Origin of the sequence: Microbacterium sp. Root61, from assembly GCF_001427525.1 — a bacterium.
Taxonomy (GTDB): Bacteria; Actinomycetota; Actinomycetes; order Actinomycetales; family Microbacteriaceae; genus Microbacterium.
This window is the reverse complement of sequence record NZ_LMGU01000001.1, coordinates 960825-1015414: the sequence shown is the minus strand read 5'-3', so window position 1 is coordinate 1015414 and position 54590 is coordinate 960825. Positions and strand designations below refer to the sequence as shown.

The window sequence follows — 54590 nt, the reverse complement described above, 5'->3', positions numbered from 1 at the left end:
CGACGTCGGTGCTCGACCCGGTCGGAGGAGACCAGAACTGCGGCGGCGCGGAGTGCACCGCCGTCACGATGGCCTGGTGAAACCAGCGGAGGGCGGCGCTTTGCGGGCTCGTCGATCGCGAGTAGAGCCTGACATGGATGGGCGCGAGGTCGACCGGAAGCGGTCGCGTGACCAGCGGCCACATCGGCATCCAGTTCTCGGCAAGGCTTGACGGGACGACGGTGATCCACGGGCCCGCATGAAGCAACCCCGGCAGTGCCGATGTGTGGCCGACCACCAGCTCGGGGGTGATCCGGACGCCCGCGCGCTCCAGCGCCGCTTCGACACCCGGCGCCGCCGAATCGCTGGATGTCATCAGATACCGGGCGTTCGCGAATGACTGCCGCGTGATGGACTTCCGGGTCGCGAGCGGATGGGTCGCGGACATGAGGAGCACGTAGCGCTCGGACTTGAGGATCGGCCCGGTGAACTCGCCCGGTGGTGGTGTCGAGGCGATCGCGAGGTCGACCCGTCCGCGCGCGAGCCATTCCGGAAGAGCGCGCACGTCCAGGGGGACGACTTCGACTTCGATCCCGGGAGCGGAATCGGCGAGAGCTCGCAGGATGGTCGGGAGGAACCCGACTTCGCCCAGTTCGGACAGAGCGAGTCGGAACCGGTGCTGGGCTGTCGCGGGGTCGAAGTCTCGGAGCGCGGCGACGGCGGATTCCACTCTGCTGAGGGCGGCGTGGAATTCGGGATAGAGCGTATGTGCGGCCGGGGTGGCGCGGAGCGCCCGACCGTCTCGGCCGAAGAGCTGATCGCCCAGTTCGCGTCGCAGCCGCGTCAGGGACTGGCTGACGGCTGATTGCGTCACGAATAGGCGCTCGGCCGCGGCCGTCACCGTTCCCGTTTCGTAGACGGCGACGAAGACCTTGAGCAGGTTGAGGTCCATGCGTGTCCACCGAGTCTTCCCGATTGCCAGTACGTATTAGTGACGCTAATGCATCACTTAATAAGTCGTAAGTACCGGTTGCAGATTGGGTATCGCATACTTGCCGGAGTCGTCGGCGATGGAGCCGGCGGCGGAACACGTTCGATCAAGGAGGCTCGACAGATGACGAAGCGATCATGGATGGCGCGGCTGGTGACAGCCGCCGCCGTCGGCGCGGTGACGACGACTGTGCTGGCAGGGTGCTCTTCGGGCGATCAGGCCGCTCCCGCACAGAGCGGAGACGCGGAGATGCGGACGGTGAATGTGGCAGTTCTGCCCACCTCGAATATGGCGGCCGTGTACCTCGGCGAGGCGGAAGGCTTCTTCGCCGACGAAGGCCTCGACCTGAACATGACTACGGTCGGCGGGGGAGCGGAGATGATCGCCGGCCTGCAGGCAGGTTCATTCGACTTCATTGTCGCCGGCTATGTGCCGCTCTTCGCTGCGGCCGCGAACGGGCTGCCCTTGGCCATCATCGCGGCCAACGATGTCGGTGGCGGGACCCCGGATGAGGAGTGGCAGGCGCTGCTCGTCGGGGCGGACTCCACGGCGAAGACCGCAACCGACCTCGAGGGCGCCAAGATCGGTGTGAACGCGCTCAAAGGTGTGGCCGAGGCGACGATCCGCGCATCCCTCAGGCAGCAGGATGTGGATGACACGACGGTGCAGTTCGTCGAGATTCCGTTCTCCGAGGTGCCCGCAGCACTCGCCAACGGCACCGTTGACGCCGCGTTCGGCTCTGAGCCCTTCATCACCGGCACGCTGGCAGACGGGGGGCGAGTCATCGACACCCCGTCGTACAACCTCGGCGCCAACTTCCCCAACGGCGCGTGGGCGACTTCGGTGGACATCACCGAGAACGAGGCAGATCTCGTCGATCGGTTCACGAGGGCGATCACCGCATCGATCGAGTTCGCGGCGGAGAACGACGACGCGGTCCGCGCGATCCTCCCGACCTACACCGCGCTGACCCCGGAGTTGGCCGAGCAGATCCGCCTGCCGATCTTCCGATCCGCGCTCGACCGGGCACAGCTGGACACCCTGGCCGATCTCCTCGTCGAGTTCGAGGTCGTGGCCAAGGCGCCCGACCTGGATCAACTGATCCAGGGCTGAGGAACAGGCTCATGACCGCGCCGCCGCCCGTCCGCCCGCTCCGCGCGAAAGTCGACGAGGAGTCCGCCCTTCGACGCAGCGACGGCATCCTCGCCAGAGTGTGGCTACGGGTGAGTTCGCTCGGCGGCGCGCTCGTGATCATCCTGGTGCTGGAGCTGGTGACGCGACTGGAGATCCTTCCGTCGCGTTACCTGCCCCCGCCGAGCGTCGTGATCGGTCGCCTCTTTGAGCTGCTGACCGAGCCGGTTGCCTGGCAGGCGATCGGGATGACGCTGCTCGCCTGGTTTCTGGGCCTCCTGATCGCGGCGGTGGTGGCTGTACCCCTCGGCCTACTTCTCGGGACGAGTGAGCTCGCCTATCGCGCCACTCGGCCGATAGTGGAGTTCCTGCGGCCGGTCCCCTCCGTGGCGTTGATCCCGGTCGTGTTCCTCATCTTCAAGCCCGGTTCTCTGGAGGGCACCGTGTTTCTCGCGGCGTTCGCGGCGACGTGGCCGCTGCTGGTTCAAGTTATCTACGGGGTGCGGGCGATCAACCCGGTCCAGATGGCCACCGCGCGATCGTTCCAGATCGGCGGCGCGCAGACCTTCCTCCGCGTGGTGCTCCCCGGTGCCACACCGTATTTGTCGACCGGCCTGAGGATCTCCTCATCGGTCGCGTTGATTCTGGTGGTGACCGGGCAGATCATCATGGGCGCGCCCGGAATCGGAATGGAGATCAACCGTGCCCGCGAAGGTGCCGATGTGCCCCTCATGTATGCCTACGTGATCATCGCGGGAGTGTTGGGGCTGCTGCTCAACTCCGTCTTCGCAGCGATCGAACGTCGTGCCTTGCACTGGCACGCCTCACAGCGGGTGAGTGTGCGATGAGGCTCAAGAATGGTGTCTACGTCGCCGCGGAGATCCTCACCCCGATTCTCGTCGTCCTCCTGATCCTCTGGTTGACCAACGCCGAGCCGAGCTTCTTCCTGCCCCCGCTTCAGGATGTGTTCGTCGCCTTTGCGGACAATTGGCTCTTCGCGCTCGTCCCGACTGAGCTCGTCCCCAGCCTCTACCGGCTGTTCTCCGGGTACGCGATCGCGGTCGTCGTCGGGGTAGGCGCCGGCATCCTGATCGGGAAGAACCCGCGGATACGCCGCCAGGCCGATCCTGTGATCGAGTTCGTCCGCGCCATCCCACCGCCGGCGCTGCTTCCCTTCACCCTGATCGCCTTCGGCACGGGAGACGAGGCGAAGATCATCCTGATCGCCCTGGTGTGCGTGTGGCCGATCCTGTTGAACACGGTCGACGGCATCACGGGCGTCGACGCCACGCTGCGTGAGACCGGCCAGAGCTACCGGATCGGTCGCTGGGACACCCTGGTCCATGTGGATCTGCGCGCGGCGAGCCCGCAGATCTTCGCCGGAATGCGTGCCGCTCTGCCGCTGGCACTGATCATCATGGTCATCAGCGAGATGGTGGGCGCCACCAACGGGGTCGGGTTCGTCATCGTGCAAGCGCAGCGGACGTTCGCGATCGCCGATATGTGGTCCGGGATCATCCTGCTGGGCATCCTCGGATACCTGCTCAACCTCATCTTCACCGTCGTCGAGCGACGGGTCCTTGCCTGGCACCACGGCGCGCGCGCCCGAGTCCACTGACTTACGGAGTCCAACATGCTCTCTCTAAAGAACGTCACCAAGCGCTACGGCGACGCCGGCACCGGCACGCTCGCCGTGCAGGATCTCACGTTCGAGATCGGCGGCAACGAGGTGGTCACGATCGTCGGGCCATCGGGCTGCGGCAAGACGACCGTGCTGAAGCTCATGGCCGGTCTGCTGGAGCCGACGAGTGGTTCGATCACGATCGACGGCGATGCCGTGACTCGGCCGCCCAAGCAGATCGCGCTCGTGTTCCAGGACTACGTGAACTCGCTCTATCCGTGGATGACCGTGGAGCAGAACGTCGATTTTCCCCTCACCCGCAAGGTGCGCGATCGGACAGCACGACGCGAGCGGGTGATGACGGCGATCGAATCGGTGGGACTCATGGGTTTCGAGAACCGATACCCGTGGCAGCTGTCCGGCGGAATGCAGCAGCGAGTCGCGATCGCCCGCGGGCTCGCCTATCAGCCGCAGATGCTGTTGATGGACGAGCCGTTCGGCGCGCTCGACGCGCAGACCCGGGCGGACCTGGAAGATCTCGTTCTGCACGTCCGTGACACCTTCGGCATCACCATCGTCTTCGTCACTCACGACATCGACGAAAGCGTGTACCTCGCCGATCGAGTTCTCGTGATGGGGCCCCGGCCCACCTTCATCGAAGCGGATCTTCCCGTCTCGCTGCCCTCGCCTCGAGACCAGATCGAGACCAAGGAGCTGCCCGAGTTCGCGCGCGTGCGCAGTGACGTGTACCGGCGAATCCGTCGATCCAGCGAACTCATGCGCACGGGCGGCAACAAGACGGTGACGGCGTGAGTCACGCGGTCGAATCGACAACCGAGGACAGGGAGCAGCGAATGGCGACGGAGACGATGACGGTTGCGGAAGCGGTGGGACGCGCGCTGGCAGAACGGGGCGTAGCCCACGTGTTCGGCGTGGTCGGCAGCGGAAACTTCCAAGTCACCCATGGCCTCGTCGCGGCCGGCGTGGAATTCACCGCCGCCCGGCATGAGATGGGTGCCGCCTGCATGGCGGATGCCTATTCGCGATTGACCGGTCGCGTCGCCGCGGTCAGCGTCCACCAGGGGTGCGGGCTGACGAATGCGATGACGGGCATCGGCGAAGCCGCGAAGTCCCACACTCCGATGCTGGTCCTCACCGGCGACACCGCCGTGGGCCAGGAGGTCGGGAACTTCGTGATCGACCAGGACGCGCTCGTCGCGTCGGTGGGCGCGATCCCTCGGCGCATCCATTCCGCGGCGACGGCGGTCTCCGAGGCAATCGCCGCCTATGACATCGCGGTTCGCAACCGCGCGACGGTCGTGCTGTCGCTGCCGGTGGATCTGCAGGCCCAAGCGTGTCCGGCGCAGCAGGCGATCGCGCCGGCGACGCGGATCATCCCTGCGGGGGCATCCGCGGAAGCCATCGCCGAGTTGGCGCGGATCCTCGCGGATGCCGAACGCCCGGTCATCCTCGGCGGCCGCGGTGCACGGCACGCAGGGGCTCAACTGCGCGCTCTCGGTGCGCAGATCGGAGCGATTCTGGTGCCGTCTGCCGGTGCTCGCGGCCTCTTCTCGGGCGACGAATGGGCGCTCGATGTCATGGGCGGGTTCGCGACACCCGGCGCGCGGGAGATCATCCAGGAAGCGGACGTGCTGCTGACGTTCGGGGCGGCGCTGAACCAGTGGACCGCCCACCACGGCACGCTCACCGCCCAGCCGACTGTCGTGCAGATCGACGACCAGCTCGAGGCGTTCGGGAAATACCGTGACGTCACGGTCGGCATCCTCGGTGACACAGCGGCGGTCGCTGCCGCGGTCACAGAACTCCTGGCGTCCGGCGGCGAAAGTCGCGTCGGATTGCGAACCCCCGAGACGGGCGAGCGCATCCGCCGCATCCGCTACTGGGCGGAGAATCTTCCCGAAGAGCGGGAGCAGCCTGGCCGCATCGGCCCTGGTGCCCTCACCGCCGCGCTCGATGCGATGCTGCCGGAAGAGCGCGTCGTCGTCCCTGACGGCGGCAACGTCAACATCTATCCCGGAGCATTCCTCCGCGTACCGGACGAGCGCGGCTTCGTGATGCCGCTGTCGTTCCAGGCCATCGGCCTGGGGTTGGCCAGCGGTATCGGAGCGGCGATCGCCCGTCCCGACCGTATGGCCGTCGTGGGCACCGGGGACGGCTCCTTCCTGATGGGCGCCGTCGAACTCGACACCGCGGTGCGCGCCGGACTCGGGATGGTGGTCGTCGTCTACAACGACGATGCGTACGGTGCCGAGGTTCACCTCTTCGCTGACGAGCCGGAGAAGCACGGCATCGTTCGGTTCCCCGATACCGACATCGCGGCCATCGCGCGGGGATGGGGATGCGACGGTGTCACGGTGCGCTCACTCGACGACCTCGCCGGTGTCCAGGCCTGGCTGGACGGCCCGCGAGACCGACCCCTTGTCATCGACGCGAAGGTGATCGGCGACCCGTCGCCGCTCATGGCCGAGAACCTGGCGCACTGAGTGCGCCACGGTGCGCGTCAGTGCGTCTCGTACGGGTTCGGTTCGGCGAGTGCGCGCTCCAGCAGAGCGCGTAGCGAGTCCCGGTTCACGTCCGTCAACCGCGTGATGTAAAGACACACCGTGCTCGCACGGTGTTTGCCGAGGTCTGCCATGAGTTCGGGCCATCGCTGCGAGAAACCCTCGGGAAGGTAGATCGTGTGCTGCTTCGGCCCGGGGGCGAACGCGAGACGGGGAGAGCGGCCGGTGCGTCCGCTCTCGTAGCGGTACTCGTACTCCCCGAAGCCGATGATGCGGCCGGCCCACACGACCGGGGGCTCGCCGCTGACCTCGGCGAAGAGCGTCAGCAGCTCGTCGGCCTCGGCGCGTCGGGGCCCTGTGGCGCGATCGATGACGATCGAGATCGGCAGGTCGGACGGCGACATCGCGGGCTGCTTCTCGGCCATGGGATCTCCTTCGGATGGTGCGCACGTTCAGCGTACTGACGGCGTCCCGGGCATCCGCAATACTGGGCGGCATGGCCGTCTTCGATCATCTCGGCATCACCGTCGACGACCTGCCGCGCGCCGTCGCACAGTTCGACGCTGTCTTCGCGGCCCTCGGATTCACTCGTTTCGACGCGGACAACGGAGCCTCCTGGCAGCGAGAGGGTGAGCCTGAGTTCATCGTGTTCGCGGCTCGTGAACCCGGCACGGGGCCGCACAGACATGGACGCGTGGGCTGGCAGCACTTGGCCCTCGCCGTCGATTCGCCGGACGAAGTCGATCGTCTGCATGCGATCGCCGTCGATTCCGGGTGGACGGTGGTGCGTGCGCCGAAGAAGTACCCGCGCTTCACCGATCGCTACTACGCGTCTTTCGTCGAGGACGCCAGCGGCATCCGGATCGAGTTCATGTTCAACCCGCCACGCGAGGCGGCGGCGGACTGATCCACCCTCAACACGCTGACAGATCGATCAGGATCGGAGAAGTGGACCGGGCCCGTTTCTCGTAGCGTGTGTTTCGAGGGGTCGAAGCGACCCGCTGCGTACCGACGGAGGAGCATCAGATGGCTGAGAAGACCGAGGGACTGTCCAAGGAAGAGCGCGACGCGGTCAAGCAGCGGGCTGCCGAGCTGCGCGCGCAGGAGAAGGCCGGAAAGTCCCGCGCGGCGGGGGAGCAGGCCGTCCGCGAGGCGATCGCCGCACTGCCAGACGACGACCGAGCGCTGGCGGAGGGCATCGATCGCATCGTGTCCGAGGTCGCCCCGCAGCTGGTGCCCAAGACCTGGTACGGCTTCCCGGCCTACACCGACGCCGACGGAAAAGTCGTGGTGTTCTTCAAGGCCGCCTCGAAGTTCACGACGCGCTACGCGACGCTGGGGTTCGAAGAGTCCGCCCAGCTCGACGACGGCGACATCTGGGTGACGTCGTTCGCGCTGCTCAAGCTGACCCCCGAGGTTGAGAAGACGATCGCGGACTACATCCGACGCGCCGCGGGCTGACCTCGAGGGGCGATCATCGGATGAAGCCGGTCTGGAGCCTTCTGCCGGCGGAAGTCAGGGAGTCGAGCCCCCGGCATCCGCGATCCACACCCCGACTTCGTCGCCGCGCAGCACGAAGCGCACAACGCTGTCGATGGCGAGGTCGCCGACGAGCGCGGACCGTACTTGGTCTCCGACGCGCAGGTCGATCGATGGCTGCAGAGGAGCGGGCGTGCAGCCGACCTGGAACACCCCGTCACTGTCGGATCGAACGAGTAGGCAGGTCACGCCGGACGGGCTCGTCGCCGACCACACCGAGAGCTCACGGAAATCCGCGAACGGCTGCAGACGGGAGCCGACCATGCCGAAGGAAGCGAGGTCGACCTGGTCGATCAGGTCTTGACGTTCCTGCGCTGTCGACTGTGTCGCGGCCAGCACGATGTCACCCCGAGGAGTGAACAGCGCGCTGGCCGCCCACCCGAGAGCGATGATCGCGGCGACCGCAACGGCGGTGCCGGTGAAGGGCGACGCCTGGCGTCGGTCTACGCGCTGCGACGAATCATGGCGGACCGGATCGAGCAGCTCATCCGACTCGACGACGAGCGTCTCCTGGGTCGGCCGCTCCGCCATGAGCTGGCGGGTGGCGGTGCGTTCCGCGGAACCCACCTCGACGCGAGAGACGACACCCGAGAAACGGGCCGCAGGGTGCAGCGCCGCTTCCAGCTCGTCGAGACGCTGCAGCGCCATCGGGTCGGCGTCGATGTCGGCGTCGAGCCCGTACGCCCGACGTCTGAGCACCTCGAGCTCACGGATGAGCTCTGGCGGGATCGACGACGCGTCCACGACTCCATCATCCTCCCGCTTCCGGCGGTCGGCCAGGGGGCGACCGAACGGCTAGGCGAGTGCGGTCGCCCACACCCGGGCGTGCTGCGCGACATAGGCCGCTGCGGTGCGCCAGTGCTCGCCGTGTCCGCTGCGGTACATCGATCCCCACGGCTCGCGTCCGGAGGCATCGGAGGCGCGCAGGAGGTCATGCATGGCCTGTGCGCGCTGCGCCATTGCCGCGGGGAGCGCGATCCTCATCTCTGCGTCGGCACCGTAGCCGTCCACGAGCGCCGCGAGTCTGTCACCGGCGGCCGGGGGTGGTTCCGACACGTCGTTCAGAGTGAATGCCTGGGCGGCATACGCGAGGTCCCACAGTCGCGTGCTCGGACCCGCGCCATCCCAGTCGATGAAGACCCAGCGCGGTCCCATGATGAGGTTCCAGGGTGCGAGGTCGTTGTGGCACAGGAGATCCGCGTCCGCGACGGGAATCAGCGTGTCCCACGCGGCGTCCGTCCTGATCTCGATGCCTTCGCTGGCGTCATGGATGCGGCGGATCATTCCGCCGATTCTCGCGAAGTCCGTCACGGCCAACGGCATCGTCTCCATGGCGGGGCGTCCGTCGATGAACTCGATGATCCGACGCCCCTGCTCGTCTCGACCGAGCGGCGCAGGGGCATCGACGCCTCGGGCGCGTAGCAGGCGCACGTAGTCGTTCACGGCCGCGGTGGATGCCGTCCACGGCTTGCGCACCGTCGTGCCGATCCTGACCACCGCGTCCGTGGCGTTGCCGCCTTCGAGAGCCCGTTCGTCATCCATCACGCATCACCGTATCGACATGGCACGCCCTCGAGGTGCGAGGATTCTCGCGTGCCTTCTCCCCAGTCGCTGAGTGAAGCCGATCGACGTCTGGTCGCGGCGTGGGCGGCGGATTGCGCCGAGCGGGTCTTGAGGCTGTTCGAGACGGATGCTCTGACCGACGACCGTCCTCGCGAAGCGATCACCCGTGCCCGGGCGTTCGCGCGGGGTGAATTGGATGCCGCAGGGGAGATCCGACGGCGTTTCGTCGCCGGCCGCGCCGCACATGCGGTCACTGCCCCTGCAGCCGTCGCGGCCGCCCGGGCGGCGGCACAGGCCGCCGGGGTCGCCCACATGGGCGCGCACGCACTGGGCGCTGCCGCGTATGCCGCGAAGGCCGCCGCGCTCGCCGCCCCGGGCCAGCCCGGGGCGACGGACGAGGAACGCTCCTGGCAGCTGGCGCAGATGAGCCCCCAGGTGCAGGCGGCGCTCCAGCGGCTGCCACCGCTGGGTGAGGACTCGTCCGGTCCGCTCGGTGCCGGGCTCCTCGCCTCCGGGGCGTTGGGAGCGCACATCCGGGCGATCCAGGCCGTCATCGGCAGCACGCCGGTCCCGAACGACGACCGGTAGCAGGCTACCGGGGGAGCGCTCAGTCGATCCCGTCGACCGTGTAGCGACGCTCGATGCCTGCCGTTTCGCGACCCCAGTCGCTGGTCGCGGCACGCTGCTGATGCGCCCGAAATGCCGTGGCATCCCGAAAGCGCTCGGCGACCTGCCACACGAGCGGGTCGTCCGTCGGCGCCACCTCGAACGAGAGGCATCCGTCCTCAGCGCGCGTCGACAGTATGTGAAGGGGCAGCTGTCGCACGACGATCGCGACCTGCGCGGCGCTATCGCAGACGAGCTGACCGCTGAGACGAACTTCACCCATAGCGCCATCCTGACAGCCAGCGGCGGCCGATCGCGAACTCCGAAATCCGATCGGCTAGGCTCCCCGCGTGGAACAGGGAGAACTGATCGAATTCGTCCGCACGCACGGCGACGCGGTTGTCGCGACCGTCGGGGCGGACGGTCATCCGCACGCCTCGTACGTGAGCATCACCGCGACGGACAGAGGTGAGCTCGTCTTCAACGCGCGGCGGGGATCCCGGACCGTCGCGAATATCGCGCAGCATCCCGAGGTCGCCGTCGTGGTCGGCGGCCGTGAGCTGTTGACGCTGCAGTGCGAGGGTAGGGGCAGCGAACCCGAGGAGACGGACCGGGATCGCTGCGTGGCCGCCTATGTCGACGCGTTTCCACAGTTCGCGGCCTCATCGACGATGCCGGGAATCGTGTTCATTCGCGTGACGGTCGCCCGCGCGCGGCTCAGCGACCTCCGCTCACAGGCGCTGATCGCGTCCGAGTGGGCCGGTGCTTTCTGAGAGTGGCAGCTCCCGCGCGTTGCGCGCGGTACACTGGAGGGGATAGGCGGACTCTCATCCGTCTCGCCCCGGCCGCGTGGTAACGGTCGGGGCTTCTTCTTTCCCTGGGATGCTCGGGATCCGGGCCGCGCGATCGTCTCTGGGCTCAGACGCTGGCGTCGACCCAATGCACGGGCAGGAACGGGCCGTAGACGTAGATGATCTTGTCGTTCTTCCGCTCGATCTCGATCGTCCCCTGACCGGCGGTCATCGCACGGAGGATCTGTGATCGGACGCTCTCCCACGTGTGCGCTTCATCGAAGTGGTACTTCGCGTGGTACGGGGCGGTGCCGACGTAGAGCGTGACGTTCGTTGCCATGACAGGCACCCTACGCGTCGACGCCGTCGAATTCACGCCGGAGGTAGCGCGGCGCCTGAACTCGCCACGCCTCCGTGACGAGCTCGGCGAGGTGATCGTCGTCGATGCTCGCCATGCGGAACGCGATCTTCGGCCCACCCCACGACGTCGTGGGGTGCAGGAAGACATCCGGAGCCATCTGCACGAGTGCGAGTGCTTCCAGCTCGTCGCTGAGCTTGACTCCGACGACGAGCTCGGCGGCGATGATCTCGCGCATGTCGGCGGGGATGCTCGGCCACGGGTGGCATTCCCATGCGTAGAGCTTGTTGCGCACGAACCAGGCGGCTCCGCCGGTCATCGCACGCTCCTCGCTCCCGGGGAGTCCCGCGACGGCTCTGCGGAGATCGTCGAGAGTGGCCACAGATCGAGCGTATGCCGCGCCCCCGACACGACGCTCGCCTGCAACGCACGTCAGCTGATGCACGAGGTGAAGAAGCGGTTCGCGAACTCGCGGACTTCCTGTGGGTCCTTCTGCGGCATCGCGGTCTCAAAATGCTCGGCGGCGAGCATCTCATCGCCGACGAATCGATGGAGGATGGTGGGAGCGTCGCCGGTGCCGAGCTCGCGAGTGACGGCCTTGGCGGCGATCAGGTCCGACGCGGCGTCATGCACCGAGCGCGGAACGCTGCTCTCCTGCAACAGCGTCGGGAGATCCATCGGTGGCACGGCTTCGTCGGGATGGACGGCGAGCCAGCGCAGCGCGATAGCCGGCCGCAGCACGTAGAAGAACCGTTTGAGCGTGGGTCTTCCGGCCTGCTGCCGGCGCGCGACGTGAAGGTAGTGACGGCCGATCGCTCCTCGTTCGACGACATGCCCGGCAAAAGACAGCAGGGCATCTCTGAACGCGGCATCCCCCGAGTAGACGATCGGCGATCGGAGCCACTCGATCGCTGTGGCGTTGCCCTTGGCGATCAGCTTGATCACTTTCGCCAGGTCCCAGCCGTTCACGTCGAAAGTAGCGTCGAGCGGGGTGTCGAGGACATCGCGGGACGGCCATAGATCGAGATAGCGCTCGCGGCCGCGTACGAAGATGAACCGGCAGTCGTAGTCGCTGTCGGGCGAGGGGAATCCCCACGCGCGACTGCCGCTTTCGATCGCCCACGGAATGCGCACCGCGTGATCGATGGTCAGAGCGCGGAGACGGCGGTCGATCTCGGCGACGACGGTCGGATCGAGAGAAGTGGGAATCTCGCGCATCGCTCGACCCTATCGCCGTGCATGTCCGTCGGCGGGACCCGACAGGGGGCGGCGAAGCGTGATCACGCGCACCGCTCTATACACTCGGCAACGGCGCGATATCGCGTCCCGAAGGAGTCGCCGTGAGAGGTCCGGGTTCGTCGACGGCGCTTGCGGAGAATGGACCGCGGATGATGCATGAGGTCGAGAGTCACCCCGCGGATGCCGCATCCCGTCGTCGCATAATCGTGATCCGCGTCTCGTTGGCGATCGTCATCGCAGGCCTGGTCGTGAGCGGCGTGACCGCGTTCCCGTTGCGGGAGGAGCTCCTGCTCGCACGGGATGTGCTCCTGCGGACCGCCATCGGGGCGACCTTTCCCGAGTTGGCCACGTGGGTGCAGCGCGTCGCAGAAGGACTCGATGCGACCCACGCGGCCTATCCGTTCATCGCCTATGGAACCGACTGGCTGGCGTTCGCGCATCTGGTCATCGCCGTCGCGTTCCTCGGCCCGCTGGTGGATCCGGTGCGCAATGTGTGGGTGACGATCTGGGGCCTCATCATGTGTGTGGGCATCATCCCGTTGGCGGTGTTCGCCGGTGCCGTGCGGGGGTTCCCGCTCGGCTGGCAGCTCATCGACATCTCGTTCGGAGTGGTGGCAGCGATACCGCTGACGGTCGCGCTCGTGCTCACGTGTCGGTTGGAGCGGTCACGTGAGCGAGTCGTGGCCGATGACGTGCCGGTGCGGCAATCCGCCGCCGCCGCCGATGACAAGATTGACTGATGACCGCAACTCTCGTGGCCCAGGGCCTGGCCGGCGGGTACGGCCATCGCACCCTCTTCGACTCGCTCGATCTGACCGTCGCTCCGGGCGATGTGGTGGGGGTCGTCGGGGCTAACGGCGCGGGAAAGTCCACGCTGCTCCGCCTGCTCGCCGGCATCGATGAGCCGCAGGCGGGGACGATCAGGCTGTCGCCCGCCGACGCGTTCGTCGGGTGGCTGCCCCAGGAGCACGAGCGCGTCGTCGGCGAGACCGTGGCCGAGTACATCGCCCGTCGTACCGGGTGCGCGGAGGCGACGAGAGACATGGATGCCGCGGCATCCGCCCTCGGTGATCCGTCGCTCGCCGCACCGGGCCTCGATCCGGCGGATGTGTACTCGAACGCGCTGGATCGCTGGCTCGCCAGCGGCGCGGCCGATCTCGACGAGCGCCTCCCCGTCGTGCTCGCCGACCTCGGGCTCGGTGGCGCAGACGTCGAGACGGCCCTGATGACCTCGCTCTCCGGTGGGCAGGCGGCCAGGGTCGGCTTGGCCGCGTTGCTGCTCTCGCGGTTCGACATCGTGCTGCTGGATGAACCCACCAACGATCTCGACCTCGACGGCCTCGAACGGCTCGAAGCCTTCGTGCGCGGGCTCCGCGGCGGGGTGGTGCTGGTCAGTCACGACCGCGAGTTTCTCGCGCGCTGCGTGACCCGGGTGCTCGAGCTCGACCTGGCGCAGGGCTCGAATCGGGTCTTCGGCGGTGGCTACGACTCGTACCTGGAGGAGCGTGCGACGGTCCGCCGCCATCAGCGCGAGAAGTACGACGAGTTCGCCGACAAGAAGGCCGATCTCGTCTCGCGGGCCAGGGTGCAGCGGGAGTGGTCGAGCCAGGGCGTGCGCAACGCGATGAAGAAGTCTCCGGACAACGACAAGATCCGGCGCAAAGCGGCCACGGAGTCCAGCGAGAAGCAGGCCCAGAAGGTCCGCCAGATGGAGAGCCGGATCGCGCGCCTCGACGAGGTCGAAGAGCCGCGCAAGGAGTGGGAGCTCCAGTTCACGATCGGTGCCGCGCCGCGCTCGAGCTCTGTCGTCTCGACCCTCAGCTCGGCGGTGTTCACCCAGGGATCGTTCGCCCTCGGGCCAGTGTCGCTGCAGGTCAATGCCGGCGACCGCATCGGGATCACCGGACCGAACGGTGCCGGCAAGTCGACGCTCCTGCGTGCGCTGCTCGGGACCCAGCTGCCCACCGAGGGCACGGCGAGTCTCGGGGCCAACGTCTCGATCGGCGAGATCGATCAGGCGCGCTCGCTGCTGGCGGGATCGCAGCCTCTGGCGACGGCCTTCGAAGAACTCGTCCCCGACATGGCCGCCGGCGAGGTCCGCACGCTCCTCGCCAAGTTCGGGCTCAAGGCCGATCACGTCACCCGCCCCGTCGACGAGCTCTCACCGGGGGAGCGCACGCGGGCGGGCCTCGCCCTGCTGCAGGCGCGTGGGGTGAACGTGCTGGTGCTCGACGAGCCGACGAACCACCTCGACCTGCCGGCGATCGAACAGCTCGAGCAGGCGCTGGAGTCCTACGAGGGAACGCTGCTGCTGGTGACCCACGACCGGCGGATGCTCGACACAGTGCAGACCGACCGGCGCTGGCGGGTCGACGCGGGCATCGTCACCGAGCTGTAGCGGGACGGATGCCGCGGCCTAGCGGCCCTGGCGCTTCTTGTACGGCTTCGGCTGTCCTTTGACGGCCGGAGTGCGGCCCTTGCCCTTCGAAGCCTTCGCCTTGCCGCCGGCCGGAGCCACTGTCTTGGCCGCGGGCGGGGGTGCCGCGGCGATCCGCTCCTTGGCCTCCACGAGCAAGAGCTCCCCGGTGTGGGTCAGTCGCGTTGTGGCGCGATCGCGCACGAAGAGCGGGTGCCCGATCTCGGTCTCGAGCTTCTCGATCGAGGAGTACAGCGCGGCGAGCGGGATGTCGAGTTCCTGTGCGGCACGCGGAAAGTGCAGCTCCTCGGCTACTGCGACGAACCGTCGGAGCAGGGTGATGTTCACAAAGAGCCTTTCGTCGGCCCGCGCTGATCGCGGCCGGTCGGCCCGGCTCGCGGGCCTCACCTACCGTACTCCAGACAGCTGGGGGACTCCCCGCCGACGACCGGTCATGCCCGGGCGAACGCAAAGGCGCCCGTGTCTGTCGACACGAGCGCCTTCACGAAGCTGTTACTCCCAGGACCAGCTGGCGAGCACCGAGCCGGCCACCGCATCACGGTCGGCGACGGAGACGGTCGGGCTGAAGGAGAACGTCACGACGTACGTCTGTCCGTCGGACGTGACGTAATACTGCTCGATCTGGTACGTCGCACCACTGGAACTCAGGCCGGCCGACAGGTGAGCCGACTCTTCGCCGCCGAGCGTCACGCGGTCGCGGACGGTGACATCTGTCGCCCCCGCTCCCTCGAGCTCCTCGACGCCTGCGGTCTCGACCAGCTCCGGCGTGACGTTCGTGGCGGGGGACAGGATGACGTTGACATTGTCGGAGAACCCGTCTTCGACATCGGTCATGTCCGCCGCAAGGGTGTCGGCGTCGCTCGCGCCCGCGGCAGCTGCGGCGTCGGCCCAGCCCTCCGGAACGGCGTAGCTGTAGCCGGTGCCGACGATGCGGTCACCGGTGGCGGCCGTGTAGGTCTCCTCGATCGCTTCGGCGGAGGAGTCCGAGGAAGGGGTTTCAGTCGACGGCGTGCTGGAGCAACCGGCGAGGGTGAATGCGGCGACGACGGCCAGGACAACGGCTCCACGAATTCGAGACATCCGTCAAGCCTATCCGGCCGTGGTCGCTCCTCGATTGGGTGGTGACGGCGCGGACGACGAGGCGACGCGGCGATTCATCCTCGTATGTCGGGAATGCAGACCGAGTCGATCACAACGTCAGATCCAGCTCTGCGAGATCCACGCCCTCGCGAATGCGAGGCTGCTCCTGCTGCAGCACGAGTCGGAGGAGAGCCTCTCCCTGTTCGACCTTCTCGATCGACCCGCCCATGACGAGCTGTACGGCCAGTCCTTCCCACGCGGCCTCAAGCTGTTGGGCGACGGTCGGCGAGTACAGACGTTCGATCGATGCACGCGTCACCTGGGACCAGTTCGCCGCCAGTTCGTGGTAGTTCGAGTCTCGGACGGTCTGGGCGTAGAGCTCGTACAACAGGATGCGGTCGTTTTTGTCACCGTGTTGGGCGGAGATGATGCTGACGGCGGCCTGCAGCACGTCTTCTTCGGTCTTCGCGCTCAGGAATCGTGCCTCCCACTTGGCGCTCATCCGCGAGACCCAGAGTGAGAACGCCTCCAGCAACAGCTCGTCGATGCTCGCGTAGTGATAGCTCGTGACGCCGAGCGCGACGCCCGCCTGCTGGGCAACGCGTCGATGCGTCACGCCCCGCACCCCGACATCGGCTGTGACCTGGAGCGCAGCCTCCATCAGGGCGACGCGAGTCGCCTCGGAACGCTCATTGTTCCGCGCCATTCATGCCTCCTTGGGGGAGTCGGCCCCCGCCGTGTCTGTCTGCAGTCTATTTCGAACGATCGAACCTCGAAACGACACTCGATCTTCGCGGAGGTCAATGCTACAGTCTGAACAATTGTCCAGATTCAACGAAGGAGTTCCCATGGTTGCAATTGAGCATCCGCTGGTCGATTCGTTATCGATGCGCCAGGCGCTGGGTCATTTTCCGACCGGCGTGGTCGTCATCACGTCCATGCACAACGATGTGCCGGTGGGGATGACACTGCAGTCGTTCGTGTCCCTGTCGCTTGATCCGCCGCTCATCCTCCTGTCGGTCGCGCGATCATCGACGACCTGGCCGCTGATCGAAAGGTCGGGCCGCTTCGTCGTCAACGTGCTGGCGCAGGAACAGGATCTGGTAGCCCGTCAGTTCGCGCGATCCGGTACCGACAAGTTCGCCGGAGTGGACGCATTCCACGTCAACGGACTGGGCGGTTCTGTCATCGCCGGGGGAGTGGCGTGGATCGACTGCAGTGTTCAGGACGAGTTCGACGGAGGGGATCACATCATCGTCGTCGCCCGAGTGCTCGGTCTCGATTGCCCATCGCGCAACGGCGAGGTCCTACCTCCGCTCGTCTTCCACAAGTCGGGCTTCCAGACGCTCGCTGCGCCCGCATCCCCCGCCACTCAAGAGAAAAGGTAGCTCCATGAAATTCGGCATCTTCAACATCCCTTACGCCTCGCAGTATGCCGCGGGCAAGCGCACTGTGCGCGAAGTCATCGACTGGGACCTCCAGCTGACCAAATGGGCTGACGAGTACGGCATCGACGAGGCGTTCTTCGCCGAGCACTACACGCTGGGCGGTGAACCGAGTCCGGCGCCGGACGCGATGATCGCGGCGGCGTCGCAGATCACCACCAACATCACGCTGGGGGCCGCCGCCCACCTTTTGGCTTATCACAACCCCGTCGCCTTGGCTCACCGGATGATGTGGCTGGACCACATGACGGGCGGTCGCTACATCGCCGGCGTGGCCCCGGGCGCGTATCCGAGTGATGCCCAGCTCTTCGGGACGGGCAAGGACAACCCCAAGATGATGGTGGAGGCTCTCGACATCCTCGAGGCCATCTGGAACAAGACAGGTCCTTTCAAGATCGATGGCGAGTTCTTCTCTGTGGACATGCCTGCATACAGCGAGGACATCGAGGGCCCGCATCTTCGTCCGCTACAGGCAGGCGGGATCCGCCTCATGATGACGGGGATGCAGGCGAAGTCGCCCACCCTCACGGAGGCGGGGAGGCGTGGCTGCATTCCACTCAGCCAGGAAGTCCACGAATCCGTCCTGGTCCAACACTGGGAAACCTATGCCACCGCAGCTGTGGAGGCTGGGCACACACCGGACCGCGCCGACTGGCACATCTGCCGCGACATCTTCGTGGCCGACACGGACGAAGAAGCTCGCGACAAGGTGCTCAACGGCGCCATGGGCACCCTGTGGCGCGACTACAACATCCCCACCTTCGTGGAGAAGCTGCACATCGGCGACCTCCTTTCGGGCGGGCAGATCGCTCCCGAGGAGCTCTCGATCGAGTGGATGCTGGACAACTTCCTCATCGTCGGCTCTCCGGAGACCGTCGCAGCCAAGGTCGAGGCGCTCTACGACAGCGTCGGCGGATTCGGGAGCCTCGTCACCTTCGCCCACGAATACCAGGACGATGCGGATTCGTATCGCCGCAGCTTCGAGCTGCTCGGCCGCGACGTTTCGCCTCGGCTCGCGCACCTGACCGGTTCGACCAAGTAGCACCCCACCCACGCGGGATCCGTCCCGGAGTCAAGGAGAAACACCATGTCCAGCATTCGCAAGTTCGACCCGAAGACCATTGCTGTGGAGTCCAAGCCGCGCGATGACAGCGACGCCCAGGTGTGGGCGAATCGCTTGTACACCAGCGCCGACGAGAAGCAGTTCCACGGCGTATGGCAGGCCGCTCCCGGCGTGCACGCCAATCTTCCCGGGCAGGAGACGGTGGTCGTGCTCGAAGGGCGCGCCACCGTGACCGGTCAGAACGGGGCGAGCATCGACGTGGCGGCTGGAGATCTCGTGTTCGTCGACGCAGGCGAGGTCGCGACGTGGACCGTGCACGAGCAGCTTCGGAAGGTCTTCGTCATCAACACCCCATAGGGCTATCGAGGATGCGGGGTGTCCGGCCGATCGGCCGGACACCCCGTTGTCGGCGGGCGTGAGCCTGTTCAGTGGGCATGCCGAAGAGCCGGTACTCGAGGGAGGCCGGCTGTGGGGGATGCCGTCGTTGTCTCGCGGGTGGGGTCTGTCCGTCGTGGGCGGACCCCACCCGCGATGGCCGGCTACTTCTTCCGGTTGAGGATCATGTGCCCGCCATCGACGGGGATGACGGCCCCGGTGACGGTGCGCGACAGCGACGAATTGAGGAAGACGGCGGCATTGGCCACCTCGTCCGGCGAGATGAGGTCGATGCCGTCGAGGGCGACGAAGTCCTGGGCGTACTCGATCAGGTGCTGCGGGGTGCCGGCGCCCTCCTCACCGGCGAGGAGATCGTAGAAGGCCTGGCTCTGCACCATGGCGGTGTCGATGAGTCCGGGGGCGATGCCGTTGACTCTGACACCGAACGGGGCCAGCTCGAGTCCGACATACTTCAGCAGGCCCAGGATCCCCGTCTTCGAGACGCCGTAGGCCGTCGAATCGACCTCGGGGTCGTAGCCGTCGACTGATGAGATCATGACGATCGACCCCCCGTCGTTCTGCCGGATGAAGTGCGGGGCCGCCGCCTTGGCCGTGCGCCACGCTCCTTTGAGATTGACGTCGAACACCGCGTCCCAGTCGGATTCCGAGGTCTCCCAGAAGGGCGCGCTCCGATGGATGCCGGCATTGAGGATCACTCCGTCGATTCGCCCGAAAGCGTCGACGGCGGATTGGAACGCCGCGTCCAGCTCTGCCTGGTCTGTCACGCTCACGCGCAGCGGAAGGCAGGCTCCGCCGTAATGCTCGACCAGCGCGATCGTGGTCGCGAACGCCGCCGAATCGAGCGGAGCAAGATCGAGCAGCACCACGTCAGCGCCTTCGCGGGCCGATGCGACGGCGTGCGCTCGGCCCTGTCCGTTCGCTCCGCCGGTTATGACGATGACTTTCTCATCAAGCAGTCCCATGAGGCATCCCATTCTCGTTGAAGTATCTGGACGTTTGTCCAAATACTGACTTGATGGGAATCCTAGGCTTCCGTGCCGCGCGGCCGCAATCCTCTCCATCGGGTGCGAATCGTGTCCACCCTCCTGCGGCCGAGCGTCTTTCGAGACTGTTCGACGCTTGCCATTGACGCCGTCGTGTTTCTGCTCTTATAGTGACCTCACATTGAACAAATGTTCAGATTGGTTTCGAACTCGAAGGAGTCACGATGGCGTTCACGAATCGACTGCTCGGGCGCATCGCCTACGTCTCCGGCGGCGCCGGCGGCCAAGGCGCATCGCACGTGGAGCGACTCGCGCAGGAGGGTGCCATCGTCGTCTTCGGCGATGTGAGCACGAACGCGGGGTTGGAAAAGCAGAACGCTCTGCGATCTGCAGGCCTCAACGTAGAGTTCATCACCCACGACGTCCGATCGCTCGAACAGTGGATTGCTGTTCATGACCTGATCGAAGCGCGCTTCGGTCGGCTCGACATCCTCGTCAACAACGCCGGCGTTGTCGACATGCGCGGTGCTGAGGAAGCGACCGAGGAAACGTGGCAGCGAACGATCGACATCAATCAGAAGGGCGTGTTCCTCGGAATCAAAGCCCTCGTGGACCTGCTTCGAAAAGGCGTCAGCCCATCCATCGTGAACACCGCATCGATATACGGCATCATCGGTGCGCCGGACTACATCGCGTATGTGGCCTCGAAGGGGGCCGTCGCCTCGATGTCCAAGGCCGCGGCGCTCACCTACGGTCCCGACGGCATCCGGGTGAACAGCATCCATCCCGGCTACGTCGAGACCCCCATGCTCCGCGAGGAGTTCGCCGCGCTGCCCGAAGGCTCCAGAGAAGCCGGCCTCAGTGCTGTACCTCTTCGACGATTCGCGGCAGCCGAAGAGATCTCCTCCGTGGTGGCTTTCCTTGCGTCCGATGACGCGTCATACATCTCCGGATCCGAAATCGTGATCGACGGCGGGCTCTTGGCCGGCCGCTGATCCCCGACGGGCGCGTGCCCGTCGACCCGCACCACCCTGCACCACCGCGTCGTCTCTCGTTTGGCAGTGTCGCCTTTCCAGTTGATGCTGTCCTGTATCAAAGGACAACCCGAAATGATCAACGCTGAATCCGCGGAGCCGAGGCTCCCGATCACACTCCTCGCGTCGGCCGACGCTCCGGGCCGACCGGGGGAGCAGCTTCAAGGGAAGATGGGCACGCTCAAGCTCATCCTCACCGTTCTCGCCATGTCTGCACCACTCGGCGCCGTTGCCGGAGTGATGCCACTCGTCATCTCGGAGGGCAATGGTGCGGGAGCGCCGGCCACCTACTTGGTCATGGGCGTCATCCTGATGCTGTTCGCCGTCGGGTTCACGACCATGGCACGCAACTTCCCGCGCGCCGGCGCGTTCTACGCCTACATCACTGGGGGCCTCGGAAAGCCCTTGGGCCTGTCGTCGGCGTTTCTGGCGCAGTTGGGCTACATGACGTTGCTCGTCGGCACCTACGCGTTCTTCGGTGATCAAGCCGAAGTTCTGATGACCTCGCTCTTCGGATTCTCACCCGTTCCGTGGTGGGGCTGGGGAGCGGCGCTCTTCGTCGCAGTGACGATGCTGGGCCATTTCAATGTCGAGCTCTCCGGCCGTGTGCTCAGCGTCATGATGGTGATCGAGGTCTGCATCGTCCTCATCTTCAACATCCCGATGCTCGCGACGGGCGGACCGCAGGGGTGGCAGGTCGAGTCCTTCACGCCGGCCGCCTTCACTTCCGGCTCGATCGGACTGGCGATCCTGTTCGCGAGCGCGACATTCCTCGGCTTCGAAGGCACTGCGATCTACCGCAACGAGGTCAGGAACCCCGACAAGACGGTCCCACGGGCGACCTACCTGGCCATCGGCTTCATCGCGGTCTTCTATGTGTTCTCTTCGTGGGCCCTGGTCACGTTCTACGGGACGGACAACGTCGTCGCGGTCGCCCAGGAGAACCCGTCCACCATGTTCGCGTCAGGGCTGTCGTATTTCGCCGGGCCGGTCGTCGCCGAGATCATGACGTGTCTGGTGGTGACCAGCCTGTTCGCTGCCACGCTCTCCGCGCACAACCCGATGGCGCGCTACACGTTCGCCTTGGCGCGCGACGGCGTTTATCCGGCGATTCTCGGACGCGTCCACGGCACGCACAAGTCGCCCGCAATCGCGTCTGCCGTCACCTCAGCGCTGACGCTCGTCATCATCGTGCCCTTCATCCTGGCGGGCGTGGGGGCGGTCACGTTCTACTCCTGGATGTTCGGGCTCGGCACGTACGCGCTCCTCCTGTGCATGGCGATGGCCTGTCTCGCCGTCATCGTGTACTTCCGTCGCGTGACGCATACCGAACGACGATGGAACACGATCATCGCCCCCGCACTGGGGTTCGTCGGCCTCGCAGTGATGCTCGGAATCAGCAGCTTCTACTTCCCGCTGTTGATCGGAGGAGATGTCGTGCTCGCGGGCATCTTCCAAGGGTCCGTCTTCGCACTGATCATCCTGGGCATCGTTCTCGCCCTTGTCTGGCGCCGCACTCGACCCAGCGTCTACTCGCGGATCGGCGGCGAAGAGGACACATCCACGCTCGCTTGAGCGGAACAGGGCTCGAGTCCAGGCCCGCAATGGCCTGGACTCGAGTCCTGATGCGGACTGGCGGTGAGATCGATGGTGCTTCGGCTGGTGGCTGAAGCCGGCGCTGCACGGTCGCAGAGTGGTTCGGCGACACCGCGAGGCTCAACTCACGTGCTGAATCTCGCAGTCGGACCCGGGTGCGAGGAGTGCCTCGTGGCCGTCGTCGTAGCGGACCACGAGCAGCGGATCCGCATCCGTGCCGCGCACCTCGATGACCACTCCGTCATGCTCTGCGGAACCCACGGTGCGTCCGTGGACGCGGACGCGATCGCCTACCTGTGCGTGCATCTTCGCTCACCTCAGGCTCAGGATAGCCCTCGCCCGTGGGCTGCACGAGGGGCGGCGAGGTTCCGCGATTTGTCGGGCGAGATGGATAGGATCGCCGTACACGGACGAATTGGGGACTCAGGTCCCTCGCGTCGGGGGACAGAATCCGGGGATTCTGGGAGTGGATTCGTGCGTCGCTGGTTGGGCGCGCCGAACGTCGAAGGCGATGGGGGACAGCTGCGATGAGTGGGGTTAAGGGCGGCGGCAGGCGCTATGCCCTCGTCATGACGTTGGCGATCGCCGCCACCGTTGTCGTGTGCGCGGCCGGCGGCGCGGCAGTGGCTGCACTCGTCGTGACGACGACGACGGCGACGCGCGCAGAAGCCCCTCATCCCTCCTCGTCCCCGACGGACCCGACGGATGATCCCGCGGCCAGTCCAGCTCCGACGCCGACGGCGGTCGAGCCGCCGCCCCCCGCACCAGTCGAGCCGCCCGCACCCGTCGTGCCGGTCTCTCCCGCCGATACTCCCTGCACCGCCAACGTGACTATGTCGGTGTGGGCGCACTACGACGACGATCTGCTCTTCATGAACCCGCAGCTTCAGGAGGCGATGACTGCGGGAGACTGCGTGCGGACGGTGTTCCTGACGGGCGCCGACGCCGGTCGCGGCTGGGGATACGCGCAGGGGCGCGAGCTCGGCATCCTTCGCGCCTACAACACGATGCGGGGACAGACCGGATTCTGGTCGGAGAAGAAGGTCACGCTGCTGGCCGGCATGGTCGCGAGCCAATGGTCACCGCAGGACGATCCCGATATCACGGTCACCTTCCTCCGCCTCCCGGACGGCAACCTGACGGGGCACGGGTTCCCCTCGACCGGCAATGTGAGTCTGCCCGCACTGGTGAGCGGCGCGATCGCGACTATGACGCCGACCGACGGCGGGCCCCCGGCGTCGCTCGCGGGTCTGGTGGCCAGCGTCGGCGAGCTCATCACGGCGTACGGTGCGGACCGCCTCTTCACGGAAGTCCCGGCGGAGTCCGCCGAGTGGGCACCCGGCGACCACCCCGACCACTCCGCGACGGGGACGATCACGCGTGCCGCATGGCGCGGCGTGTCCTACCCGCCGGATCTCGTGAGATACGTCGTCGGCTATCCGTCGCTCAACCTCGGCCCGAACGTGGGCGGGGATGCGCTGGCGCGCAAGGTCGCCGCCTTCCGGGTCTACGCCGCGGAGGACCCGGTGGTCGGATGCGTCACAGACGCCGCCTGCCTGGCCAAGCCCCGATACGGCGGATGGCTGGAACGGCATTACGCCAAGACCGAGCCGGAGCTTTTCCCCAACGGCTGATCCGGCGATCCGGTCAGAGGGTGCGACCGCACATTCCGCATACGCCGGTGGCGGAGACCTCGACGTAGCAGTCCGGGCACATTGCGCGCGGGGGACGGTCCGCGATCGGCGTCGGCTTGCGCATCGGCGCGGCGCGCGGCTCCTTCTTCTTCGCGGGTGCCGCTCGCTGAACCTCGACGGGAACAACGGGAGCCTCGAACACAGGGACGTGCTCGGCGCAGTAGAAGCGGACGAACCCGCCGTGGTCGTTGGGGTGCCGGTGCTTGACGGCCCAGAGTTCGGTCCGCGGCAAGGCGTCGGACTCGCTTCCGCAGCCCGTGCAGCGCGCCGGGTCGCCCGGCGCGATCTCGGCGACCGGCATCGGGGTGTCGAACTCGATGGCGTCTCGCCAGTCCGAGGATGCGACGACCTTCATGGAGTGTCCTTCCTGCGGCGTCGGATCGGGTTCCCACGCGCAATTCTCCGGAGCGCACCCGAGATCCGGGCGCGTGTCCGGGTTCAACGGTAAGCGACTTCTCGGCCGCCGGTAACCACGTGCGCTGCACACGGTGCTGGTGGACCCGCCCCGCATCGGTAGGCTGGCGCCCGATGCGGGTGTCCGCGCGCGGCGAATAGGGGTGTCGGTGGGGGAGGACAGGACGATGCCCGCACCGCAGCCCAAGCCGCGTTCGGTCTATCAACGGGTGCTCGGCGAGCGATTCTTCGACCTCGATCCCCGCTTGCAGCAGTACTTCGGACCGCTTCCGGTCGGAATGGTCGGGCGCGGACACGGCGTCTACGAGATCGCAGGCTCACGGCGCCGGATGCTGCGACCACTGCTTGCCTGGATGGCATGGAGACGCATCCTGTTCCCGGAGTTCGGTCGAGACGTTCCGTTCACCGTCGTCAATACTCTCGGGGCCTCGGGCGGCCTCAGCGCTGTCCGCACCTTTTCGTTCCCCCGCCGCGAGCGGTTCATGGAGGACACCATGACCGTTGCGCACGGGCACCTCATCGACCGCCTCGGGCGGCGTCGCGGACTGGAAGTCGCGCTGGCCGTCTCGGTGCACGAGGGCGGATTGCGGATGCGGTCAGGTTCCTTCTGGCTGCACGTCGGGCCCGTGCGCGTACCGCTGCCGAGGGTCGCGACTCTGGTGCTGGACGAGCGCACGGACCCCGCCGACCCCGGTCGACAGCGCGTGGACGTGCGCATCATGGCTCCGCTGCTGGGCGAGGTGTTCCGATACGCGGGTGCCTTCACCTACGAGGTCGTGCCGGGGTGACGCCATGTGGCCGTGTAGCGCCAGAAGAGTCCGCGCCGGATCCTCGCCCCGGGTAGCTCGGTGCGGAGGACGCGCGCGATCTCGGCGAACGTCTCATCCGGCTCCGAAACGGGAGCTGTCATGTGAGACGGCGTCGCCAGCGCGGGTCGCGGGTGCACCGCCAATCCCACCAGCGGGTTGAGTACGAGCGAGAGAATCGACCACGGCCAGTCCTCGGGCTCGTCGCGAGCCACACCGACGATCACGACACGGCCACCGGGCCGCAGGAGCGCTCGAACGCGGCGCAGCGTCTCTTGCAGGGGCAGGTGGTGCAGCACGGCCACCAGCGTGATCAGGTCGTACTCCTTCTCGCCGACGTCCGCGAATGCGACGGTGCGCACCTCAGCGTTGGCGACATTCCGCAGGTGCTGCCGGGCGCGAGTGGCAGTGGGTTGATCCGGTTCGATCCCCGTCACGCTCTCGAACAGGGGCGCGAGCCGCGCGAGCAGGTTGCCGGTGCCGCATCCCACGTCCAACGCCAGGGTCCCGCCGGTGTGCCGCACCTGCCGTGCCTGACGCAGAATCCATCGCGCGTAGGCGTCGTTGTGGGACCACGGATGGCGGTCGTTGAACCTTCCGAGCGCGAGCAGGGCCGAGTAGACGAGACGGGACATTTCCCGCGAATCTATCTGTGGGCGCGATGTGCCGGGGTGACGCCATCCCGCGTGTCGGCAGCGGGTGGGACGATGGGCGCATGACCCGGTACGCGATCGACGCCGCTGTCGCCCTACGCCTTGTGCGCGAAGGCGTGGAGGTGGCCGAGCGACATCAGCTCGTCGGACCGTCCGTGCTCCGGTCGCACGCTCTGTCGATGATCTACCGCGACGTGCGCGCGGGGCACCTGGAGGAGAAGACCGGGTTGAAGCAGCTCGACGGCCTCGCCGGGCTGAAGATCCGTCTGCTCGGCGATCGCGTCTCGCGGTCCACCGCGTTCACGCTCGCCACCGGGCTGGACTGGGACGACACGGCCGTGGCGGAGTACCTCGCCGTCGCCGTGCTGCAGGCGGACGTCCTGGTGACGGAGGACGAGCGCCTGGGCGCGGCCGCCGAGGGACGGATCACCCGTGCCACGTATGCCGACCTGGTGGCCACGACCGCTCAGAGCGCTTCGTAGCCCTGTCCGTGCGCCCCGACAAGGGCGACGGGTGTGCCGTTCACCGCGAGGATCGTGCGTCCATCCGGTCGCCTGGGCACCTGCGCCGTGATGCGCGGCAGCACGTCGAAGCCTTCGTTGCTGATCCACGTGATGTCGGTTCGCGCTGTCATCATGTCGACGAATCGCGCCCGGCGCTCGGGGTCGAGATAGACGAGCACGGCGCTGTGGAAGACGACGACGTGCGACCCGGCGGGTGCGTCATCGATCAGCCGCGGAACCGTTTCGAGGAGGTCGCCGCGTATGAGCCGAGGGGGGTCGGACGCGACGAGGCGCGCCGCCGCGTGCAGGCGTGTCCGGCGCGCTTCGTGCTCCGGCCACACCAGCGTCTCGAGCCAGGTCACCTGATCCGGATCGCCCACATCGAGCGGATTGAGGTCGACCCCGGTGCGGGAGACGACCGTCGGGACCCGGGTCGGAACGCTGCCGGCGTCGATCGTGCACGGAATCTCGACGTCGCTGGGGCCGTCGACCGGGTCGAGCGACGTGGTGACTCCGCCCGCGTCGTAGCGGTAGCTGTAGCGGTCCGGATAGAGGCACAGGCCGGCGGATGCCCCCGCCTCGATGAGCGCCAGCGGTCCGGGCAGTCGGCTCAGGATCGGCAGCAGGACGGCGCAACGCGCGGCCTCGTTCGTCTGCGTCGCGTGCGACAGTGCGATCGGCACGAGCTCGGCCCAATGCTGCTGGAGCCACGCCCGAAACGGCGGGTACGGACCCACGGGAGCGCCGGCAGCTCGGGCCGCCGCGAACACGAGGTTGGCCTGCCGCTTAGCCCGGGGCAGCTGGGCGATCAGGTCGAGCACGGCCGGGTCACCCGCGACGCCGACCGCCCACTCCTCGTAGGTGTCCGATACGCCCTGCGCTTCCAGCTCCGCGAATCGTAGATAGGCCTGGGCAAGAGCGGTGTCCATTCCGTGAACCTATCAATCCGCGACGAGCTCGATCTTGAAGCGTTCGTCGTTCTCGATGAAGGCCGCGTAGTGGTCGGGACCCCCGGCCCAGGGGTGCCGGTCTTCGTAGAGATGGCGCCAACCGTGCTCGGGCGCCGCCGACCAGAGTCGATCGACGTCACTCCGCGTCCCGGCGTGGAACGCGAGGTGGTTCAGCCCGGCCCCTCGGCGATCGAACGTGTCCGGCCGTGGCGCCACCGCGACCACGATGTACGTCGCCCCGCGACGCCAGCTTCGCCTGCCCGGCCAGTCCTGGAACTGCTCGTACCCGAGCTCGCCGAGCAGCCATTCGAACGCCGGGATCGCCGCATCCGGATCGTTCGTCTGCAGCTCGACATGGTGCAGCGTTCCTGGCTCGGTCATTCATCGATGATCGCAGGCGCAGGATCGGGCGCCTCCTGCGAAAGCTCAGCGGTGGCCTGCATCTGCGCGCAGCGGGCGGCGAAGAGGATGGTGTGCATCAGCATGATGTCCTCACCGCCCGCGGTTCGGGCGGACGTCGCCCAGTGCGAGGTAGTCGCTGCACGGGACCGCGACGAGATCGCCGACGCGCAGATCATCGGGCAACAGCACGTCGCCCGCTCCCGCCGGCGACTGCAGGCCCCACACGCAGAATCGCGCTTCTCGGGCGCTCGAGATGCGCCCGATCAAGCGGCATTCGCCCCACGCGGGGTGGCAGTTGTCGAACGCGGCATCCACGCGCACGCCCTCCGCGCCGATGCTCACGACCGAGGCGATCACAACGCTGGCCGACAGCGTCGGGGACGGTACCCCGCCCGACATCGGGATCACGCGTGGCGCGGTGTGGATGCAGGGTGTTCCGCAGAGTTCGACGAGTCGCAGCAGCGAGACGCCGGACACCACGACGTCATCCAGGGTCGGATGGGCTCCGACCGGCCAGGTGTCGCGATCGAACGGGGAGGGGATGCTGTGCCGCAGGGTGGGGAGGAGGGAAGTGAGCGTCATGTTCCCGGTCTACGCGTCGAGTCGTGCGGGTCCCTTCGTCCTCACGGAGCCCGTGCGGGTTCTCGTCGGGTCCTCACGGGATGTCGTCGCCGCGTGGAATCATGGGGCCATGCCCGAGTCACCCGAGGTCCAGGCGCTCGTCGACTTCCTGTCCGACCGCATCCCCGACCGCACCGTCACCGGGTTCGACGTCGTGCTGGGCAAAGCCCTGAAGACCCGGCATCCGGAACCGAGTGACCTGATCGGATGCCGCGTGGTCGCGGTCGCGCGCTTCGGGAAGCTGATCGATGTGGTCGCCGAGACGCTCGAGGGCGGCGCCGTGCACCTGATCGTGCACTGGGGGCACGACGGCTGGCTCCTGTGGCACGACGCGGCACCGGACGGACTGAAGCGGGCAGGAGACGCGACGCTGATGGCCCGGCTGCGGTTCGACGACGGCTCCGGGTTCGATCTGACCGACTCCGGGCAGTGGAAGGCGCTGTCGATCTTCCTCGTGTCCGACCCGCGTGACGCGCCCGCGATCGCCAAGCTCGGGCCCGACCCGCTGGCGGAAGACGTCAGCGTCGCCGCGCTGGCCGGTGTCCTCGGCGGACGCCGCAAGCAGCTCAAGGCTCTCCTGCAGGACCAGACGGCACTCGCCGGGATCGGCAACGCCTACTCCGACGAGATCCTGCACGCCGCGAAGCTCTCGCCGGTCGTGCACGCGGCCGTCTTGACGCCCGCTGAGATCGAGCGGCTGCATTCCGCGATCGAGGGCATCCTGCAGCATGCCGTGGCCGCACGACGAGGTCTGCCGCCGGAATCCCTCAAAGACGAGAAACGCGGCGACATGCAGGTGCATCGCCGGCCGGGCGAGCCGTGTCCGGTGTGCGGCGGCACCATCGCCGAGTTCACGTTCTCCGGCGCCGCTGCGCACTACTGCCCGACGTGCCAGACGGCGGGAGTGCTGCTGTCCTGACCGGTACGGACTCGCCGTAGTCTGAACCCGTGCATGACGCCTCGACCGACGCCCTCTCGCCCGTTCAGCGGATCGCGCGCGCTCTCTTCAGCGAGGATGCGATCTACGGACTGATCCTCGTCTCCGGACTGATCGTGGTCAGCGGCACCCTGACCGGCGAATCGGTGGGAGCGTTCGTCACCGTGTTCGTCACGGTCGCGGTGTTCTGGGCCGCGCACGTCTACGCGCGCACGCTGTCGCAGTATTCGCGTGCCGGCGTCGACCATAACCTCCGCCTGGCGCTGGTCGCCGCGCTCCGCGAGTCGTCCGGGATGCTCATCGTCGCCGTTCCGCCGCTGCTCGTGTTGCTGGCCGGCCTCACCGGGATCCTGCCGGATGAAGCCGCGATCATGGGCGCGCTGGTCCTGGATGTGCTGCTGCTCGCGCTCGTCGGGTGGATCGCGGTGGCGCGGTGGTCTCAGAGCACGATGGCCCGCGTAGGTGGAGCGCTGATGACGGCGGCGTTCGGTGCCGTGCTGATTGCCGCGAAGGCGCTCATCCACTGACCCGCCCCGGCATCACGCGGCGACCGCCGCCGCCCTCTCGAGCCAGCGCACGGGGTCGTCGCGGTGGTAGAAGCGCTCGTCCGGTTCCACGCGATCCAAGAAGCCCTGATAGACAGCTGCCTGTCGCAGGGCGGCGATGGGGGAGAGCAGGGTCATCGCGCGGGTGGCATCGCTTCCGGGCACCGTGCGCGCCCACACGTCGGCCCAATGCGCCCGCACGGCATCGGCCTCGGGTCGCGGCATCCGCTCGGTGAACGCCGCCTCATCGAGCAGCGGGTGGCCGATGCCGCTGTCGCCCCAGTCCAGGAGCACGAGCTCGCCACCGGATCCGCGGACGTTGCCGGGGTGGAAGTCGCCGTGCACAAGCATGTCGGAGAGGCCGCACGCGTCGAGGTCCGCGGTGCGGCCGTCCCACCCTGCGAGCACGGAGGCCACAGCGGCGCGGTCCGACGCGGGCAGCGCGTCCGCGTACCGCTCGAACACGGGCGTGACCGCGTCGCGCAGCGCCGGCATCCGCCAATCGGGGAGTCCGAGCCGGAACAGCTCTGCGAGGTACGACCGCTGGTCGCGCTGGATGTCCACGAGCAGGTCGACCATCGCGCGGGCCTGGGCCGGCTCATGGTCGTAGAGGTCGTCGCCGGGGATCTCGGCCAGCAGCACGGCACCGGGGGAGCGGGCCAACACGCGTGGCACGGCGTGGCGCGCGAGTCGCTCCAGGAGGGCGCCCTCGTGCGCGAAGAACGGCGGCACCGCCTTGAGCCACACCGTTCCCTGCGTGGTCGGGAGGCGCCACAGGGTGGAGAGGTTCCAGGTTCGCTGCTGCGCCGCTTCTCCGGTGAGCTCGATGCCCTGCACCGCAAGCGCCTGCGCGGCCCAGCCCAGGAGCGCGGCGGGTCCGCCGACGCTGGCCCACGGCATCCGGTGCGGGACGGGCGCGAGAGGGTCGCCCGTGACGGGGCGCAGTGCAGCGGCGGGCGGTCGCGGAATCTCGGCAAGGTAGCGGGTCAGGTCGGGCTGGCCGTCCGGCCGGGCGACGAACTCGAGGATCCGCAGGATCGTCGGCCGCTCGCCGAGCAGCACGGTTGCGGCATCGCACACCGGAGCGACCTCCGGAGCCCACGGCGACGTGACCGCGAACGACGGGGTGCTGCCGAGCACAGTGCCGTCGGCCAGGCACAGAACCAGCTCAGCGCGGCGTGCGTCGGGTCGGCCCATAGTCGACGACTGTAGTCGTCGGCTAGGGGGCGGCGTGCTCGGTCGGACTCAGCAGTGCGGTGCGCAGCCGCGGTGAGAGCCCGGGTACCTCGTCCACCGGCACCGCGAGCGCCTGGAGTGCGCGGCTGAAGAAGTTTCGCGCCGCCGCGGCGAGCGTGATGTCGACGATCTGGCGGTCGGAGAATCCATGATCGCGCAGCGACCGGCTGTCCTCGTCAGTCATGGACGCGGCATCCGTCGACAACTTCTCGGCGTACGCCATCATCGCGACCTCGGCCTCGCTCAGGCCTGCGGCGCGGTAGTCCTCCGCGAGGTCGGCCAGTTGGTCCTCTCCCATCACCTCGGCGCGCAGCGTGCGGCGACCGTGCGCGAGCAGGCAATGCGCAGAGCGGATGCCTCGGGCTGCCGCGAGCGTCACGAGCTCGTAGTTGCGGAACCCGATCGACGGGACGACCGCGCGGACGAGTGCTTCGAACGCCTCGTGTGCCTCGGGATTCACCGCCATCGCTTGTGTGTGGGCGTAGACGAACCCGTCCACCGTGTGGTCGCCGGCATACATGTCGGCGACGTGTCCGGTGGCCTGATCGACGGTCGGCGGCGCGATGATCATGTCGAATCCCTCCGCGCGGGTGCTGCAACCGCGCAACGGGAGTGAGTCTGCCACCTCGGTCGCTGATACGTCAGGGGGAGGGAATCGTCCCGCACGACCTGCCGAGGGCTACGCTGGAGCCATGACCACTACGCAGACCAGCCCCCTGACCGTTCTCCAGCCGGTTGCCGAGGAGCTCAATCTCCTCGCCCCCGCCGCAGAAGGCGGTTGCTGCGGCGGCGGTAGCTGCTCGGTCTGAGACGCACAAGAGAAATGCCCCGCGGCCTGAGCCGCGGGGCATTCTCTGTCAGTGCGCGAAGTGCGCTCCTTCGAGCTGATCCGCGGGCTTGCGCACGAAGAACGACCCGGCGACGCTGAGCAGCGAGATGATCGCGCCCAGCAGGAAGGCCGCGCGGACTCCGGCAGCCTCGGCCGCGACGGTTTCGGCGCCGCCGCTGATCGCGCCGGCCGTGACACCCGACATCACGGCGATGAACACGGCGATTCCCGCGGCGCCGGCCACCTGCTGCACGGTGCCCACGATGGCGCTGCCGTACGAGTAGAAGCGCTTCTCGAGCGAACCCAACGATGCGGTGAACAGCGGCGTGAACGACATCGCCAGTCCCAGCGACAGCGTCACGTGCGCCGCGACGATGACCCAGACCGGCGTGGTCTCGCCCACCGTGGAGAAGAACCACAGCGCGGCGCTGGCGATGATCGACCCGGGGATGATCAGCACCTGGGTGCCCCAGCGGTCGTAGATCGATCCGATCAGGGGGCCGGTGAAGCCCATGATCAGCGCGCCCGGGAGCACGATGAGTCCCGTGTCCAGTGGCGAGAGGCCGAGGACGTGCTGGAGGTAGAGCGGCAGCACGGCGAGCGTGCCGAAGAAGGTCAGCGACAGGACGAGCATCTGTCCCATCGCGATCGAGAAGTTCTTCGACCGGAACACGCGCAGATCCAGCAGCGCGTCGTCCTTGCGCTGCAGGATCAGCTGACGCCAGATGAACAGCCCGAGCGCGACCACGCCGACGCTCAGCGCGACCCACATCGTCATCGTCGCGATCTCGGCGGCGGCCACTGCGACCGCGGAGGTGCCGTGGGCCGAGGCGCCGCCGATCTGACTGAGGCCGTAGACCAGCCCACCGAAGCCGAGCGCGGACAGGATGATCGAGAGCACGTCGATCGGAGCGCGGGTCGTCTCGCCGACATTGGTGACCCACTTCGCCCCGATGAGCAGCATCACGATCGCGATGGGCAGCACGACGCCGAACATCCAGCGCCAGCCGAGCGTCTCCAGGATGATGCCGGACAGTGTCGGGCCGATTGCAGGTGCGACCGAGATCACGACCGAGACCATGCCCATCATGCGACCGCGGGCGCGCGCCGGCACCAGCGTCATGATGGTGGTCATCAGCAGCGGCATCATGATGGCGGTACCGGATGCCTGGATCACACGTGCGACCAGTAGCACCTCGAATCCGGGGGCGAAGGCCGCGACCATGGTGCCCAGGCTGAACAGTGTCATTCCGCCGATGAACGCCTGACGCGTGGTGAAGCGCTGCAATAGGAAGCCGGTGATCGGGATCACCACGGCCATCGTGAGCATGAATGCGGTGGTCAACCACTGGGCGGCCAGAGCGGTGATGCTCAGGTCGATCATGAGATGCGGGATCGCCACATTCATGATCGTCTCGTTGAGGATCACGACGAACGCGGCACCCAGCAGCAGCCAGATGATCCGCGATTCGCGAGGAGTCAGTTTCGTAGGTGCGGCAACAGTCCGCAAAGTGTCGGTATCGGCGGTCATCAATCGTCTCCAAGGCATCTCGCGCCATCCCCCGCAGAAGGCACTGTTCGACCCTAACGGCGTGCGCCGACAGGGAATTCCCTCATCCATGACACGATTCGGGCATGGCTGTTCGTTCTGGTCCGATCACCCGCTTGATCGTCGGTGCGATCGGAGGCATCGCGACGGGCGTCGTGGTCGGGCGGATCGCCGGACTCGCCGCGGGGCTGCTGTCCGGCTGGGGCATGGGCGCATTGATCGCGGTCGTGTGGATCCTGGTCGTGGTCTGGCGGATGGACGCGGTGGCGACACGTGCGCACGCTCAGCGCGAGGACCCTGGACGGCGCGTGGCACGGGTCATCTCCGTGATCGGCAGTGTCGCCAGCCTCGCCGCGGTCGCGGCCGTGCTGCTGCAGGCCTCGACGCTCGGACGCGTCGAGGGGTTCGTGCTCGCGGCGATCGCGGCCGGCAGCGTCATCGCATCATGGGCGCTGATCCAGGTCGACTACATGCTGCGCATGGCGCGCGAGTACTACGCCGAGCCGGTGGGCGGGATCAGCTTCAACCAGGCCGAGGACCCCATGTACACCGACTTTGTCTACTTCTCGGTCGGACTCGGGATGACGTACCAGGTCGCCGACACGAACGTGCAGACGAACCAGATCCGTCGCCTCGTGATCGCGCAGACGATGCTGGCGTACCTGTTCGGCGCCGTCATCCTCGCGACCGTGATCAACCTGGTGTCGAACCTGGGCTGACGCGGCGCGCGAGCGTCAGCTACTCGGCGGGTTCGTCACCCTCGGTGTCGTCCCAGTCCTCCGAGCCGATGGCGTCGGTGGGTGCAGGCGTCGGCTCGCGCTCTTCCAGTGCGTGGGGAAGGGGATTGAGCATCTCCTCCTCCGGAATGGCCTGCAGTGCGTCGATCTCGGCGCGCAGTGCGGCGAGGTCTTCTCCGTCGAGGGGCTTGTCTGCTGTTCCGGCCATGGACCGAGCCTATCGCGACTGCCCGCGCTGTCCATCGCCGGGGTTACGCTGACCGGATGAGCATGGGACATCGCGGGACACGACCGGCCGGAGGCGGCGGCGGAGGCGGTGGAGGCGGCGGTCGCCGCATGGTCGATCCCAAGGCGCAGCGCGCGCTGAACAAGGCCGCTCCCAAGATCCCCGACCTCGGCAAGCGCGTGATGGCGCTGTTCCGGCCGTACAGCGGACGCTTGACCGTCACCGGCGCGCTCGTGATCGTCAGTGCGGCGCTCGGCGTGATCCCCGCACTCGTGATCGAGCGGATCTTCGACGAGGCCTTGTTCCCGCCCAGCGGCGGCCCCGATCTCCGGCTGCTCGGGCAACTCGTGGCGCTCATGATCGGACTGTTCGTCGCCACCGCCGCGCTGAACATCATCCAGACGTGGCTGACATCCTCGGTCGGCAACCGCATCACCGGCGACCTCCGGCTGAAGCTGTTCTCCCACCTGCAGCGGATGGACCTGGCGTTCTTCACGCGCACCAAGACCGGCGTCATCCAATCACGGCTGCAGAACGACGTCGGCGGCGTTGCGGGGGTCCTCACGACCACGCTCACCAGCATCCTGGGCAATCTCGTCACCGTGATCGCCTCGCTCGTCGCGATGCTGCTGATCGACTGGCGGCTGACGATCATCGCGGTCATCATGCTGCCGATCCTGGCGATCGTGCAGCGCCGTGTCGGCATCGTGCGGGCGCGCATCGCCGCCGAGACGCAGGAGTCCCTGTCGGAGCTGACGGCCATCACCCAGGAGACGCTGAGCGTCTCGGGCATCCTGCTGTCCAAGTCGTTCAACCGTCAGCAGACCGAAGAGCAGCGCTACGCGACCGAGACCGCCAACCAGGTGCGGCTGCAGGTGCGTCAGACCATGAGCGGCCAGTGGTTCTTCGGCGTCGTGAACGTGCTGATGGCGTCGGTCCCCGCGATCATCTACCTGGTCGCCGGGTTCATCCTCACCGGCGGCAACGCCGACATCACCGCAGGTGTGATCGTCGCATTCACGACCGTGCAGGCGCGTCTGCTGTGGCCGTTGATGTCGCTGATGCGCATCGCGCTGGACCTCCAGACCTCGCGCGCGTTGTTCGCCCGCATCTTCGAGTACCTCGATCTGGTGCCGGCGATCAGCGATGCGCCGGACGCGATCGATGCCGCGCACGCGCCTGAGCGGCTGGGCACGGTCGAGTTCCGCGATGTGGTCTTCCGCTACCCGGATGCCGCGGCCGACAGCCGCCCCACGCTGGACGGCGTCTCGTTCCGGGCCGAGCCGGGGCAGCACGTCGCGTTCGTGGGGCCGTCCGGCGCCGGTAAGACGACGGTGCTGTATCTGACGCCGCGCATGTACGAGGCATCCGCGGGCAGCGTGCTGTTCGCGGGAGCGGATGTCCGTCACCTCACGCACACCTCGATCATCGACGCCGTCGGCATCGTGTCGCAGGAGACCTACCTGTTCCACGCCACGATCGGCGAGAACCTCCGATACGCGAAGCCCGGCGCCACGCAGGAAGAGCTCGAAGCGGCGTGCCGCGCCGCGAACATCCACCACGTGATCGTCGGCTTCGAGCACGGCTACGACACCATCGTGGGCGAGCGCGGCTACCGGCTATCCGGCGGCGAGAAGCAGCGCATCGCGATCGCGCGGGTGCTGCTGAAGGACCCGCCGGTGCTGCTGCTGGACGAAGCCACGTCGGCGCTGGACACCGTCTCCGAGCGTGTCGTGCAGGAGGCGCTGGATGCCGCGGCCCGCGGCCGCACGACGCTGTCCATCGCGCACCGGCTGTCCACCGTCATCAACGCCGACGTCATCCACGTCGTCGACGGCGGCCGCATCGTCGAATCCGGCACACACGCGTCGCTCCTGGCTGCAGGCGGGCTCTACACCGAACTCGCGGCGCAGCAGCTCGCGGCATCCCGCATCCTCGCCGTGGAAGAGGCGCAGCCGGGTCCCGACCATCCTGAGCGTCGTGCGGATCGCCCGCCGGTCGGAGCGGCCGACGAATCCGTCGTCGCGCTCGTCCCGCTGCCCGGAGTGGACACAGAGCCCGCCTGGGCGCGCGTCGACCGCGCGGACTGAGCGGGCTTCAGCTCACCAGAGCAGCGCTGCGGCGATATCGGGAGGAGAGCCCGCGTCCGTGCCGCGGGCATCGAGCTCGCGCACGAACGCCCCGAGCGCACGTCGGTACGCGTCGTCGGGGTGGGTCTGCGCGATGCGCACCAGCGGCGGAACGTCCATCGCGAGGATGAGGCGAACCCGGGCGGCAGCGGCGGCGGACTGGTCGGCGGCATCCAGCACTTCGAGGCCCCCGGCCAGGGCCTCCAGGTAGTCCCGCAGCACGGGGAGCGCCTCCTTGTGCTGCGTGATCGAGCTGCCGTCGGCCCGCTCGCGCCACTCCACGACGACGTCGGGGATGACATCGAAGCTGCGCGCCCGCGTGTACATCTGCTGGGCGACGACCTGGTCTTCGTAGAGCTTCCCGTCGGGGAAGCGCAGGCCGGTGCGCCGCCAGAAGTCGATGCGGCTCACCTTCGACCACGCCACGATGTTGCCGGATGCCTCGGGGTGCGCCTCGAGGGTCGTGCCCACGAGTGCGGGATCGGTCGCCGCGGCCACCCACGGCTGCACGTCGCCCGCGCTGTAGCCGCCGCCGGCGTCGGGTCGCAGGCGCACGTACGCGCCGAGGGCGAAGTCGCTGCCGCTGTGCACGACCGTATCGATGAGCCGCTCCAGGGCCCGAGGCGAGAGACGGTCGTCGGCGTCGAGGAATCCGACGAACGGTGTGGTCACCAGATCCAGTCCGGTGTTGCGACCCGCGCTCAGTCCGCGCTGCCGATCGTGGTGGATCACTCGGAATCGCGGATCGGCGGCGGCCGCCGCGTCGAAGATCGCGCCCGTGCGGTCGCTGGAGGCGTCGTCCACGAGCACGGCGACCCAGTCGGTGAGCGTCTGCGCAAGGAGCGAGTCCAGCGCCTCCTGCGCGTAGTCCTCGACGTCGAAGCCGGGCACGATCACGGTGACGACAGGCGGGTTGCTCACCCGCCCGATTGTACGGCGGCGACGGATGCCGCGACCGCCGCCGCGACGCTGTCCAGCGGTTCGCGGAGACCGTGCGGGATGGTGAAGCGCACCGCGGTCTGCGCGACCTCGGGCGCGATGCCCAGGGCGAGCAGGACGTGCGAGGGCTCCTCGCTGCCGGCGGCGCACGCCGAGCCGCTGGAGGAGACGACCCCGCGCCGCTCGAGTTCGAGCAGCACGGCCTCGCCGTTGGTGCCCGCGAACGTGAAGCTCGCGGTGCCCGGCAGCCGGTGCACCGGATCGCCCGTCAGCGCAGCGGTGGGGACCCCCGCGAGCACGGCGGCGATGAACCCGTCGCGCAGGACCGCGACCCGCAGGGCATCCTCGGTGCGCTCGGCGTCGGCCAGCTCGAGGGCGGTCGCGAATCCCACCGCTCCGGCGACGTTCTCCGTGCCGCTGCGGCGGCCGCGCTCCTGGCCCCCGCCGTGCAGCACCGGCTCCAGCGGCACGCGTCCGCGGATGCCGAGCACGCCGATGCCCTTCGGGGCGCCGAGCTTGTGGCCCGCGAGCGAGATCGCGTCGTACCCGAGGTCGGTCGCGGAGAGGGGCAACCATCCGGCGGCCTGCACGGCGTCGATATGGATCGGGATGCCGCGCCCGCGGGCGGCGGCGGCGATGCCGGCGACATCCTGCACCGTCCCCACCTCGTTGTTCGCGTACCCGACGCTGACCACGGCCGTGTCGTCGCGCAGGGCGTCGGCGATCGCGGCGGCGGTGACCTGCCCGAACGCGTCGACGGCGACGGGCGTGACCGTGAAACCGTGGATGCGGGCGAGATAGTCCGCCGACTGCAGGATCGACTCGTGCTCGATCGGCGTCGTGACCAGATGCCGCGCGCCACGGCGCTGCTGCGCGGCGATCGCGATGCCCTTGACCGCGAGGTTGTTGGCCTCCGTGCCCCCGGAAGTGAAGATGACGTCGCTGCGGCGCATGCCGAGCACCGCGGCGACCCGGGCGCGGGCATCCTCCAGCGCGCCGGCCGCCGCTTCGCCGACCGTGTGGTGGCTGGACGCGTTGCCGAACCACCGGGTCAGGAACGGGGTCATCGCCTCGAGCACCTCCGGCCGCACCGGGGTGGTGGCCGCGTTGTCGAGGTACAGCATGCTCATCGCCGGGCTCAGGCGGGCTGTGCGCCCGCGTCGATGCGGATGTCGAGCCCGAGGTCGAGCGCGCGTGCGGAGTGGGTCAGGGCGCCGACCGAGATGACGTCGACACCCGTCTCGGCGATCGCCCGGACGGTGTCGAGGTTGACACCGCCGGACGCTTCGACGGTGGCCCGGCCGGCGATTTGGGCGACACCGGTCCGCATGTCTGTGAGCGCGAAGTTGTCGAGCATGATCGTGCCGATCCCGGCAGCCAGGACGGGCTCGATCTGGTCGAGGCGATCGACCTCGACCTCGATGTGCATCGTGTGGGGCAGCCGCGACTTCGCCGCCTGCAGCGCCTGCGTCACCGAGACGCCGTTCTGCGTCAGCATCGCGAGGTGGTTGTCCTTGGCCATGACCGCGTCGGACAGGCTGTAGCGATGGTTGTGGCCGCCGCCGTTGCGCACGGCGTGCCGCTCGAAGGCACGCAGGCCGGGAGTCGTCTTGCGGGTGTCGGCGATGCGTGCCGCCGTGTGCGCAACCTCGGCGACGTAGCGACCCGTGAGCGTGGCGATTCCCGACATCCGCTGGGTGAAGTTCAATCCGACCCGCTCGGCGGTCAGCACGGCGCGCGCCGGTCCCGTGACGACGGCCAGCACGGTGCCGGCGTCGAACCACGCGCCGTCCTCGACGATCAGGTCGACGCGGATGCGCGGATCGGTGAGGCGGAAGGCGGCGGCGAAGACCTCACCGCCGCTGAAGACGCCCGGCTCACGGGCGATGAGCTCGGCCGTCGCGATGGCGGTCTCGACGATGAGGGTCTCGCTGGTGATGTCGCCCCACGGTGCGTCCTCTTCGAGGGCAGCGCCGACGACGCGATCGATCGTGGCGGCGGTCAGCATGCGGGGGCTCCTGAGATCGACTCGGCCAATGCCGGTGCGGGACGTGCGGTGGTCGGATCGTCGCTGCGGAAGTGCGCGCCGACCGACTCGCGTCGCTCCAGCGCAGCAGCGACGAGTGCGGCGCCGACGAGCAGGAGGTTCTCGTCCTCGTACTCCGACTCGGCGACGGGGGTGCGGGCGTGCGCGCGCCAGTCGGCGATGACGGATGCCGCGTGCTCCAGCCCGTCGGCATCACGCACGAGTCCGGCATCCTCCCAAAGCAGCTCCTGCAGCGCCTGCCGGGTGAACGGCCCGTGCTCACCTGTCGCATTCTTCCCGTGTGCGGGAGCGGATTGTGACGGGGGAGCGGACGGAGCAGCGGATTCCTCGGGCCAGTCTCCGGACGCGGCATCCGCAGCGAGGACCGTGCCGGTGCGGGCGCCGAAGACGGCGCCCTCCAGCAGCGAGTTCGAGGCGAGACGGTTGGCGCCGTGTACGCCGGTCCGCGCGACCTCGCCGACGGCGTACAGGCCGGGGATCGTGGTGCGGCCGAAGAGATCGGTCGTTACCCCGCCCATCAGGTAGTGCGCGGCGGGCGTGACGGGGATCGGGTTGCGCGCCCAGTCCAGCCCGCGGTCGTGGACGGCCCGGTCGATCGTGGGGAACCGCTTTGCGAGGAACTCTTCGCGCTCCGCGACGGTCGGGCGCAGTCCGGTCGCGTCGAGCAGCACCGGGCGTCCATCCTGCGCCTCCATCTGCTGGGCGATGGCGCGAGCGACGATGTCTCGCGGGGCCAGTTCCCCGTCGGGGTGCGCGTCGAAAGCGAAGCGGCGACCATCGGTGGAGATGAGGGTGGCGCCCTCTCCGCGCACAGCCTCTGAGACGAGGAAGGCATCGCCGATCGCCAGCACGGTCGGGTGGAACTGGAAGAACTCCAGGTCGCGCACATCGGCGCCGGCGCGCATGGCCGCGGCGATGCCGTCGCCGGTGGCGACCGGCGGGTTCGTCGTGTGGGCGTACAACTGGCCGGCGCCGCCTGTGGCCAGCACGACCGCGTCCGCCGCGACGGTCTCGCGGCGACCCGTCACGCCGGGGGCGTCGTCGATGAGCAGCTCGACGCCGCGCACGCGGCCGCCGTCGAGCACGAGGTCCACCAGGAACGCGTGCTCGATGACGCGCACGTGCGAGGCGCGCAGCCGGGCGACGAGGGCCTTCTCGATGGCGGTGCCCGTGGCATCCCCGCCCGAATGCAGGATGCGGGGATACGAGTGCGCCGCCTCCAGGCCCTTCACGAACGCGCCCGAGGGGTCGCGGTCGAAGCCCACGCCGAGCTCGACGAGTTCGCGGATGCGGACGGGCCCCTCCTCCACGAGCACGCGGACGGCCTCGGGCTCGCTGAGGCCGGCTCCCGCGGTCAAGGTGTCGCGCACATGGTCTTCGAGACGGTCGTCCTCGAACATGACACCGGCGATGCCGCCCTGCGCGAAGCGCGTGTTGGCGTGCTCGAGCACGTCCTTGGTGACGAGGGTGACGCGGCATCCGCTCTCCACCGCGTGCAGCGCCACCGTCAGCCCGGCGATGCCGCTGCCGACCACCACGACATGGGTGGGCTCGGTCATGAGGCGTTCTCCCACGCGGCCGCCGGGGCCGCCGGAGGCTTGGCGGCGAGCATGCGCTCGAGGGCGAGCCTGGCGGGGTCGGCGACGTCGGCGGGCACCGTGATGCGGTTGCGCACCTCGCCCTCGACGAGCCCCTCGAGCACCCAGGCCAGGTAGCCGGGGTGGATGCGGTACATCGTCGAGCACGGGCACACCACCGGGTCGAGACAGAAGATCGTGTGCTGCGGGTGCTCCGCCGCCAGGCGCTGCACGAGGTTGACCTCGGTGCCGATCGCGAAGGTCGTCGGCTCGGTGGCGGCCTGGATCGCTTTGCGGATGTAGTCCGTCGAGCCGGCCTCATCGGCGGCGTCCACGACGGCCATCGGGCACTCCGGGTGCACGATCACGCGCACGCCGGGGTGCTCGGCTCGGGCCTTGTCGATCTGCTCGACCGTGAAGCGGCGGTGCACCGAGCAGAAGCCGTGCCACAGGATGACCCGGCTGTCGGCCAGCACGTCCTCGTCGTTGCCGCCGAACGGCTTGCGCGGGTTCCACATCGGCATCTGCTCGAGCGGCACACCCATCGCCTTGGCGGTGTTGCGGCCGAGGTGCTGGTCGGGGAAGAACAGCACGCGGCGGCCGCGCTCGAACGCCCACTCGAGCACGGTGCGGGCATTCGACGAGGTGCAGACGATGCCGCCGTGGCGGCCGACGAAGCCCTTGATGGCGGCCGACGAGTTCATGTAGGTGACCGGGATGACCGGCACGAGCCCGTCGGCGTCTACAGCGTCCATGTCGCCGCAGATCTCGGCGAGTTGCTCCCAGCACTCCTCGACCTGGTCGATGTCGGCCATGTCGGCCATCGAGCAGCCCGCCGCGAGGTTCGGGAGGATCACGGCCTGCTCGGGGCGCGAGAGGAGGTCGGCCGTCTCGGCCATGAAGTGCACGCCGCAGAACACGATGGCCTCGGCATTCGGGTGCTCGAGCGCCGCGTTCGCGAGCTGGAACGAGTCGCCCACGTAGTCGGCGTGCTCGATGACCTCTTCGCGCTGATAGAAGTGCCCGAGCACGACGGCGCGATCACCGAGGGTGGCCTTGGCCGCGCGGATGCGGGCATCCAGTTCTTCATCGGATGCCTCGCGGTATGCCGCCGGGAGTTCGCCCTGGCGCGGCGAACCGGTCGGGATGACATCGCCCATCGACGAACCCGGACCGTATCCGGGGCGGATGTCGAAGTTCCACGGCCCCTCGGCGAGGTCCGTGTTGCAGGTCTCGGCGGTCGAGCCGCCCGAGACGATCGCCTGGATCTCGTGATCGACCGACGGGTCGACGGGGCGGGGCTGCAGGGTCAGGAGGGTCTCGGTCATGGCGTGCTCGATTCAGTGACGAACGATGACGGGCCCGCGGTCGGCGAGTTCGACATCCCGGTTGTAGCGGTACAGACGTGCGGGGCGGTGGCTGCCCGTGCGGAAACGGTCGGTGGGGATGAGGGTGTCGGAGTTCTCCGCCTGGCGACGGAAATTCGCCGGATCCAGGCGTCGGTCGAGGATCGACTCGTACACCTCGCGCAGTTCGGCGAGAGTGAACTCGTCGGCCAGAAGCCCGTGCGCGATGCGGCTGTAGCCGACCTTGTTTCGCAGTCGCCACAGGGCGTACTCGACGATGTGGTTGTGATCGAACGCGAGTTCGGGCAGCGATTCGGCGTCGAACCAGCGCACGTTCTCCTCGGCCGTGGAGGCGTACACCTCGTCGGGCCGAAGGAGCGCCCAGTAGACGATCGACACGACACGGGTGGGGGAGCGGTCGACATCGCCGAACGCGTACAGCTGCTCCAGATAGCTCGGGGCGAGTCGCGTCGTCTCGGCGAGGGTGCGGGATGCCGCGGCGTCCAGACTCTCCGTCGCATCGAGCCATCCGCCGGGCAGCGCCCAGCGGCCCTCGAACGGGTCGCGGGTGCGGCGCACCAGGGGGAGCACGAGAAGGGGCCGTCCGTACGCGTCGCGGCGCAGACTGAAGATCACGGTCGACACGGCGACGCGCGTCACATCACCCGACGGCGTGGCCGGGGTGTGAGGCTGGGGATTCACCGTTGTTTGTGTCATGTTGACTCTAACTCGCTGACTCGATCTTAGAGTCACTTCGACCTGAAGGCAAACCGGGTCGTGCGCGAGGGCCGATACACAGCTGGGATGCCTACGCTGGTGCCCGATCGGAAGGAAGGATGCCGCGTGCTCATCGTCGACATCGTGCTCTGCGTGATCCTCGTGATCGCGCTGATCGCCGGCATCCAGCGCGGGCTCCTGGCGAGCCTGGGTGTCCTGCTCGGACTGACGGCCGGAGCGCTCGCCGCGTTCTGGCTCATGCCCGTCGTCAATGACGCCTGGCCGTGGCAGGAGTGGCGTCCGGTGATCGTGGTGGCGACCGGAGTCGCGCTCCTCATCGCGGGAGCTGCGATCGGCGGTGCCATCGGCGCGGTCCTGCGGCGCGGGGTCGACCGGATCCGGCTCAAATGGGTGGACCGTGCTCTCGGCGGCGTCGCGAGCGTCATCGTCGCGGCGCTGGCTCTGTCCCTGGTGGGCTCGAGCGTGGCGGCGACCGGAACCCCGTTCCTCTCGTCCGCGCTCGCCTCATCACGGGTGCTCGGACTGATCGATCAGGTGACGCCGACCCCTGTTGCCGCCGGCATGGCGCAGCTGAGGGCGACCGTGCTCGACCAGGCGATCCCGCAGCTTGGAGCGCTGCTGGACCTCGACGTGCAGCCGACCGCGCCGCCCGTCGCACTCGATGATCCGCAGCTGGCGGAGGCCGCGGCATCCGTCGCCCGCGTCTCCGGCGTCGCGTACGCGTGCGGTCGCAGCTCGACGGGGACGGGATTCGTGATCGCCCCCGACCGCATCGTCACCAACGCCCACGTCGTCGCCGGGGTCACGACCCCGATCGTCGAGCTGCCCGGCCGATCCGCACGGGAAGGGACGATCGTGTACTTCGATCCGATCGTCGATCTCGCCGTCATAGCCGTGACCGACCTGGACGCCGCCGTCATCCCGGTGGTCGACACGCTCGCGCCGGGGACGCCCGGCGTCGTGCAGGGGTACCCGTTCGGCGGACCGTTCACGATGATTGGCGCCGAGGTGCTGTCGGTCGGGACCGTCCCGGTGCCGGACATCTACTCCGGCGCCGCGTCGCTGCGCGAGGTGTACGCGCTCGCCGCGACGGTGCAGCCCGGCAACTCCGGCGGACCGCTGCTCACCGCGGACGGGGATGCCGCGGGTGTCGTGTTCGCGCGGGCCGAGGATGACCCCGACCGCGGGTATGCGATGACCACGGCAGAACTCGCCCCGGTCGTCGCCCAGGCGGGCGCTCTGTCGGCCGCGGTCGACTCGGGGCGCTGCACCACCTGAGTGGCAGCCGGCTTCGCTATGCTGGACCGGAAAACTGAAGACAGGCCGAATGTCGCGTGCGGGAGAGCCCCGTCCCCTCGGGGAACGGGCACCGAAGGAGCAAGCCTCCCCGCCAATCTCTCAGGTCCGCGTACCGCTCGCGTCCGGCCGCTCTGGAAAGTGATGGGACGTCCGTCGTCCCATCCGCCCACGGTGAAAGCCGCGCCTCCGCAGTTCTGCGGGCCGCAGCGAAGCTCTCAGGCCCAAGACAGAGGGGGAGTTCACCAGTCGTCGATCGACGACTGCCCGCACGACAACGGGAGAACTCATGTCCGACCCCCATTTCGTTCCGCCCCTTCCTCGTTCGACGGTGCTGCGCGCCCGTCACGAGGACCTCGGCGCGTCCTTCACCGACTTCGGCGGTTGGCTGATGCCGGTGCGCTACACCTCGGATCTCGCTGAGCACCACGCGGTGCGCACCGCGGCGGGACTGTTCGACATCTCGCACATGGCCGAGTTCTTCGTCTCGGGTCCGGATGCCGGTGCCTACCTCGACTACGCGCTCGCCGGTCGCCTCTCGACCCTGCCGATCGGGAAGGCGAAGTACTCGCTCCTGCTCGCCGAGGGCGGCGGGATCATCGACGACGTGATCGTGTACCGCCTGGACGATGACGCCCGGCCGTACCTGGTGATCGCGAACGCGGGCAACCGGGATGCGGTGGCTCCGGCTCTCGCCGAGCGGGCGGCGTCCTTCGACGTGCAGGTCACCGACGCCACCGACGAGTACGCCCTCGTCGCGGTGCAGGGGCCGTCGGCTCGTGCCGTGCTGGATGCGACGGCCGGTCTCGCCGGGTTCGGGCATCCGCTCGACGACCTCCGGTATTACGCCTCGGTGTCCGCCGCGTTCGAGGGACAGCCGCTCCTGATCGCCCGCACCGGGTACACCGGAGAGGACGGGTACGAGCTGCTGATCCCGAACACGCACGCGGTCGCCCTGTGGGACGCCGTGCTCGCTGCGGGCGCTCCGCTCGGGTTGGTCCCGGCCGGCCTGGCAGCCCGCGACACGCTGCGCCTCGAGGCGGGCATGCCGCTCTACGGCCACGAGCTCTCGCTCGACATCGTCCCCGCGCAGGCCGGGCTCGGTCGCGTCGTCGCCGCGGACAAGGCCGACTTCGTCGGTCGCGCCGGTCTCTCCGCCGTGGTCGCCTCGGACGCACCCGTCCTCGTCGGACTGGTCGCCGAGGGCCGACGTGCCGGCCGCGCCGGCTACGAGGTCTACGACGGCGACGACCGCGTCGGCGAGATCACCAGCGGGGCGCTCAGCCCCACCCTCGGATTCCCCATCGCGATGGCCTACGTCGCACCCGCACTGAGTACGCCCGGCACCACCCTGTCCATCGACGTCCGGGGGACACGAATCCCCGCGACCGTCACCGCTCTGCCCTTCTACCGGAGGAACAAATGACCGACCTGACCAGCCTCAAGTACACCGCCGAGCACGAGTGGATCGCCCTCGACGGCGACGTGGCCACCGTCGGCATCACCGACTACGCCGCCGACAAGCTCGGCGACGTCGTCTTCGTCGAGCTCCCCGGTGTGGACTCCGGCGTCTCCGCCGGACAGGTCTGCGGCGAGATCGAGTCGACGAAGTCCGTCGGCGAGCTCTACGCCCCGCTGACCGGTGACATCATCGCGATCAACAGCGCCGTCGTGGACGACCCTTCGCTGGTCAACAGCGACCCGTACGGCGAGGGCTGGCTGCTCAAGCTGCGCGTGGACACCTCCGCGCCCGCCGAGCTCCTCGACCGCGAGGCCTACATCGCGCTCACCGGAGGCGACGCGTGAGCATTCCCGCACCCGGAGGACGGGGCGAATTCGCGGCACGGCACATCGGGACGGATGCCGCGGCCCAGCGTCAGATGCTCGACACCCTGGGCTACAACAGCGTCGATGCCCTCGTCGAGGCGGCGGTGCCGGCATCCATCCACGTCACCCCGCGCAGCACCAGCGACATCCCGCCCGCCGCGACCGAGGCCGAGGCGCTCGCCGAGCTGCGCGTGCTCGCGTCGCAGAACCGGGTCGCGCGCCCGATGATCGGGCTCGGCTACTACGACACGTTCACCCCCTCGGTGATCTCGCGCAACGTCCTGGAGAACCCGTCCTGGTACACGGCGTACACGCCGTACCAGCCGGAGATCTCGCAGGGGCGGCTCGAAGCGCTCATCAACTTCCAGACGATGGTGACCGATCTCACCGGCCTGGCCACGGCGAACGCGTCGATGCTCGACGAGTCCACCGCCGTGGTGGAGGGGATGCTGCTGACCCGTCGTGCCGCCAAGACCACCTCGAACGTGTTCGCGGTGGACTCCGACGCGCTGCCGCAGACCAAGGCGCTGCTGCGCTCGCGCGCCGGAGCCGTCGGCGTCGAACTCGTCGAGGTCGACCTCGCCCGGGGCGAAGCACTGCCCGCGGAGCTGTTCGGCGCGTTCGTGCAGTACCCCGGAGCATCCGGTCGGGTGTGGAACCCGACCGGCACGATCGACGCCGTGCACATCGCCGGCGGACTCGTCGTCGTCGCCGCCGACCTGCTCGCGCTGACGCTCATCGCCTCGCCGGGTTCGCTCGGCGCCGATGTCGCCGTCGGCACCACCCAGCGCTTCGGCGTGCCGCTCGGCTTCGGCGGACCGCACGCGGGCTACATGGCCGTGCGCGCCGGTCTGGAGCGGCAGCTGCCCGGACGACTCGTGGGAGTGTCGCAGGACGCGGCGGGGCATCCCGCCTACCGTCTCGCGCTGCAGACGCGCGAACAGCACATCCGTCGCGAGAAGGCCACGTCGAACATCTGCACCGCCCAGGTGCTGCTGGCCGTGATGGCCGCGATGTACGCCGTCTACCACGGGCCCACGGGGCTGCGCCGGATCGCCACCGAGGTGGCCCAGAAGGCCGAGGCGCTCGCCGAGAAGCTCCGATCGTTCGACCTGCATCTGGTGTCGGACTCGTTCTTCGACACGATCCGCGTCGTCACGCCGGGTCCATCGGTGCAGGTTATCGATCGCGCCCGCTCGAAGGGCTATCAGCTCTTCTGGGTGGACGACGCGACCGTCGGCATCGCTGTCGACGAGACCACGACCGCCGCCGACCTCGCCGTCATCGCATGGGCGTTCGGGCTGCCCGACGTCGATGAGAACGGCGAGCGTCAGGTGCCCTTCGCGGATGCCGCCGGGCTCGCCGGAGTCGATCGGTCGCTGCTGCGCACCGACGAGTACCTGACGCACCCGGTGTTCCACGCGCACCACAGCGAGACGGCGATGATGCGCTACCTCAAGCAGCTCGCCGACCGCGACTACGCGCTGGACCGCGGCATGATCCCGTTGGGCTCGTGCACGATGAAGCTCAACGCGGCGACCGAGATGGCGGCCGTGTCGTGGCCCGAGTTCTCGCGCGTGCACCCGTTCGCCCCCGAGGCGGACGTGCACGGCTACCTCGCGATGATCGAGCAGCTCGAGACCTGGCTGGCGGAGGTCACCGGGTACGACGCCGTGTCGTTGCAGCCCAACGCGGGCTCGCAGGGCGAGCTCGCCGGGCTCCTCGCGATCCGCGGATACCACCGTGCCAACGGCGAACTGACGCGTACCGTGTGCCTGATCCCGTCGTCGGCGCACGGCACGAACGCCGCGTCGGCGGTGCTGGCCGGCATGAAGGTCGTGGTCGTGGCGTGCGACGAGGTCGGCAACGTCGACCTCGCCGACCTGCGGGCCAAGATCGCGCTGCACGCCGAGGAGCTGGCCGCGCTGATGATCACGTACCCGTCGACGCACGGTGTGTACGAGCACGATGTGCTGGAGATCACCCAGGCCGTGCACGACGCCGGGGGACAGGTCTACGTCGACGGCGCCAACCTCAACGCCCTCCTCGGGTACGCCCGGTTCGGCGACCTCGGTGGCGACGTCTCGCACCTCAACCTGCACAAGACGTTCGCGATCCCGCACGGTGGCGGCGGACCCGGCGTCGGTCCGGTCGCGGCCAAGGCGCATCTCGCACCGTTCTTGCCGGGCCATCCGTTCTCCCAGCGCCGAGACCACGCCGGAGGCTTCACCTTCGACGGAGGCGCCGTCTCGGCGGCGCCGCACGGGTCGGCCGGCATCCTGCCGATCTCGTGGGCGTACGTGCGGATGATGGGCGCGGAGGGTCTCCGGGACGCCACAGCGGCCGCCGTGCTCTCGGCGAACTACATCGCGGCCCGCCTCCGCGAGCACTACCCGGTGCTGTACACCGGCGCGGACGGGCTCGTCGCGCACGAGTGCATCCTCGACCTGCGTCCGCTGCGCGAGGAGACCGGCGTGACCGTCGACGATGTGGCCAAGCGCCTGATCGACTACGGCTTCCACGCTCCGACGATGTCGTTCCCGGTCGCCGGGACACTCATGGTCGAGCCGACCGAGTCCGAGGACCTCGCCGAGCTCGAGCGCTTCATCGAGGCCATGATCGCGATCAAGGCCGAGGCGCTCGCCGTGGCCGCGGGGGAGTGGCCGGCTGACGACAACCCCCTCGTGAACGCCCCGCACACGGCCTCGTCCGTCATCGAGGGCGAGTGGACGCACCCGTACTCGCGCGAGCTCGCGGTGTACCCCGTGCACACGCTGGTCCGCACGAAATACTGGCCTCCCGTGCGCCGGATCGACAACGCCTACGGCGACCGCAACCTCGTGTGCGCCTGCCCGCCCATCGAGGCGTTCGCCTAGGGCAACGGCCGGGCCGGGCGGGCGAGGCTGTGCCCGGCGCGTCCGGCGCGTCCGGGCCCGGCGCGCCCGGGCCCGGAAACACCGAGACTGCATGAGGGCGTCGAGACTGCGGGTAATTCCCTCAGTCTCGACGCCCCGTTGCAGTCTCGCGATCGGGGGCGCGGTCGCGGCCAGACGCGTGTCGTCTACCGAGTAACGTCGACAGGCTCAGCAACTCGCGCGATGTCTCGGGCGCGACGGGTCGTAGTCCGGCGTGGTGAAGCGCGTCGCGCAACGGAGCCACGCGTGCGACATCCGACCACCCCCAATGGCCGATGCCAGACGCATGGTGGCGCAGCCGCCGGTCGCGGTCCTTCTCCTTCCTGATCGCCTCGGCGGACGGCTGCAGAGAGCCGTCGTACTTGATATCGCCATCGGCCTCGCCGATCACCCGAGCCTTCTCCCACCACATGTCGCTGCGGTCGAGAGCACCACCCGTGCGAAACGCCACCTGCAGCGTCGGATCCTCGAATCCGAGCCATTCGATCGCGGCGCGGCTGACCGACTCGAGGGGTGTCTCCGCCAAAGCCGTCGCCCGATGGAGTGCCCACCTCGCCACGCGTCGACCGCGAATGCTCGCCCGGGACTCGTTGGCGGCCACGAAGGTTTCGACGCTGAGATCCGGGTCAGCGCGGAGCGCGGCATCCGCCACGGCCAATCCGACTGCGCCGTGGCGCGAGCGGGCAACATCGATCACCGTGTCGATCATCGAGGTGGCGAGGATTCCGCCGACCTGGACGATCGCACGGTCTGCATGCGTCGTGTGCACCCGGATGCCTCCGTGCAGGCGAGCGGTCGCCGTTGGTGTGTCGAGCACATGCACATCGGCCGGTTCGCCGAAGATCGGCAAACCGAGGACCACGGCGGCGGACTCGCCGCACATGACCACGCCGGGACGCAGCAGAACGACCGCGTGGATACGGGCGACATACCGCTCCCACGGCTTGAGCTTCGCCCACTGCTGCGCGGGCGCGAGCACGCCACGCCGAACCCTCACGAGCTCACCGTTCGCAATCCGCCGATCGGCATGCGCGACGTCGCAGGAGCGAATCAAGGCGACGGGACACGCGACCCCGATCTGTGGGGCAGGACTCGGATCGATGCTCAGCGTCATATGTCGACCGTGCCGACCTCGCGCCGTGCGAACGCGTGTACTCCGTGCGTTCGTGGAGAGCCGCCCGGGGTGGTGCCCCTGTGCAGGAATCGCTGGTCGGCGCGTACTCTGCGTCGCGCCTTGCCAAGCCCCGTCTGCGCACGCGAGGCCACGCTGCGGTCCGCGAGACCGCGCAGCACGCGAGACGGCAACCGTACGTCGAGACTGTGGCTATTTCCCGGAGTCTCGACGTCCCGGTGCAGTCTCAGCGGTGAGGAACGGATGCGGCGGCCAAGGGTGCCGGCGCCGCCCACGCGTTCGGCCACCTGACCTTGCCACCCCGCCCCACCCGGTCCTGCCGGCGCCCAGATCCGCGAGACTGCAACCGTACGTCGAGACTGTGGCTGTTTCCCGCAGTCTCGACGCTCCGTTGCAGTCTCGGTGCCGGTGGAGCGGATGCCGCGACCCAACGCGCTCCGCAAACCAAGGCCCCGGCGACCCCGACCCCACCCGCCACTCAGGGCGTAGGCGACCCCGAAGGCCCCGGCGACCCAGACGGCCCCGGCGACACAGGCCCCGAGGGCACCGGCGCCGGGCCGAACACGCCGGGCCACAGGGCGGCGGCGATGGGATAGCCGACGAAGGCGACGACGTCCAGGAGGGTGTGGGCGATCACGAGCGGCATGACGCGGCCCCAGCGTTTGTAGCACCAGCCGAAGACGACGCCCATGACGAAGTTGCCGACGATCGCACCGATGCCCTGGTACGCGTGGTAGGCGCCGCGCAGCGCGGCGGTCGAGAGGATGATCGCCCACCAGGACCAGCCGAAGCGGCGCAGCCGGTCGAACAGGTAGCCGATGAAGATGACCTCTTCGACCAGCCCGGCGCGCACAGCCGACAGCACGAGCAACGGCACCGCCCACCACGCGGCATCCAGCGGCGACGCGCTCACGTTCAGCGTCACGCCCAGCATCCGGCCGACGACGTAGAGTCCCAGGCCGGGAATGCCGATGACGGCGGCGAGCAGGATGCCGCGACCGAGGTCGCCGCCGAAATGCCGGAAGTCCAGCCCGATGCGGCGGAGCGCGTTGTTGCCGGGCTCCCACAGCAGGTACACGACCAGCGCCACTGCGGCCAGTGCGAAGAACACGTCGAGCAGCTGATACAGGATGTCCCAGAGGGCCAGCGTGTCCCGTGCCGGGTTGAGCGAGGTCGACTGATCGCTGAGGTTCTTGCCCTCTTCGAGCGCCCGGAGCGAGGAGCGGATCAGCGACAGGACCGAGTACAGCGCTGATCTGCCGACCGTCACGGCGAGCACGAGGGCGACCTCCCACGTCAGCCGACGGCGGTCGTACGGCGCGAGCGCGACGGGGTCCGTGGGTTCCCTCCTAGGGAAACGGGATTCTGGCCGGGACACCTTGTCAGATTGCCACATCAAGGCACGGTTGAGTTAAGGGTATGTAACGTTTTGGCCCGAGGTTTTGACCATCGCTAAGCATTTACTTAGGGTTTCGATATCCGCGACACGACGTACCCCTGGGTTCGGCGTGCCGCATTCATCCCTTGCACAGGAGGAAACACAGTGTCTGCAAAGACCTGGCGCGTACGCGCCCTCGCAGTAGCAGCAGGAGTCGGCGTCACCGCCGTCGCCCTCGCGGCCTGCACCAGCCCCGGCGGTGGTGGCAACACCACGCAGCCCGTCGTCGACACGCAGGTTAGCCTCGCCGAGACGAACGAGCTCTCGAGCTTCAACCCGAACACGCCGCAGGGCAACCTCGACATCAACTCCAAGGTCAACTACGCGACCCACGACACGTTCGCGTACATCAACGACAAGATGGAGGTCGTCCCCAACGAGGGCTTCGGAAAGATGGAGAAGGTCTCTGACGACCCGCTCACCGTCAAGTACACCCTCAACGACGGACTGAAGTGGTCCGATGGCGAAGCCATCACCACCGACGACCTTCTGCTCGGCTGGGCGATCGCCTCGGGCTACTTCGATGACGCGACGTTCAACGACGACGGCGAAGTCACCGCAGGCACCCAGTACTTCACGATCGCCGGCTCGACCGTCGGTGTGAACGACACCGACGTCCCCGAGGTCTCGGACGACAAGAAGTCCCTGACGCTCGTCTACGAAACCCCCTTCGTGGACTGGAACCTCGTGTGGCTGCTCGACCAGCCGATCCACGTCGTCGCCGACAAGGCCGGCGTCACGGTGGACGAACTGGTGAAGGCCATCACGACCACCCCCAAGGGTGACGCCGACGCTCCCGCCGAGCCCAACGCGACCATCAAGGCCGCTGCGGACTTCTGGAACACGGGCTTCGACGTGACGTCCCTCCCGGACGACCCGTCGCTGTACCTCTCCAACGGCCCGTTCATCGTCAAGTCGTGGGAGCCCACGCAGTCGATGACGCTCGAGGCGAACCCGGAGTACACCGGTGACCACAACCCCGCGTTCTCCACGCTGGTCTTCCGCTTCGTCGGTGACTCGCAGGCGCAGGTGACGGCCCTCCAGAACGGTGAGGTCGACATCATCAACCCGCAGGCCGGTGGCGACACGCTGACCCTCCTCGAGGGCCTCTCGGGCATCCAGATCCTCTCGGGTCCGCAGCTCGCGTACGACCACGTCGACATCTCGTTCAAGGGCGAGTTCGCCGACCCGACCGTGCGTGAGGCCTTCATGAAGGTCATCCCGCGTCAGCAGATCGTGGACACCGTCATCAAGCCGGTCAACCCCGACGCCGAGGTGCTCAACTCGCAGATCTACGTGACGTCGCAGACGGCACCGTACGCGGAGACCATCAAGACCAACGGGTCCGACGCCTACGCAGACGTCGACGTCGAGGGCGCCAAGACGCTCCTCGCCGGCAAGACCCCGACCGTCCGCATCCTGTACAACATCAACAACCCGAACCGCGTCGCGGCGTTCGAGGCCATCCAGGCAACGGCTCAGGAAGCCGGCTTCGTGGTCGAGGACATCGGCCGTGAGGACTGGGGCGCACAGCTCGGCAGCGACATCTACGACGTGTCCATCTTCGGTTGGATCTCGCCCGGTGTCGGCAACGCATCGATCCCGCAGATCTTCGCCTCCTTCGGTGGCGGAAACTACAACGGCGTCAACGTGCCGGAGATCGACCAGCTCGCCAACGACATCCAGGTCATGACCGACCCGGCTGACGTCGAGACGGCCAGCATGCAGGTTGACAAGCTTCTCTTCGAGAACTTCTACGGCCTGCCGCTGTTCCAGAGCCCCGGTCTCGAGGCTCACACCGACCGCGTCAAGGGCGTCACCTTCATGGCGAACCAGACCGGCCCGGTGTGGAACTTCTGGGAGTGGACTGCTGAGGGCACCGAGTCGAAGTAGTTTCGACCGCGTCTGACGTATAGACCCCGTATGGGGCGTCGGGAAAAACACTCCCGGCGCCCCATACGCGTGCCAGTCCTCACGCCTTGCAGAGCGCCTCCTCGTGATCCGACGGATGCAGCGCCCTGCCTGGTATCGTTTGTCCATGAAGGGGCAACCCAGTGCTTAGCTATGTCCTTCGGCGCATCGGGGTTTCGATCCTCATCCTGATCGCGGCGTCGTTGCTCATGTACGTCCTCGTAGCGTGGTCGCGTGACCCGCTCCAGGATCTGTACGCCTCGAGCAGTCCGAACAAAGAGCAGCTGATCCTCCAGCGGATCCAGTGGCTCCACCTTGACCAACCCATCATTCTCCGATGGCTCAACTGGCTCGGCGGTGCCGCACGGTGCGTCGTCCCGTTCGCCGGTTGCGACCTCGGTGTCACCATCCAGAACCAGTCCGTGCAGGTGCTCCTCGCCCGCGCCGTCGGCTCGACCCTGCAGCTGGTCACCGCCGCGACCGTCCTCGCGATCGTCCTCGGCATCACGGTCGGCATCGTGTCGGCCCTGCGCCAGTACAGCGCCGTGGACTACACGTTCACGTTCGCGAGCTTCTTCCTCTACTCGCTGCCGTCGTTCCTCATGGGCGTCCTGCTCAAGGTGTTCGTCGCCATCGGGTTCAACGACTGGCTCCGAGACCCTGTGTTCTCGTGGGCCGTGATCATCGTCGTGTCGTTGGTGGCGGGTCTGTTCTGGCAAGCCGTGATAGGTGGCAACAGGCAGCGTCGCCTGACCGTCTTCGCGGCATCCGTCATCGTCACCGGACTGATGATGTACCTGATGTCCGTCACGTCGTGGT

At 68.1% G+C, this 54590-nt stretch carries 59 protein-coding genes and 2 riboswitches (2 of these 61 cut by a window edge); of the genes, 29 read left to right on the top strand and 30 right to left on the bottom strand.

Annotation, left to right across the window (positions count from 1 at the left end; genetic code table 11):
- A protein-coding gene (locus tag ASD65_RS04960; protein WP_056219285.1) for a LysR family transcriptional regulator crosses the window boundary here: on the bottom strand, window positions 1–931 show its 5' portion. Its footprint begins 20 nt before the window's first position; the window shows 931 of its 951 coding nt (coding positions 1–931); it begins with the start codon at window positions 929–931; its stop codon lies beyond the left edge, outside the window.
- 162 nt (window positions 932–1093) lie between these two features.
- On the opposite strand from ASD65_RS04960, the gene ASD65_RS04955 reads away from it, so the two are divergent.
- From ASD65_RS04955 to ASD65_RS04935, 5 genes are all read left to right on the top strand, one after another.
- Window positions 1094–2083 (top strand): ABC transporter substrate-binding protein, encoded by a 990-nt coding sequence (locus ASD65_RS04955; protein WP_056219283.1) that lies wholly within the window; start codon window positions 1094–1096, stop codon window positions 2081–2083.
- Between the two features lie 134 nt (window positions 2084–2217).
- The gene (locus tag ASD65_RS04950; RefSeq protein WP_200948621.1) at window positions 2218–2949 is read left to right on the top strand and encodes an ABC transporter permease; all 732 of its coding nucleotides are present in this window, start codon (window positions 2218–2220) and stop codon (window positions 2947–2949) included.
- Window positions 2946–3719 carry an ABC transporter permease gene (locus tag ASD65_RS04945; RefSeq protein WP_056219280.1) on the top strand — a complete coding sequence of 258 codons (774 nt, stop codon included), beginning with the start codon at window positions 2946–2948 and terminating at the stop codon, window positions 3717–3719. The genes ASD65_RS04950 and ASD65_RS04945 overlap by 4 nt, the downstream gene beginning before the upstream one ends.
- Before the next feature lie 15 nt (window positions 3720–3734).
- Window positions 3735–4535 carry an ABC transporter ATP-binding protein gene (locus ASD65_RS04940; RefSeq protein ID WP_056219277.1) on the top strand — a complete coding sequence of 267 codons (801 nt, stop codon included), beginning with the start codon at window positions 3735–3737 and terminating at the stop codon, window positions 4533–4535.
- 41 nt (window positions 4536–4576) lie between these two features.
- Complete coding sequence (locus ASD65_RS04935) at window positions 4577–6226, top strand: thiamine pyrophosphate-binding protein (protein ID WP_235566605.1); 1650 nt, start codon at window positions 4577–4579, stop codon at window positions 6224–6226.
- A 17-nt stretch (window positions 6227–6243) separates the two neighbouring features.
- Here ASD65_RS04935 and ASD65_RS04930 read toward each other — a convergent pair whose 3' ends face one another.
- Complete coding sequence (locus tag ASD65_RS04930; protein WP_056219273.1) at window positions 6244–6669, bottom strand: DUF1801 domain-containing protein; 426 nt, start codon at window positions 6667–6669, stop codon at window positions 6244–6246.
- Window positions 6670–6740: 71 nt separating this feature from the next.
- Here ASD65_RS04930 and ASD65_RS04925 point away from each other — a divergent pair, with 71 nt between their 5' ends.
- Together ASD65_RS04925 and ASD65_RS04920 are read left to right on the top strand one after the other, a co-directional pair.
- On the top strand, window positions 6741–7151 hold the full coding sequence (locus ASD65_RS04925; protein WP_056224484.1) for a VOC family protein: 411 nt from the start codon (window positions 6741–6743) through the stop codon (window positions 7149–7151).
- A 119-nt stretch (window positions 7152–7270) separates the two neighbouring features.
- Window positions 7271–7705, top strand: coding sequence for an iron chaperone (locus tag ASD65_RS04920; protein WP_056219270.1), 435 nt, complete (start codon window positions 7271–7273; stop codon window positions 7703–7705).
- A 54-nt stretch (window positions 7706–7759) separates the two neighbouring features.
- Here the strand turns inward: ASD65_RS04920 and ASD65_RS04915 are convergent, their stop codons facing one another.
- Both ASD65_RS04915 and ASD65_RS04910 read right to left on the bottom strand, forming a co-directional pair.
- Window positions 7760–8527, bottom strand: coding sequence for a hypothetical protein (locus tag ASD65_RS04915; RefSeq protein ID WP_056219268.1), 768 nt, complete (start codon window positions 8525–8527; stop codon window positions 7760–7762).
- Window positions 8528–8578: 51 nt separating this feature from the next.
- Complete coding sequence (locus ASD65_RS04910; protein WP_056219266.1) at window positions 8579–9325, bottom strand: phosphotransferase; 747 nt, start codon at window positions 9323–9325, stop codon at window positions 8579–8581.
- Between the two features lie 51 nt (window positions 9326–9376).
- Between ASD65_RS04910 and ASD65_RS04905 the strand changes: the two genes are divergently transcribed.
- Window positions 9377–9934, top strand: coding sequence for a putative immunity protein (locus tag ASD65_RS04905; RefSeq protein ID WP_056219263.1), 558 nt, complete (start codon window positions 9377–9379; stop codon window positions 9932–9934).
- 19 nt (window positions 9935–9953) lie between these two features.
- On the opposite strand, the gene ASD65_RS04900 is transcribed toward ASD65_RS04905, so the two are convergent.
- On the bottom strand, window positions 9954–10235 hold the full coding sequence (locus ASD65_RS04900) for a putative quinol monooxygenase (protein ID WP_056219261.1): 282 nt from the start codon (window positions 10233–10235) through the stop codon (window positions 9954–9956).
- Between the two features lie 67 nt (window positions 10236–10302).
- Between ASD65_RS04900 and ASD65_RS04895 the strand changes: the two genes are divergently transcribed.
- The gene (locus ASD65_RS04895) at window positions 10303–10725 is read left to right on the top strand and encodes a pyridoxamine 5'-phosphate oxidase family protein (RefSeq protein ID WP_056219256.1); all 423 of its coding nucleotides are present in this window, start codon (window positions 10303–10305) and stop codon (window positions 10723–10725) included.
- Between the two features lie 145 nt (window positions 10726–10870).
- On the opposite strand, the gene ASD65_RS04890 is transcribed toward ASD65_RS04895, so the two are convergent.
- From ASD65_RS04890 to ASD65_RS04880, 3 genes are all read right to left on the bottom strand, one after another.
- Window positions 10871–11083, bottom strand: a complete 213-nt coding sequence (locus tag ASD65_RS04890) for a hypothetical protein (RefSeq protein ID WP_056219254.1) — start codon at window positions 11081–11083, stop codon at window positions 10871–10873.
- Between the two features lie 10 nt (window positions 11084–11093).
- Complete coding sequence (locus ASD65_RS04885) at window positions 11094–11420, bottom strand: hypothetical protein (RefSeq protein WP_082561862.1); 327 nt, start codon at window positions 11418–11420, stop codon at window positions 11094–11096.
- A 113-nt stretch (window positions 11421–11533) separates the two neighbouring features.
- Window positions 11534–12319, bottom strand: coding sequence for a nucleotidyltransferase domain-containing protein (locus ASD65_RS04880; RefSeq protein ID WP_056219248.1), 786 nt, complete (start codon window positions 12317–12319; stop codon window positions 11534–11536).
- A gap of 170 nt (window positions 12320–12489) precedes the next feature.
- On the opposite strand from ASD65_RS04880, the gene ASD65_RS04875 reads away from it, so the two are divergent.
- Complete coding sequence (locus tag ASD65_RS04875) at window positions 12490–13080, top strand: hypothetical protein (protein ID WP_200948620.1); 591 nt, start codon at window positions 12490–12492, stop codon at window positions 13078–13080.
- Window positions 13080–14738, top strand: coding sequence for an ABC-F family ATP-binding cassette domain-containing protein (locus ASD65_RS04870; RefSeq protein ID WP_056219245.1), 1659 nt, complete (start codon window positions 13080–13082; stop codon window positions 14736–14738). Before ASD65_RS04875 ends, ASD65_RS04870 begins: the two co-directional genes overlap by 1 nt.
- Before the next feature lie 18 nt (window positions 14739–14756).
- Here ASD65_RS04870 and ASD65_RS04865 read toward each other — a convergent pair whose 3' ends face one another.
- The 3 genes from ASD65_RS04865 to ASD65_RS04855 all read right to left on the bottom strand — a co-directional run bounded on the left by ASD65_RS04865 (window position 14757) and on the right by ASD65_RS04855 (window position 16563).
- Complete coding sequence (locus tag ASD65_RS04865; RefSeq protein WP_056219242.1) at window positions 14757–15104, bottom strand: LysR family transcriptional regulator; 348 nt, start codon at window positions 15102–15104, stop codon at window positions 14757–14759.
- Between the two features lie 165 nt (window positions 15105–15269).
- The gene (locus tag ASD65_RS04860; protein ID WP_056219240.1) at window positions 15270–15857 is read right to left on the bottom strand and encodes a hypothetical protein; all 588 of its coding nucleotides are present in this window, start codon (window positions 15855–15857) and stop codon (window positions 15270–15272) included.
- A 109-nt stretch (window positions 15858–15966) separates the two neighbouring features.
- Window positions 15967–16563, bottom strand: a complete 597-nt coding sequence (locus ASD65_RS04855; RefSeq protein ID WP_056219237.1) for a TetR/AcrR family transcriptional regulator — start codon at window positions 16561–16563, stop codon at window positions 15967–15969.
- A 115-nt stretch (window positions 16564–16678) separates the two neighbouring features.
- Between ASD65_RS04855 and ASD65_RS04850 the strand changes: the two genes are divergently transcribed.
- The 3 genes from ASD65_RS04850 to ASD65_RS04840 are packed head-to-tail and all read left to right on the top strand — an operon-like array spanning window position 16679 to window position 18722.
- Window positions 16679–17245, top strand: coding sequence for a flavin reductase family protein (locus ASD65_RS04850; RefSeq protein WP_235566604.1), 567 nt, complete (start codon window positions 16679–16681; stop codon window positions 17243–17245).
- 4 nt (window positions 17246–17249) lie between these two features.
- Window positions 17250–18344: an LLM class flavin-dependent oxidoreductase gene (locus tag ASD65_RS04845; RefSeq protein ID WP_056219230.1), complete on the top strand. Its 1095-nt coding sequence runs from the start codon at window positions 17250–17252 to the stop codon at window positions 18342–18344.
- Between the two features lie 45 nt (window positions 18345–18389).
- The gene (locus ASD65_RS04840; protein WP_056219225.1) at window positions 18390–18722 is read left to right on the top strand and encodes a cupin domain-containing protein; all 333 of its coding nucleotides are present in this window, start codon (window positions 18390–18392) and stop codon (window positions 18720–18722) included.
- Between the two features lie 182 nt (window positions 18723–18904).
- On the opposite strand, the gene ASD65_RS04835 is transcribed toward ASD65_RS04840, so the two are convergent.
- On the bottom strand, window positions 18905–19723 hold the full coding sequence (locus tag ASD65_RS04835) for an SDR family oxidoreductase (protein WP_056219222.1): 819 nt from the start codon (window positions 19721–19723) through the stop codon (window positions 18905–18907).
- Between the two features lie 245 nt (window positions 19724–19968).
- On the opposite strand from ASD65_RS04835, the gene ASD65_RS04830 reads away from it, so the two are divergent.
- A complete protein-coding gene (locus ASD65_RS04830) occupies window positions 19969–20739 on the top strand; it encodes an SDR family NAD(P)-dependent oxidoreductase (RefSeq protein WP_056219219.1) in 771 nt (256 codons plus the stop codon).
- Window positions 20740–20853: 114 nt separating this feature from the next.
- Window positions 20854–22353, top strand: a complete 1500-nt coding sequence (locus ASD65_RS04825) for an APC family permease (protein WP_056219217.1) — start codon at window positions 20854–20856, stop codon at window positions 22351–22353.
- Between the two features lie 141 nt (window positions 22354–22494).
- On the opposite strand, the gene ASD65_RS04820 is transcribed toward ASD65_RS04825, so the two are convergent.
- Window positions 22495–22680: a DUF1918 domain-containing protein gene (locus tag ASD65_RS04820; protein WP_056219214.1), complete on the bottom strand. Its 186-nt coding sequence runs from the start codon at window positions 22678–22680 to the stop codon at window positions 22495–22497.
- A 221-nt stretch (window positions 22681–22901) separates the two neighbouring features.
- On the opposite strand from ASD65_RS04820, the gene ASD65_RS04815 reads away from it, so the two are divergent.
- On the top strand, window positions 22902–24008 hold the full coding sequence (locus ASD65_RS04815; protein ID WP_082561572.1) for a PIG-L deacetylase family protein: 1107 nt from the start codon (window positions 22902–22904) through the stop codon (window positions 24006–24008).
- A 13-nt stretch (window positions 24009–24021) separates the two neighbouring features.
- Here ASD65_RS04815 and ASD65_RS04810 read toward each other — a convergent pair whose 3' ends face one another.
- Complete coding sequence (locus tag ASD65_RS04810) at window positions 24022–24423, bottom strand: hypothetical protein (protein WP_056219208.1); 402 nt, start codon at window positions 24421–24423, stop codon at window positions 24022–24024.
- Between the two features lie 226 nt (window positions 24424–24649).
- Here ASD65_RS04810 and ASD65_RS04805 point away from each other — a divergent pair, with 226 nt between their 5' ends.
- Window positions 24650–25270, top strand: coding sequence for a DUF4166 domain-containing protein (locus ASD65_RS04805; RefSeq protein WP_082561571.1), 621 nt, complete (start codon window positions 24650–24652; stop codon window positions 25268–25270).
- Here the strand turns inward: ASD65_RS04805 and ASD65_RS04800 are convergent.
- Window positions 25249–25923 carry a class I SAM-dependent methyltransferase gene (locus tag ASD65_RS04800; RefSeq protein WP_056219204.1) on the bottom strand — a complete coding sequence of 225 codons (675 nt, stop codon included), beginning with the start codon at window positions 25921–25923 and terminating at the stop codon, window positions 25249–25251. The genes ASD65_RS04805 and ASD65_RS04800 overlap by 22 nt on opposite strands.
- Before the next feature lie 80 nt (window positions 25924–26003).
- On the opposite strand from ASD65_RS04800, the gene ASD65_RS04795 reads away from it, so the two are divergent.
- A complete protein-coding gene (locus ASD65_RS04795) occupies window positions 26004–26423 on the top strand; it encodes a hypothetical protein (RefSeq protein ID WP_056219201.1) in 420 nt (139 codons plus the stop codon).
- Here ASD65_RS04795 and ASD65_RS04790 read toward each other — a convergent pair.
- The 3 genes from ASD65_RS04790 to ASD65_RS04780 all read right to left on the bottom strand — a co-directional run bounded on the left by ASD65_RS04790 (window position 26408) and on the right by ASD65_RS04780 (window position 28378).
- The gene (locus ASD65_RS04790; protein WP_056219198.1) at window positions 26408–27373 is read right to left on the bottom strand and encodes a DUF2332 domain-containing protein; all 966 of its coding nucleotides are present in this window, start codon (window positions 27371–27373) and stop codon (window positions 26408–26410) included. The two genes, ASD65_RS04795 and ASD65_RS04790, sit on opposite strands and share 16 nt — an antisense overlap.
- A gap of 12 nt (window positions 27374–27385) precedes the next feature.
- The gene (locus ASD65_RS04785; RefSeq protein WP_056219195.1) at window positions 27386–27775 is read right to left on the bottom strand and encodes a VOC family protein; all 390 of its coding nucleotides are present in this window, start codon (window positions 27773–27775) and stop codon (window positions 27386–27388) included.
- 111 nt (window positions 27776–27886) lie between these two features.
- On the bottom strand, window positions 27887–28378 hold the full coding sequence (locus tag ASD65_RS04780; RefSeq protein WP_056219192.1) for a hypothetical protein: 492 nt from the start codon (window positions 28376–28378) through the stop codon (window positions 27887–27889).
- A 109-nt stretch (window positions 28379–28487) separates the two neighbouring features.
- Between ASD65_RS04780 and ASD65_RS04775 the strand changes: the two genes are divergently transcribed.
- Entirely contained in the window at window positions 28488–29336 is an 849-nt protein-coding gene (locus ASD65_RS04775) for an Fpg/Nei family DNA glycosylase (RefSeq protein WP_056224478.1), read from the top strand.
- Window positions 29337–29365: 29 nt separating this feature from the next.
- Window positions 29366–29881, top strand: a complete 516-nt coding sequence (locus ASD65_RS04770) for a hypothetical protein (RefSeq protein ID WP_056219189.1) — start codon at window positions 29366–29368, stop codon at window positions 29879–29881.
- A gap of 12 nt (window positions 29882–29893) precedes the next feature.
- Here the strand turns inward: ASD65_RS04770 and ASD65_RS04765 are convergent, their stop codons facing one another.
- The 3 genes from ASD65_RS04765 to ASD65_RS04755 all read right to left on the bottom strand — a co-directional run bounded on the left by ASD65_RS04765 (window position 29894) and on the right by ASD65_RS04755 (window position 33495).
- Window positions 29894–31096, bottom strand: a complete 1203-nt coding sequence (locus ASD65_RS04765; protein ID WP_056219186.1) for a phosphotransferase family protein — start codon at window positions 31094–31096, stop codon at window positions 29894–29896.
- Between the two features lie 22 nt (window positions 31097–31118).
- A complete protein-coding gene (locus tag ASD65_RS04760; protein ID WP_056219183.1) occupies window positions 31119–31706 on the bottom strand; it encodes a carboxymuconolactone decarboxylase family protein in 588 nt (195 codons plus the stop codon).
- A gap of 286 nt (window positions 31707–31992) precedes the next feature.
- Entirely contained in the window at window positions 31993–33495 is a 1503-nt protein-coding gene (locus ASD65_RS04755) for an MDR family MFS transporter (RefSeq protein WP_056219180.1), read from the bottom strand.
- Between the two features lie 104 nt (window positions 33496–33599).
- Here ASD65_RS04755 and ASD65_RS04750 point away from each other — a divergent pair, with 104 nt between their 5' ends.
- Window positions 33600–34232, top strand: coding sequence for a DUF1345 domain-containing protein (locus ASD65_RS04750; protein WP_056219177.1), 633 nt, complete (start codon window positions 33600–33602; stop codon window positions 34230–34232).
- Window positions 34233–34251: 19 nt separating this feature from the next.
- Here ASD65_RS04750 and ASD65_RS04745 read toward each other — a convergent pair whose 3' ends face one another.
- Entirely contained in the window at window positions 34252–34458 is a 207-nt protein-coding gene (locus tag ASD65_RS04745; protein ID WP_056219174.1) for a hypothetical protein, read from the bottom strand.
- Window positions 34459–34520: 62 nt separating this feature from the next.
- Between ASD65_RS04745 and ASD65_RS04740 the strand changes: the two genes are divergently transcribed.
- A complete protein-coding gene (locus tag ASD65_RS04740) occupies window positions 34521–36566 on the top strand; it encodes an ABC transporter ATP-binding protein (protein WP_056219172.1) in 2046 nt (681 codons plus the stop codon).
- A gap of 12 nt (window positions 36567–36578) precedes the next feature.
- Here the strand turns inward: ASD65_RS04740 and ASD65_RS04735 are convergent, their stop codons facing one another.
- The 6 genes from ASD65_RS04735 to ASD65_RS04710 are packed head-to-tail and all read right to left on the bottom strand — an operon-like array spanning window position 36579 to window position 43231.
- A complete protein-coding gene (locus ASD65_RS04735) occupies window positions 36579–37526 on the bottom strand; it encodes a glycosyltransferase family 2 protein (RefSeq protein ID WP_056219168.1) in 948 nt (315 codons plus the stop codon).
- Window positions 37523–38668 carry a cysteine desulfurase family protein gene (locus tag ASD65_RS04730; protein ID WP_056224476.1) on the bottom strand — a complete coding sequence of 382 codons (1146 nt, stop codon included), beginning with the start codon at window positions 38666–38668 and terminating at the stop codon, window positions 37523–37525. Before ASD65_RS04730 ends, ASD65_RS04735 begins: the two co-directional genes overlap by 4 nt.
- Window positions 38669–38682: 14 nt before the next feature.
- A complete protein-coding gene (gene nadC / locus ASD65_RS04725) occupies window positions 38683–39552 on the bottom strand; it encodes a carboxylating nicotinate-nucleotide diphosphorylase (protein ID WP_056219166.1) in 870 nt (289 codons plus the stop codon).
- The gene (gene nadB / locus ASD65_RS04720) at window positions 39546–41150 is read right to left on the bottom strand and encodes an L-aspartate oxidase (protein WP_056219163.1); all 1605 of its coding nucleotides are present in this window, start codon (window positions 41148–41150) and stop codon (window positions 39546–39548) included. The genes nadC and nadB overlap by 7 nt, the downstream gene beginning before the upstream one ends.
- The gene (gene nadA, locus ASD65_RS04715) at window positions 41147–42496 is read right to left on the bottom strand and encodes a quinolinate synthase NadA (RefSeq protein ID WP_056219160.1); all 1350 of its coding nucleotides are present in this window, start codon (window positions 42494–42496) and stop codon (window positions 41147–41149) included. The genes nadB and nadA overlap by 4 nt, the downstream gene beginning before the upstream one ends.
- A 12-nt stretch (window positions 42497–42508) precedes the next feature.
- A complete protein-coding gene (locus ASD65_RS04710; RefSeq protein WP_200948619.1) occupies window positions 42509–43231 on the bottom strand; it encodes an NrtR DNA-binding winged helix domain-containing protein in 723 nt (240 codons plus the stop codon).
- An 87-nt stretch (window positions 43232–43318) separates the two neighbouring features.
- Between ASD65_RS04710 and ASD65_RS04705 the strand changes: the two genes are divergently transcribed.
- The 4 genes from ASD65_RS04705 (at window position 43319) to gcvP (ending at window position 49251) form a co-directional block, all read left to right on the top strand.
- The gene (locus ASD65_RS04705; protein WP_235566603.1) at window positions 43319–44530 is read left to right on the top strand and encodes a MarP family serine protease; all 1212 of its coding nucleotides are present in this window, start codon (window positions 43319–43321) and stop codon (window positions 44528–44530) included.
- A gap of 49 nt (window positions 44531–44579) precedes the next feature.
- Window positions 44580–44676, top strand: a riboswitch (glycine riboswitch).
- A gap of 1 nt (window position 44677) precedes the next feature.
- Window positions 44678–44788: riboswitch (glycine riboswitch) on the top strand.
- 49 nt (window positions 44789–44837) lie between these two features.
- Window positions 44838–45974: a glycine cleavage system aminomethyltransferase GcvT gene (gcvT, locus tag ASD65_RS04700; RefSeq protein ID WP_056219156.1), complete on the top strand. Its 1137-nt coding sequence runs from the start codon at window positions 44838–44840 to the stop codon at window positions 45972–45974.
- Window positions 45971–46354: a glycine cleavage system protein GcvH gene (gene gcvH, locus ASD65_RS04695; RefSeq protein ID WP_056219153.1), complete on the top strand. Its 384-nt coding sequence runs from the start codon at window positions 45971–45973 to the stop codon at window positions 46352–46354. The genes gcvT and gcvH overlap by 4 nt, the downstream gene beginning before the upstream one ends.
- Before the next feature lie 74 nt (window positions 46355–46428).
- Window positions 46429–49251, top strand: coding sequence for an aminomethyl-transferring glycine dehydrogenase (gcvP, locus tag ASD65_RS04690; RefSeq protein ID WP_056224472.1), 2823 nt, complete (start codon window positions 46429–46431; stop codon window positions 49249–49251).
- A gap of 121 nt (window positions 49252–49372) precedes the next feature.
- Here the strand turns inward: gcvP and ASD65_RS04685 are convergent, their stop codons facing one another.
- Both ASD65_RS04685 and ASD65_RS04680 read right to left on the bottom strand, forming a co-directional pair.
- Entirely contained in the window at window positions 49373–50287 is a 915-nt protein-coding gene (locus ASD65_RS04685) for a hypothetical protein (protein ID WP_156378779.1), read from the bottom strand.
- A 613-nt stretch (window positions 50288–50900) separates the two neighbouring features.
- Window positions 50901–51818 carry a CPBP family intramembrane glutamic endopeptidase gene (locus ASD65_RS04680; protein ID WP_056219151.1) on the bottom strand — a complete coding sequence of 306 codons (918 nt, stop codon included), beginning with the start codon at window positions 51816–51818 and terminating at the stop codon, window positions 50901–50903.
- A gap of 147 nt (window positions 51819–51965) precedes the next feature.
- On the opposite strand from ASD65_RS04680, the gene ASD65_RS04675 reads away from it, so the two are divergent.
- A complete protein-coding gene (locus ASD65_RS04675) occupies window positions 51966–53753 on the top strand; it encodes an ABC transporter family substrate-binding protein (RefSeq protein ID WP_056219148.1) in 1788 nt (595 codons plus the stop codon).
- Between the two features lie 161 nt (window positions 53754–53914).
- Window positions 53915–54590 carry the 5' portion of an ABC transporter permease gene (locus ASD65_RS04670; protein WP_056219145.1) on the top strand. Its footprint extends 860 nt past the window's final position, so the window shows 676 of its 1536 coding nt (coding positions 1–676); the start codon lies at window positions 53915–53917; its stop codon lies off the right edge, out of view.

Coding starts and splice junctions, on each gene's coding strand:
- ASD65_RS04885 (WP_082561862.1), bottom strand. CDS start 11,420: ATGACCGGCGGAGCCGCCTGGTTCGTGCGCAACAAGCTCTACGCATGG.
- ASD65_RS04825 (WP_056219217.1), top strand. CDS start 20,854: ATGATCAACGCTGAATCCGCGGAGCCGAGGCTCCCGATCACACTCCTC.
- ASD65_RS04760 (WP_056219183.1), bottom strand. CDS start 31,706: ATGATCATCGCGCCGCCGACCGTCGATCAGGCCACCGGACACGTCGCC.
- gcvH (WP_056219153.1), top strand. CDS start 45,971: ATGACCGACCTGACCAGCCTCAAGTACACCGCCGAGCACGAGTGGATC.
- ASD65_RS04830 (WP_056219219.1), top strand. CDS start 19,969: ATGGCGTTCACGAATCGACTGCTCGGGCGCATCGCCTACGTCTCCGGC.
- nadB (WP_056219163.1), bottom strand. CDS start 41,150: ATGACCGAGCCCACCCATGTCGTGGTGGTCGGCAGCGGCATCGCCGGG.
- ASD65_RS04955 (WP_056219283.1), top strand. CDS start 1,094: ATGACGAAGCGATCATGGATGGCGCGGCTGGTGACAGCCGCCGCCGTC.
- ASD65_RS04880 (WP_056219248.1), bottom strand. CDS start 12,319: ATGCGCGAGATTCCCACTTCTCTCGATCCGACCGTCGTCGCCGAGATC.
- ASD65_RS04920 (WP_056219270.1), top strand. CDS start 7,271: ATGGCTGAGAAGACCGAGGGACTGTCCAAGGAAGAGCGCGACGCGGTC.
- ASD65_RS04740 (WP_056219172.1), top strand. CDS start 34,521: ATGGGACATCGCGGGACACGACCGGCCGGAGGCGGCGGCGGAGGCGGT.
- ASD65_RS04730 (WP_056224476.1), bottom strand. CDS start 38,668: ATGCTGTACCTCGACAACGCGGCCACCACCCCGGTGCGGCCGGAGGTG.
- ASD65_RS04710 (WP_200948619.1), bottom strand. CDS start 43,231: ATGACACAAACAACGGTGAATCCCCAGCCTCACACCCCGGCCACGCCG.
- ASD65_RS04900 (WP_056219261.1), bottom strand. CDS start 10,235: ATGGGTGAAGTTCGTCTCAGCGGTCAGCTCGTCTGCGATAGCGCCGCG.
- ASD65_RS04845 (WP_056219230.1), top strand. CDS start 17,250: ATGAAATTCGGCATCTTCAACATCCCTTACGCCTCGCAGTATGCCGCG.
- nadC (WP_056219166.1), bottom strand. CDS start 39,552: ATGCTGACCGCCGCCACGATCGATCGCGTCGTCGGCGCTGCCCTCGAA.
- ASD65_RS04890 (WP_056219254.1), bottom strand. CDS start 11,083: ATGGCAACGAACGTCACGCTCTACGTCGGCACCGCCCCGTACCACGCG.
- nadA (WP_056219160.1), bottom strand. CDS start 42,496: ATGACCGAGACCCTCCTGACCCTGCAGCCCCGCCCCGTCGACCCGTCG.
- ASD65_RS04875 (WP_200948620.1), top strand. CDS start 12,490: ATGATGCATGAGGTCGAGAGTCACCCCGCGGATGCCGCATCCCGTCGT.
- ASD65_RS04800 (WP_056219204.1), bottom strand. CDS start 25,923: ATGTCCCGTCTCGTCTACTCGGCCCTGCTCGCGCTCGGAAGGTTCAAC.
- ASD65_RS04705 (WP_235566603.1), top strand. CDS start 43,319: ATGCCTACGCTGGTGCCCGATCGGAAGGAAGGATGCCGCGTGCTCATC.
- ASD65_RS04750 (WP_056219177.1), top strand. CDS start 33,600: ATGGCTGTTCGTTCTGGTCCGATCACCCGCTTGATCGTCGGTGCGATC.
- ASD65_RS04870 (WP_056219245.1), top strand. CDS start 13,080: ATGACCGCAACTCTCGTGGCCCAGGGCCTGGCCGGCGGGTACGGCCAT.
- ASD65_RS04940 (WP_056219277.1), top strand. CDS start 3,735: ATGCTCTCTCTAAAGAACGTCACCAAGCGCTACGGCGACGCCGGCACC.
- ASD65_RS04790 (WP_056219198.1), bottom strand. CDS start 27,373: ATGGACACCGCTCTTGCCCAGGCCTATCTACGATTCGCGGAGCTGGAA.
- ASD65_RS04780 (WP_056219192.1), bottom strand. CDS start 28,378: ATGACGCTCACTTCCCTCCTCCCCACCCTGCGGCACAGCATCCCCTCC.
- ASD65_RS04820 (WP_056219214.1), bottom strand. CDS start 22,680: ATGCACGCACAGGTAGGCGATCGCGTCCGCGTCCACGGACGCACCGTG.
- ASD65_RS04835 (WP_056219222.1), bottom strand. CDS start 19,723: ATGGGACTGCTTGATGAGAAAGTCATCGTCATAACCGGCGGAGCGAAC.
- ASD65_RS04925 (WP_056224484.1), top strand. CDS start 6,741: ATGGCCGTCTTCGATCATCTCGGCATCACCGTCGACGACCTGCCGCGC.
- ASD65_RS04745 (WP_056219174.1), bottom strand. CDS start 34,458: ATGGCCGGAACAGCAGACAAGCCCCTCGACGGAGAAGACCTCGCCGCA.
- ASD65_RS04785 (WP_056219195.1), bottom strand. CDS start 27,775: ATGACCGAGCCAGGAACGCTGCACCATGTCGAGCTGCAGACGAACGAT.
- ASD65_RS04805 (WP_082561571.1), top strand. CDS start 24,650: ATGCCCGCACCGCAGCCCAAGCCGCGTTCGGTCTATCAACGGGTGCTC.
- ASD65_RS04935 (WP_235566605.1), top strand. CDS start 4,577: ATGGCGACGGAGACGATGACGGTTGCGGAAGCGGTGGGACGCGCGCTG.
- gcvP (WP_056224472.1), top strand. CDS start 46,429: ATGCTCGACACCCTGGGCTACAACAGCGTCGATGCCCTCGTCGAGGCG.
- ASD65_RS04945 (WP_056219280.1), top strand. CDS start 2,946: ATGAGGCTCAAGAATGGTGTCTACGTCGCCGCGGAGATCCTCACCCCG.
- ASD65_RS04810 (WP_056219208.1), bottom strand. CDS start 24,423: ATGAAGGTCGTCGCATCCTCGGACTGGCGAGACGCCATCGAGTTCGAC.
- ASD65_RS04910 (WP_056219266.1), bottom strand. CDS start 9,325: ATGGATGACGAACGGGCTCTCGAAGGCGGCAACGCCACGGACGCGGTG.
- ASD65_RS04855 (WP_056219237.1), bottom strand. CDS start 16,563: ATGGCGCGGAACAATGAGCGTTCCGAGGCGACTCGCGTCGCCCTGATG.
- ASD65_RS04765 (WP_056219186.1), bottom strand. CDS start 31,096: ATGGGCCGACCCGACGCACGCCGCGCTGAGCTGGTTCTGTGCCTGGCC.
- gcvT (WP_056219156.1), top strand. CDS start 44,838: ATGTCCGACCCCCATTTCGTTCCGCCCCTTCCTCGTTCGACGGTGCTG.
- ASD65_RS04775 (WP_056224478.1), top strand. CDS start 28,488: ATGCCCGAGTCACCCGAGGTCCAGGCGCTCGTCGACTTCCTGTCCGAC.
- ASD65_RS04795 (WP_056219201.1), top strand. CDS start 26,004: ATGACCCGGTACGCGATCGACGCCGCTGTCGCCCTACGCCTTGTGCGC.
- ASD65_RS04755 (WP_056219180.1), bottom strand. CDS start 33,495: ATGACCGCCGATACCGACACTTTGCGGACTGTTGCCGCACCTACGAAA.
- ASD65_RS04860 (WP_056219240.1), bottom strand. CDS start 15,857: ATGTCTCGAATTCGTGGAGCCGTTGTCCTGGCCGTCGTCGCCGCATTC.
- ASD65_RS04930 (WP_056219273.1), bottom strand. CDS start 6,669: ATGGCCGAGAAGCAGCCCGCGATGTCGCCGTCCGACCTGCCGATCTCG.
- ASD65_RS04840 (WP_056219225.1), top strand. CDS start 18,390: ATGTCCAGCATTCGCAAGTTCGACCCGAAGACCATTGCTGTGGAGTCC.
- ASD65_RS04815 (WP_082561572.1), top strand. CDS start 22,902: ATGAGTGGGGTTAAGGGCGGCGGCAGGCGCTATGCCCTCGTCATGACG.
- ASD65_RS04680 (WP_056219151.1), bottom strand. CDS start 51,818: ATGTGGCAATCTGACAAGGTGTCCCGGCCAGAATCCCGTTTCCCTAGG.